The sequence below is a fragment of the Sulfitobacter sp. M85 genome (assembly GCF_029285915.1).
Lineage (GTDB): Bacteria > Pseudomonadota > Alphaproteobacteria > Rhodobacterales > Rhodobacteraceae > Sulfitobacter > Sulfitobacter faviae.
Window position 1 is genome coordinate 1 of sequence record NZ_JABECQ010000007.1, and the last position, 56517, is coordinate 56517.

General features: G+C 61.8%; 53 protein-coding genes and 1 tRNA gene (1 of these 54 only partly in view). 37 read left to right on the plus strand and 17 right to left on the minus strand.

The genetic code is table 11. The features are described 5' to 3' along the window. Positions 1 to 169 precede the first annotated feature (169 nt). From HKX24_RS13645 to HKX24_RS13655, 3 genes are all read left to right on the plus strand, one after another. On the plus strand, positions 170 to 1447 hold the full coding sequence (locus tag HKX24_RS13645; protein ID WP_136720494.1) for a site-specific integrase: 1278 nt from the start codon (positions 170 to 172) through the stop codon (positions 1445 to 1447). 173 nt (positions 1448 to 1620) lie between these two features. Beyond that, the gene (locus HKX24_RS13650; protein WP_271693716.1) at positions 1621 to 2781 is read left to right on the plus strand and encodes an RsmB/NOP family class I SAM-dependent RNA methyltransferase; all 1161 of its coding nucleotides are present in this window, start codon (positions 1621 to 1623) and stop codon (positions 2779 to 2781) included. 97 nt (positions 2782 to 2878) lie between these two features. After that, positions 2879 to 5191, plus strand: coding sequence for an ATP-binding protein (locus HKX24_RS13655; protein WP_276154057.1), 2313 nt, complete (start codon positions 2879 to 2881; stop codon positions 5189 to 5191). An 18-nt stretch (positions 5192 to 5209) separates the two neighbouring features. Here the strand turns inward: HKX24_RS13655 and HKX24_RS13660 are convergent, their stop codons facing one another. Next, positions 5210 to 5803: a gamma-glutamyl kinase gene (locus HKX24_RS13660; RefSeq protein ID WP_271693818.1), complete on the minus strand. Its 594-nt coding sequence runs from the start codon at positions 5801 to 5803 to the stop codon at positions 5210 to 5212. Between the two features lie 203 nt (positions 5804 to 6006). Between HKX24_RS13660 and recA the strand changes: the two genes are divergently transcribed. The 4 genes from recA (at position 6007) to HKX24_RS13680 (ending at position 10973) form a co-directional block, all read left to right on the plus strand. Next, positions 6007 to 7077: a recombinase RecA gene (recA, locus tag HKX24_RS13665; protein WP_067261794.1), complete on the plus strand. Its 1071-nt coding sequence runs from the start codon at positions 6007 to 6009 to the stop codon at positions 7075 to 7077. 134 nt (positions 7078 to 7211) lie between these two features. Continuing rightward, on the plus strand, positions 7212 to 9869 hold the full coding sequence (gene alaS, locus HKX24_RS13670; RefSeq protein WP_271693718.1) for an alanine--tRNA ligase: 2658 nt from the start codon (positions 7212 to 7214) through the stop codon (positions 9867 to 9869). A gap of 5 nt (positions 9870 to 9874) precedes the next feature. Continuing rightward, the gene (locus tag HKX24_RS13675) at positions 9875 to 10162 is read left to right on the plus strand and encodes a DUF1330 domain-containing protein (RefSeq protein WP_093741992.1); all 288 of its coding nucleotides are present in this window, start codon (positions 9875 to 9877) and stop codon (positions 10160 to 10162) included. An 85-nt stretch (positions 10163 to 10247) separates the two neighbouring features. Beyond that, positions 10248 to 10973, plus strand: coding sequence for a phosphatase PAP2 family protein (locus tag HKX24_RS13680; protein WP_067261800.1), 726 nt, complete (start codon positions 10248 to 10250; stop codon positions 10971 to 10973). A gap of 83 nt (positions 10974 to 11056) precedes the next feature. On the opposite strand, the gene typA is transcribed toward HKX24_RS13680, so the two are convergent. The 3 genes from typA to HKX24_RS13695 all read right to left on the minus strand — a co-directional run bounded on the left by typA (position 11057) and on the right by HKX24_RS13695 (position 13820). Beyond that, positions 11057 to 12874, minus strand: a complete 1818-nt coding sequence (gene typA / locus HKX24_RS13685) for a translational GTPase TypA (protein WP_209218798.1) — start codon at positions 12872 to 12874, stop codon at positions 11057 to 11059. A 146-nt stretch (positions 12875 to 13020) separates the two neighbouring features. Further along, on the minus strand, positions 13021 to 13350 hold the full coding sequence (locus HKX24_RS13690; RefSeq protein ID WP_271693720.1) for an SMR family transporter: 330 nt from the start codon (positions 13348 to 13350) through the stop codon (positions 13021 to 13023). Between the two features lie 11 nt (positions 13351 to 13361). Further along, positions 13362 to 13820, minus strand: a complete 459-nt coding sequence (locus tag HKX24_RS13695) for an Lrp/AsnC family transcriptional regulator (protein ID WP_271693721.1) — start codon at positions 13818 to 13820, stop codon at positions 13362 to 13364. Between the two features lie 115 nt (positions 13821 to 13935). On the opposite strand from HKX24_RS13695, the gene HKX24_RS13700 reads away from it, so the two are divergent. Continuing rightward, on the plus strand, positions 13936 to 14142 hold the full coding sequence (locus HKX24_RS13700) for a DUF6356 family protein (protein ID WP_067262973.1): 207 nt from the start codon (positions 13936 to 13938) through the stop codon (positions 14140 to 14142). Between the two features lie 302 nt (positions 14143 to 14444). Here HKX24_RS13700 and HKX24_RS13705 read toward each other — a convergent pair whose 3' ends face one another. The 4 genes from HKX24_RS13705 to HKX24_RS13720 all read right to left on the minus strand — a co-directional run bounded on the left by HKX24_RS13705 (position 14445) and on the right by HKX24_RS13720 (position 17226). Beyond that, entirely contained in the window at positions 14445 to 15659 is a 1215-nt protein-coding gene (locus HKX24_RS13705) for an NADP-dependent isocitrate dehydrogenase (RefSeq protein ID WP_271693722.1), read from the minus strand. Positions 15660 to 15755: 96 nt separating this feature from the next. Further along, the gene (locus tag HKX24_RS13710; RefSeq protein ID WP_271693723.1) at positions 15756 to 16340 is read right to left on the minus strand and encodes an HD domain-containing protein; all 585 of its coding nucleotides are present in this window, start codon (positions 16338 to 16340) and stop codon (positions 15756 to 15758) included. Beyond that, entirely contained in the window at positions 16337 to 16573 is a 237-nt protein-coding gene (locus HKX24_RS13715) for a hypothetical protein (protein ID WP_209218794.1), read from the minus strand. Before HKX24_RS13715 ends, HKX24_RS13710 begins: the two co-directional genes overlap by 4 nt. Then, positions 16573 to 17226, minus strand: a complete 654-nt coding sequence (locus HKX24_RS13720; protein WP_067262961.1) for an alpha/beta hydrolase — start codon at positions 17224 to 17226, stop codon at positions 16573 to 16575. Before HKX24_RS13720 ends, HKX24_RS13715 begins: the two co-directional genes overlap by 1 nt. A gap of 172 nt (positions 17227 to 17398) precedes the next feature. Here HKX24_RS13720 and HKX24_RS13725 point away from each other — a divergent pair, with 172 nt between their 5' ends. The 12 genes from HKX24_RS13725 to HKX24_RS13780 all read left to right on the plus strand — a co-directional run bounded on the left by HKX24_RS13725 (position 17399) and on the right by HKX24_RS13780 (position 28026). Then, entirely contained in the window at positions 17399 to 17860 is a 462-nt protein-coding gene (locus HKX24_RS13725) for an Rrf2 family transcriptional regulator (RefSeq protein ID WP_209218792.1), read from the plus strand. Between the two features lie 113 nt (positions 17861 to 17973). Further along, a complete protein-coding gene (locus HKX24_RS13730) occupies positions 17974 to 19074 on the plus strand; it encodes an aminotransferase class V-fold PLP-dependent enzyme (RefSeq protein WP_271693724.1) in 1101 nt (366 codons plus the stop codon). Positions 19075 to 19110: 36 nt separating this feature from the next. Next, a complete protein-coding gene (sufB, locus tag HKX24_RS13735; RefSeq protein ID WP_209218955.1) occupies positions 19111 to 20634 on the plus strand; it encodes a Fe-S cluster assembly protein SufB in 1524 nt (507 codons plus the stop codon). After that, positions 20634 to 21440, plus strand: a complete 807-nt coding sequence (locus HKX24_RS13740) for a polysaccharide pyruvyl transferase family protein (protein ID WP_271693725.1) — start codon at positions 20634 to 20636, stop codon at positions 21438 to 21440. Before sufB ends, HKX24_RS13740 begins: the two co-directional genes overlap by 1 nt. 83 nt (positions 21441 to 21523) lie before the next feature. Continuing rightward, a complete protein-coding gene (gene sufC / locus HKX24_RS13745) occupies positions 21524 to 22279 on the plus strand; it encodes a Fe-S cluster assembly ATPase SufC (RefSeq protein ID WP_271693726.1) in 756 nt (251 codons plus the stop codon). After that, on the plus strand, positions 22279 to 23559 hold the full coding sequence (gene sufD / locus HKX24_RS13750; RefSeq protein ID WP_276154058.1) for a Fe-S cluster assembly protein SufD: 1281 nt from the start codon (positions 22279 to 22281) through the stop codon (positions 23557 to 23559). Before sufC ends, sufD begins: the two co-directional genes overlap by 1 nt. After that, complete coding sequence (locus tag HKX24_RS13755; protein WP_271693728.1) at positions 23559 to 24041, plus strand: YIP1 family protein; 483 nt, start codon at positions 23559 to 23561, stop codon at positions 24039 to 24041. The genes sufD and HKX24_RS13755 overlap by 1 nt, the downstream gene beginning before the upstream one ends. A 1-nt stretch (position 24042) precedes the next feature. Then, a complete protein-coding gene (locus HKX24_RS13760) occupies positions 24043 to 24618 on the plus strand; it encodes a YIP1 family protein (RefSeq protein ID WP_271693729.1) in 576 nt (191 codons plus the stop codon). A gap of 3 nt (positions 24619 to 24621) precedes the next feature. Beyond that, complete coding sequence (locus tag HKX24_RS13765; RefSeq protein WP_271693730.1) at positions 24622 to 25842, plus strand: cysteine desulfurase; 1221 nt, start codon at positions 24622 to 24624, stop codon at positions 25840 to 25842. A gap of 74 nt (positions 25843 to 25916) precedes the next feature. After that, positions 25917 to 25993, plus strand: a tRNA-Arg gene (locus HKX24_RS13770). 194 nt (positions 25994 to 26187) lie between these two features. Then, positions 26188 to 27183, plus strand: coding sequence for a zinc-binding alcohol dehydrogenase family protein (locus HKX24_RS13775; RefSeq protein ID WP_276154059.1), 996 nt, complete (start codon positions 26188 to 26190; stop codon positions 27181 to 27183). Positions 27184 to 27231: 48 nt separating this feature from the next. Next, positions 27232 to 28026, plus strand: a complete 795-nt coding sequence (locus tag HKX24_RS13780; protein WP_271693732.1) for an SDR family NAD(P)-dependent oxidoreductase — start codon at positions 27232 to 27234, stop codon at positions 28024 to 28026. Between the two features lie 99 nt (positions 28027 to 28125). Here HKX24_RS13780 and HKX24_RS13785 read toward each other — a convergent pair whose 3' ends face one another. The 3 genes from HKX24_RS13785 to HKX24_RS13795 are packed head-to-tail and all read right to left on the minus strand — an operon-like array spanning position 28126 to position 30472. Further along, a complete protein-coding gene (locus HKX24_RS13785) occupies positions 28126 to 29205 on the minus strand; it encodes a methyltetrahydrofolate cobalamin methyltransferase (protein ID WP_271693733.1) in 1080 nt (359 codons plus the stop codon). A 10-nt stretch (positions 29206 to 29215) separates the two neighbouring features. Then, positions 29216 to 30145: a methylenetetrahydrofolate reductase gene (locus HKX24_RS13790; protein WP_276154060.1), complete on the minus strand. Its 930-nt coding sequence runs from the start codon at positions 30143 to 30145 to the stop codon at positions 29216 to 29218. A gap of 30 nt (positions 30146 to 30175) precedes the next feature. Next, a complete protein-coding gene (locus HKX24_RS13795) occupies positions 30176 to 30472 on the minus strand; it encodes a virulence factor (RefSeq protein WP_271693736.1) in 297 nt (98 codons plus the stop codon). A gap of 292 nt (positions 30473 to 30764) precedes the next feature. On the opposite strand from HKX24_RS13795, the gene HKX24_RS13800 reads away from it, so the two are divergent. From HKX24_RS13800 to HKX24_RS13815, 4 genes are all read left to right on the plus strand, one after another. Continuing rightward, entirely contained in the window at positions 30765 to 31883 is a 1119-nt protein-coding gene (locus tag HKX24_RS13800; protein WP_067266266.1) for a Ppx/GppA phosphatase family protein, read from the plus strand. Beyond that, the gene (locus HKX24_RS13805) at positions 31883 to 32608 is read left to right on the plus strand and encodes an RlmE family RNA methyltransferase (protein ID WP_168613015.1); all 726 of its coding nucleotides are present in this window, start codon (positions 31883 to 31885) and stop codon (positions 32606 to 32608) included. Before HKX24_RS13800 ends, HKX24_RS13805 begins: the two co-directional genes overlap by 1 nt. A 93-nt stretch (positions 32609 to 32701) precedes the next feature. Beyond that, positions 32702 to 33259, plus strand: a complete 558-nt coding sequence (locus HKX24_RS13810) for a hypothetical protein (RefSeq protein WP_271693738.1) — start codon at positions 32702 to 32704, stop codon at positions 33257 to 33259. 163 nt (positions 33260 to 33422) lie between these two features. Further along, on the plus strand, positions 33423 to 34244 hold the full coding sequence (locus HKX24_RS13815; protein ID WP_271693739.1) for a bifunctional allantoicase/(S)-ureidoglycine aminohydrolase: 822 nt from the start codon (positions 33423 to 33425) through the stop codon (positions 34242 to 34244). A gap of 286 nt (positions 34245 to 34530) precedes the next feature. Here HKX24_RS13815 and HKX24_RS13820 read toward each other — a convergent pair whose 3' ends face one another. The 3 genes from HKX24_RS13820 to puuE are packed head-to-tail and all read right to left on the minus strand — an operon-like array spanning position 34531 to position 37922. Continuing rightward, a complete protein-coding gene (locus HKX24_RS13820) occupies positions 34531 to 35967 on the minus strand; it encodes a nucleobase:cation symporter-2 family protein (protein WP_271693740.1) in 1437 nt (478 codons plus the stop codon). 54 nt (positions 35968 to 36021) lie between these two features. Next, positions 36022 to 36516 carry an ureidoglycolate lyase gene (locus tag HKX24_RS13825; RefSeq protein ID WP_271693741.1) on the minus strand — a complete coding sequence of 165 codons (495 nt, stop codon included), beginning with the start codon at positions 36514 to 36516 and terminating at the stop codon, positions 36022 to 36024. Next, on the minus strand, positions 36513 to 37922 hold the full coding sequence (puuE, locus tag HKX24_RS13830) for an allantoinase PuuE (protein ID WP_271693742.1): 1410 nt from the start codon (positions 37920 to 37922) through the stop codon (positions 36513 to 36515). Before puuE ends, HKX24_RS13825 begins: the two co-directional genes overlap by 4 nt. Before the next feature lie 139 nt (positions 37923 to 38061). Here puuE and uraH point away from each other — a divergent pair, with 139 nt between their 5' ends. Continuing rightward, positions 38062 to 38415 (plus strand): hydroxyisourate hydrolase, encoded by a 354-nt coding sequence (gene uraH / locus HKX24_RS13835; protein ID WP_271693743.1) that lies wholly within the window; start codon positions 38062 to 38064, stop codon positions 38413 to 38415. Here uraH and HKX24_RS13840 read toward each other — a convergent pair. Continuing rightward, positions 38412 to 39317, minus strand: coding sequence for a LysR family transcriptional regulator (locus tag HKX24_RS13840; protein ID WP_271693744.1), 906 nt, complete (start codon positions 39315 to 39317; stop codon positions 38412 to 38414). The genes uraH and HKX24_RS13840 overlap by 4 nt on opposite strands. A gap of 96 nt (positions 39318 to 39413) precedes the next feature. Here HKX24_RS13840 and HKX24_RS13845 point away from each other — a divergent pair, with 96 nt between their 5' ends. Next, a complete protein-coding gene (locus tag HKX24_RS13845) occupies positions 39414 to 40673 on the plus strand; it encodes a urate hydroxylase PuuD (protein ID WP_271693745.1) in 1260 nt (419 codons plus the stop codon). A gap of 9 nt (positions 40674 to 40682) precedes the next feature. Here the strand turns inward: HKX24_RS13845 and HKX24_RS13850 are convergent, their stop codons facing one another. Together HKX24_RS13850 and HKX24_RS13855 are read right to left on the minus strand one after the other, a co-directional pair. Beyond that, positions 40683 to 41630 carry an MBL fold metallo-hydrolase gene (locus HKX24_RS13850; protein ID WP_271693746.1) on the minus strand — a complete coding sequence of 316 codons (948 nt, stop codon included), beginning with the start codon at positions 41628 to 41630 and terminating at the stop codon, positions 40683 to 40685. Continuing rightward, entirely contained in the window at positions 41627 to 42544 is a 918-nt protein-coding gene (locus HKX24_RS13855; RefSeq protein WP_271693747.1) for an MBL fold metallo-hydrolase, read from the minus strand. The genes HKX24_RS13850 and HKX24_RS13855 overlap by 4 nt, the downstream gene beginning before the upstream one ends. 193 nt (positions 42545 to 42737) lie before the next feature. Between HKX24_RS13855 and HKX24_RS13860 the strand changes: the two genes are divergently transcribed. From HKX24_RS13860 to ccoO, 11 genes are all read left to right on the plus strand, one after another. Further along, positions 42738 to 43799: a methionine ABC transporter ATP-binding protein gene (locus HKX24_RS13860; RefSeq protein WP_271693748.1), complete on the plus strand. Its 1062-nt coding sequence runs from the start codon at positions 42738 to 42740 to the stop codon at positions 43797 to 43799. Then, on the plus strand, positions 43789 to 44463 hold the full coding sequence (locus HKX24_RS13865) for a methionine ABC transporter permease (protein ID WP_067266255.1): 675 nt from the start codon (positions 43789 to 43791) through the stop codon (positions 44461 to 44463). The genes HKX24_RS13860 and HKX24_RS13865 overlap by 11 nt, the downstream gene beginning before the upstream one ends. 41 nt (positions 44464 to 44504) lie before the next feature. Then, positions 44505 to 45281, plus strand: coding sequence for a MetQ/NlpA family ABC transporter substrate-binding protein (locus HKX24_RS13870; protein WP_271693749.1), 777 nt, complete (start codon positions 44505 to 44507; stop codon positions 45279 to 45281). Between the two features lie 413 nt (positions 45282 to 45694). Continuing rightward, positions 45695 to 46687: an ABC transporter substrate-binding protein gene (locus HKX24_RS13875; protein ID WP_271693750.1), complete on the plus strand. Its 993-nt coding sequence runs from the start codon at positions 45695 to 45697 to the stop codon at positions 46685 to 46687. 103 nt (positions 46688 to 46790) lie between these two features. After that, positions 46791 to 47594 (plus strand): ABC transporter ATP-binding protein, encoded by an 804-nt coding sequence (locus HKX24_RS13880; protein ID WP_271693751.1) that lies wholly within the window; start codon positions 46791 to 46793, stop codon positions 47592 to 47594. Beyond that, positions 47594 to 48859 (plus strand): ABC transporter permease subunit, encoded by a 1266-nt coding sequence (locus HKX24_RS13885; protein WP_271693753.1) that lies wholly within the window; start codon positions 47594 to 47596, stop codon positions 48857 to 48859. The genes HKX24_RS13880 and HKX24_RS13885 overlap by 1 nt, the downstream gene beginning before the upstream one ends. A 91-nt stretch (positions 48860 to 48950) precedes the next feature. Then, a complete protein-coding gene (locus HKX24_RS13890; protein WP_271693754.1) occupies positions 48951 to 49538 on the plus strand; it encodes an XRE family transcriptional regulator in 588 nt (195 codons plus the stop codon). Between the two features lie 89 nt (positions 49539 to 49627). Beyond that, positions 49628 to 52090 carry an FAD-dependent oxidoreductase gene (locus tag HKX24_RS13895; RefSeq protein ID WP_271693755.1) on the plus strand — a complete coding sequence of 821 codons (2463 nt, stop codon included), beginning with the start codon at positions 49628 to 49630 and terminating at the stop codon, positions 52088 to 52090. A 1-nt stretch (position 52091) separates the two neighbouring features. Next, positions 52092 to 54539 carry an FAD-dependent oxidoreductase gene (locus tag HKX24_RS13900; protein ID WP_271693756.1) on the plus strand — a complete coding sequence of 816 codons (2448 nt, stop codon included), beginning with the start codon at positions 52092 to 52094 and terminating at the stop codon, positions 54537 to 54539. Positions 54540 to 54657: 118 nt separating this feature from the next. Beyond that, the gene (gene ccoN / locus HKX24_RS13905; protein WP_067262871.1) at positions 54658 to 56268 is read left to right on the plus strand and encodes a cytochrome-c oxidase, cbb3-type subunit I; all 1611 of its coding nucleotides are present in this window, start codon (positions 54658 to 54660) and stop codon (positions 56266 to 56268) included. 5 nt (positions 56269 to 56273) lie between these two features. Then, a protein-coding gene (ccoO, locus tag HKX24_RS13910; protein WP_271693757.1) for a cytochrome-c oxidase, cbb3-type subunit II crosses the window boundary here: on the plus strand, positions 56274 to 56517 show its 5' portion. It continues 593 nt past the right edge of the window; only the first 244 of its 837 coding nucleotides appear in the window; its start codon is at positions 56274 to 56276; its stop codon lies beyond the right edge, outside the window.

The following is a 56517-nucleotide window of genomic DNA, read 5'->3' on the forward strand; positions in this document are numbered from 1 at the left end:
TTCCGCCGAGTGGAAGCGATCTGTGCGTGAATGGCACCGCGTTAAAAGCCAACTCGCCATCATGTTCGAAGAACGCTTTCCCATGGCGTAACTAAAGACGTCAGGGCACAAAATTACGCACACTCCCTGGCGGTGCTATCCGGTGAGAAAGTCACGGGATAACTGATGCATGAAAACAATCGAAAAGATCGGGCGGTTCACCATAGCTGAGAACCGGCGCGCACTCTACCTGAGATGGTGGGATTCTCACGCTAAGAAAACTCAAACGAAATGCCTGCATGCGGCGACTCTGGAACAGGCAAGAACGCTCGCAAAGGAGCGCATGAAGGTCGTCTTGGATCGCACCGAGACTATTCGACCTGACAGCGGCGATGATCCGACGTTCGGTGAAATTTGGCTTGGCTTTGAGCAGGACAAGCGGAAGCAGCTTGCAGCCGAACGCTTTCGTCTCTTGGAAAATCGGAGGGAGCTATACTTTAAACCGCATCTTTGGAACGTCAGAATGTCCAAGATGGGTCCTGCTCTTCGGGCGCTGGTAAAGGGCATGGAAGAGGGTCGGGTTCGCCCCGAAAATGCCAAGTCGAAGCTAAAGACCCTTACACCTGACGGCAAGCCCAGGCTACATCCCAATACTATTGCTGACATTATCGGCAGCGCAGTAGAGGCCTGCGCACTCGCGAAAAGCGACAGTCTAACGACTCACAATCCGCCCAAGATCCCTTTCATCGCAGGGGTCACAGCGCCGGAAGATCGAGATCCGAAAGGCAGATACATCAGCTTCGAGGAACTGGGCCTACTGATCGACGCTTGCAAGCGTCCACACGTTCTCGATCTTCTTCTTCTCGACATCGGCTGCGGTGGTCGGATCGGCGCGGTGGCAGACATGACGGGGGCGAAGGTTCGCCTTGATCTTGGTGTTATTGATCTTCTTGGGGAAGGATTTGTCGAAACAAATCGGCGAAAGAAAACTCCAATTATACCGGTTACTGGTCCTATGGAGCGTATTTTGAGCAGGCTCGTTGCGGCAAATCGAGACGGTTTCCTTATTCATGAAACCGGCGGCCCAATCTCAGCAGGCGCTCGCAATTTTACGCAAATTATTCAGAGATTGGTGGCGCGAGCGCATTCGGCCAGAACGCCTGACCAGGTCAAGCGGAAGGTGCTGGAACCAACCGAACAAGGGAATGTAAACTGGTATTCGATTAGGCGCACATTTGCCGATTGGCTCGACGAGAGGGTGAGTGATGCGGCAATCAGCGCAGTTATGGGGCATTTTGAGATTTCCTCTCGGACCAGGCGTCAACTTTTCGAGGCCGGGAGCCCTACCACCGACCTCTACAAACGCCGCAAATTGGGGCCGGTCCTTGAAGTTGCGGCCGTTCTCGATGGGGAATGGTGGCCTTCCATTCAGCCATTCACAACTGTAGATCTGCGAAGAGAGACTTGAAGGCTGAAGCGAGCTGATGCATGATGTTGGTTAAGGTTTTAATATATAAAGATTTATATGAGTTAGATAACCGCGTGCATGACGTGCAGATCACCCGCGAAAGCCCGAACTACCGTATCGGTTAACCCATAAAGCAACGGCCCGCGGCCCGTTCTTTGCAAAAGGAAAATGCCATGACCCCCGGCGCGCGCGTATCCGCTGCGATAGAAGTTCTGGACGCAATTGCCGGGGGGCTGGCCGCCGAACAAGCGCTGACCCGATGGGCGCGTCAGAGCCGTTTCGCGGGCTCCAAAGACCGTGCCGCCGTGCGCGATCACGTGTTCGACGTGCTGCGCCAGAAACGCAGCGCGGCGCATTATGGCAAGGGGGAGACGGGCCGCGCGCTGATGATCGGTGTGCTGCACGGGCAGGGGGGCGACCTTGACGCGCTCTTCTCAGGGGCGGGCCATGCGCCCGCGCCGCTGACCGAGGCTGAACGGGCCTTCCCGCCAGCGCCCGAGGATCGCGCAACGCGGCTGAACCTGCCCGACTGGCTGCTCCCCCTGTTCGATACGGCGCTTGGGGAGAATGCGGATGCCGCGGCCCTCGCGCTTCAAGAGCGCGGGCCGATCTGCCTGCGGGTCAACACGGCGCGGATCGCCGTGCCCGCCGCGCAAGAACTGCTGGCCGAAGAGGGTGTCCAAACCCGCGCAAACCCGCTTGCCGAAGCCGCGCTGACCGTGACCGAAGGCGCGCGCCGCATCCGAAATTCCGCCGCCTTCACCGACGGTTACGTCGAATTGCAAGACGCAGCGAGCCAAGCTGTCGTCGCCGCTCTGCCGCAAGGGGGCCGGGTGCTTGATTACTGCGCCGGCGGCGGCGGCAAAGCGCTTGCGCTGGCCATGGACTCCGCGCGTGAGATCACGGCACACGACATAGACCCCCGCAGAATGAGCGACCTTCCCCCCCGCGCCGATCGCGCGGGCGTCGCGATTTCCCTAGCCGATACAGAAGAGGCCAAAGCGGGCGCCCCCTATGATCTCGTCCTCTGCGATGCGCCCTGTTCCGGCTCGGGCGCATGGCGCCGCGCGGCGGAGGGGAAATGGACCCTGACCCCCGAGCGCTTGACCGAGCTGACCACCATTCAGGACCAGATTCTCGATACCGCAGCAGGACTTACAGCACGCGGCGGAGTCTTGGCCTATGCCACCTGCTCCCTGTTTCGCGAAGAGAACGAGGCGCGGGTCGAAGCCTTCTTGGCCCGCCATCCCGAGTGGCGAGTCGCCCGCATGGATCGCTATGAGGTAACTCCCGATGGCGACGGTTTCTTCTCAGCACAGTTGACGCGCGAGTAAATTTACCCATAATCAACCAATGCGTGCAAACCGATTTCGGTTAAAGCCTGCTTAACCTCTGTCGCACGTAATAGTCGTATGATTCGGTTGTTAGCGGATGTGCGTGCAGCAGGGCGTTGGGCATTCAGGGATTGGGGGGCAGGCGGGGCTCAGGCGGCTTTGGCTGCTTGTAGTGACGGCCATTGCCGCTGGCGCGCTTGCGCTGCGCAGCACCGATGCGACGTTGCAGCTTGCCCTTGCCGCCTCGTCGGCCACATTGGTTTTTATTTCAACTGGTTACATCGTCTTTCTTCTATGGGATAGGGGCCGGAATCGGGTCAGCGCGGATGGAGTCGCGGACTTCATCGCAAAAGACGCCGCACCCAGTTTCATCGCCACCTCCGATCGGCAAGTCATTTACCGCAATGAGGCGGCTCTGAAGCAGTTCGGCGAGGGCGGCGAAGAAACCCTCGCGCAGGCCTTACGAGCGCATTTCGCCAATCCCGTGGGCCTTCTCTACCGCCTGCAATCACGCGCCACCGCCAGCGGCAACGCGCGGGAAGAGGTGATTACCCGGTCCGGCCCCATGCGCCTATCGGTGCACCAGTTATCAGCCGACCGCCTGCTTTGGCGGATTGAAAGCGTGGCCACCCGCGAGGGCCCCCGCAGTACGCACGAAAGCATGGCCTTGCCAATGGTCATGCTGGGCCGCGGCGGGACGATCCTTTTCATGAATGAAGCAGCGCGCATGCTAGTCGGGGAACGGGTGAAGTCACTGGACCGATTGTTTAATTCCCTACCACTAACCCCCGGAACCGTGACTGAAATCGCCACCGCGGAAGGAAACCGGCAGGTACTGGTGGCCGAGGTTGAAGCCGGTGCGAACCGCCGCGCGCTCTATCTTCTGCCGCCGCCCGAAGGGGCTGCCTCTCCCAATGAATTAGGCTGGGAAACCTTTCAAGACCTCCCCGTGCCGATGATCAAACTGCGCCCCGATGGAACGGTATTGGCCTTCAACCGTATGGCGGGGAAATTGCTTGGCGTGTCGCTGCGGCGCGACAGTCATCTTTCGCATCTGATGGAGGGGCTCGGCCGCTCGATCTCGGACTGGCTGCAAGACAGTCTGGCGGGGCGGTTAGTTCAGAAGTCGGAATTCCTCAGGCTTACCCGAACGGATCAGGAGGTCTTCGTTCAGGTCTCACTCAACCGCATATCCGAAGCAGGCGAGGCGGCCCTCATCGCGGTGCTGCAGGACGCGACCGAACTCAAATCGCTCGAGGCACAATTCGTGCAGAGCCAGAAAATGCAAGCCATCGGGCAGTTGGCCGGGGGCGTCGCGCATGACTTCAACAACCTTTTGACGGCAATTTCTGGGCATTGTGACCTCCTCTTGCTGCGGCACGATCAGGGAGACCCGGATTTCAGCGATCTGGTGCAGATCAACCAGAACGCCAACCGGGCGGCCGCGCTTGTGGGGCAACTCCTCGCCTTTTCGCGCAAACAAACCCTCCGGCCAGAGACGCTCGACATGCGCGATACCCTCGCCGATCTCACGCATTTGCTGAACCGACTGGTGGGCGAAAAAGTAACGCTGACCCTCAGTCATGACCCGGTACTTGCGCCGATCCGGGCGGATAAACGCCAGTTGGAGCAGGTTTTGATGAACCTTGTCGTCAACGCCCGCGATGCCATGCCCGCCGGGGGCGAGATCCGTATCGTGACCGAGGTGACGGCCCTCGACCAACCACTTGAAAGAGATCGGGTCAGCGTGCCAGCAGGCCGCTACGTCACGGTGCAGGTGCATGACGATGGCACGGGCATTCCGAAGGATAAGCTGCAAAAGGTGTTCGAGCCGTTCTTCACCACCAAGCGAACCGGCGAGGGCACCGGCCTTGGCCTCTCCACTGCCTATGGTATCGTCAAACAAACGGGCGGTTTCATCTTTATCGACAGTGAGTTGGGCAGGGGCACATGTTTTACCCTCTACTTCCCCGTGCTGGAGGGCCAGCCCACTGCGGTCGCGAAAAAGCCCCCGGCATCGCCGGATCAAAGCCCGCTTCAGCGGTCCGACGGGGTGATCCTTCTGGTGGAGGATGAAGCGCCCGTGCGCGCCTTCGCAAGCCGCGCATTACGGCTCCGCGGCTACACGGTGCTCGAAGCCGAATCCGCCGAAGCCGCGTTAAAGATGCTCGAAGATAAGGATTTGGATATCGATGTATTCGTAACAGACGTCGTTATGCCCGGCATGGATGGGCCAAGCTGGGTGCGCCAAGCGCTCAAACAACGCCCGGATGTGCGGGTTGTTTTCGTCTCCGGCTATGCGGAGGATAACTTCGGTCAGGAACAGTCGAAAATTCCGAATTCTGTCTTCCTGCCCAAACCCTTCTCTCTCACCGACCTGACCACAACGGTCCACAATCAGCTACATTAAGCATCGCCTGGGGCAGGGTTATGTAATCGACTCGTAAAGCTCAAACTCCGCCGCGAACTTACGGCGAAAGCGTTTTTCCACATTCGGGGAAAGCGCCAGCTCCATCTTGGGAGAGACATTCTCCTGCCCCAAGGTCAGCGTCACGTCGAGCCGCTCTTCCAAAAAGCGACGGAGCCGCGTCTGATCTTCATAGCGGAAATGGTGAGTGATCCCGGTGCCGTTCGGTTGGGTCTCCATGAACTTCAGCTGGCTCCCCACATCGGCGAAGCCCGGCTTGTCGCCCTTCATATAGGCGAGAACGAATTCGTCGAAAGTGATCCCGAAGGTGTTGTTCGGCTTGCCCTTCATGAAGGGGCGCTGCCGATAGCGATACCAACTGCCCAGCCAAGAGATCGGTTCGCGCATCACTGCCATCAGCTCAAGCTCGGCATCGCAAACCTTTAGAAACATTGGCCGAATGAAACGATTATAGCGATAAACAGGCGCATGCTTCAGCATGGGCGGATCGGAAATCACCATGTCCGCCCGCGGCGCCAGTGCTTTCTCATAGGCCGTGGTTCCGGTCTTTGGGACCGACAGAAAAGCCAGCCGTTCTTTAAAAAAAACAATCAATTGCGTCTTACCTTGGGCTGCAGGCGGCCCTTTCTGGTTCGGGTAAACCATTTCTTTACCATTCTCGCCAAAACATAAAGGACAAACAAAGTCATTGAAATGTTCCACATTTACCCTCATATGGAACATTAGAGGAACATAAGCGGCGCAGCGCGCAGGCGATTGCCGCCGGGGCGCCACTGTGACACTAAGGAATGAACCTAATGGCAACGGCAGATCTTTTGACGATGGACAGCAAGAAAACCGCAGAAAAGCAAAAGGCGCTCGACAGCGCGCTGGCCCAGATCGAACGTCAGTTCGGCAAAGGGTCGATTATGAAACTGGGGGCCGAAGGGGCGATCCAGGATATCAAAGCCAGCTCCACAGGCTCGCTTGGCCTTGATATTGCGCTTGGCATCGGCGGCTTGCCGATGGGGCGTATCATTGAGATTTATGGCCCGGAATCCTCGGGTAAGACAACTCTGACCCTGCACTGCGTGGCAGAGCAGCAGAAGGCGGGGGGCGTTTGCGCCTTTGTCGACGCGGAACATGCACTTGATCCGCAATATGCGAAAAAGCTTGGCGTGGACATCGACGAGCTGTTGATCTCCCAGCCCGACACGGGTGAACAGGCGCTTGAGATCACCGATACGCTGGTACGCTCTGGCGCGGTCAATATGGTGATCGTCGACTCCGTCGCGGCCCTGACGCCGAAATCTGAGCTTGAAGGTGAGATGGGCGACAGCAATGTCGGTGTTCAGGCCCGTTTGATGAGCCAGGCGATGCGCAAACTCACCGGGTCAATCAGCCGGTCCAATTGTATGGTTATCTTTATCAACCAAATCCGGATGAAGATCGGCGTGATGTTCGGCTCTCCTGAGACCACCACTGGCGGTAACGCGCTGAAATTCTACTCCTCCGTCCGTCTCGACATCCGCCGGATCGGCGCCCTGAAGGACCGAGACGAGGTTGTTGGCAACGCGACGAAGGTCAAGATCGTCAAGAACAAGGTCGCGCCGCCTTTCAAACAGGTCGAATTCGATATCATGTATGGCGAAGGCATCTCCAAAATGGGCGAGTTGCTGGACCTTGGGGTGAAGGCCGGTGTGGTCGATAAATCCGGCTCGTGGTTCAGCTATGGGGATGAGCGGATCGGGCAGGGGCGTGAGAACGCTAAGAACTTCCTGAAACAGAACACTGCCATGGCGTCGGAGATCGAAGATAAGATCCGCGCGGCCCACGGGTTGGACTTCGAAGGCTCCGGCGGTGACGACGCGGATATTCTCGAAGCTTAACCTGCTTTGACAATTTGAATTTACGAAGGGGCGTGGCCAAAGGCTGCGCCCCTTTTTCATGAGCGGGAACGGTGGACAGCGCCGGGGCTGAGGGGTATTTGGGACCGATCAAATCTGCCCCGGAAGGCCTCGCCATGAAGACGCTGAATGAAATTCGCTCAACTTTTCTGAATTATTTCGATGCGCAGGGGCATCAGATCGTGCCCTCCAGCCCGCTGGTGCCGCGCAACGACCCGACATTGATGTTCACCGCGGCCGGTATGGTTCAGTTCAAGAACCTCTTCACCGGGGTCGAGACGCGCGATTACAGCCGTGCCACATCGGCGCAGAAATGTGTGCGGGCGGGCGGCAAGCACAATGACCTCGACAATGTCGGCTATACCGCGCGGCATCACACGTTTTTCGAGATGCTCGGAAATTTCAGCTTTGGCGATTACTTCAAGGCCGAAGCGATCCCCTTTGCTTGGGACCTGCTGACCAAGGAGTTCGGCATCGACCCGAACCGCCTTTTGGTCACAGTGTACCATACCGATGAAGAGGCGGTTAAGATCTGGAAGGCGCATACCGGACTGCCGGATGAGCGCATCATTCGCATCGCGACGGATGATAACTTCTGGTCCGCTGGACCCACCGGCCCCTGCGGGCCCTGTACCGAGATTTTCTATGATCACGGCGATCACATTTGGGGTGGCCCTCCGGGATCGCCCGAGGAAGACGGTGACCGTTTCGTCGAGATCTGGAACCTCGTTTTCATGCAATACGAGCAGTTCGAAGACGGCACGCGCCAGCCGCTGCCCAACCAGTCGATCGATACCGGGATGGGGATCGAACGGGTGGCCGCGTTGTTGCAGGGCACGAATGACAACTATGCCACCGACCTCATGCGCAACCTGATCGAGGCGAGCGCCCATGCGTCTTCGACCGATCCCGACGGGCCGGGCAAGACCCATCACCGGGTGATCGCGGATCACCTGCGGTCGACCTCCTTCCTGATTGCCGATGGGGTAATGCCTTCCAACGAGGGCCGTGGATATGTGCTGCGCCGGATCATGCGGCGCGCCATGCGCCATGCGCATCTGCTCGGCGTTAAGGATCCTTTAATGCATCAGCTGGTACCATCCTTGGTGCAGCAGATGGGCGCGGCTTACCCTGAGTTGGGGCAGGCGCAATCGCTTATCCGTGAGACTTTGCTGTTGGAGGAAACCCGTTTCCGCCAAACGCTGGATCGCGGTCTGAAGCTGCTGGATGATGAGTTGAGCGGTTTGCCCGAGGGGGCGACCCTGCCGGGGGAGGCGGCATTTAAACTTTATGATACATATGGCTTCCCACTTGATCTGACGCAGGATGCGCTGCGCGAGAAGGGCCGTGCGGTCGATACCGAGGGGTTCGACAAGGCGATGGCGGCGCAGAAGGCCAAGGCCCGTGCGGCTTGGGCCGGCTCCGGCGAGGCTGCGGATGCTACCGTTTGGTTCGATGTGGCCGACAAAAGCGGCGTGACCGAGTTTTTGGGCTATGACACCGAAAGTGCTGAGGGGCAGATCGTCGCCTTGGTGCAGGGCAGTGATCAGGTCGAAACAGCCGCAGTGGGCAGCGACGTGCAGGTCGCGCTGAACCAGACACCGTTTTATGCGGAAAGCGGCGGGCAGGTCGGCGATACCGGCGTGATCCGGACGCAGACCGGTATCGTGAACGTGACCGATACGCGGAAATCGGCGGGCGTTTTCGTGCATTTCGGCCATGTGGTCGAAGGCGAGGTGAAGCCGGGGCAGACCGCTGTTCTTGAGGTGGATCGTTTGCGGCGCAGTGCCATCCGCGCCAACCACTCGGCCACGCACTTGCTGCATGAGGCCCTGCGCAACGCGCTTGGGGACCATGTCTCGCAGCGCGGTTCGCTGAATGCGCATGATCGTCTGCGGTTTGACTTCTCCCATGCCAAGGGGTTGACGCAGGAAGAGTTGAGCCAAGTCGAGCGTGAGGTGAATGATTACATCCGCCAAAACACGCCGGTTGAGACCCGGATTATGACGCCGGACGATGCGCGCGCCATGGGGGCGCAGGCGCTCTTTGGTGAGAAATATGGCGACGAGGTGCGTGTCGTCTCGATGGGGCAGTTGGAAGGGTCCGGCAAGGGCAGCGACAAGTCAACCTATTCGCTGGAGCTTTGCGGCGGCACCCATGTGCGGCAGACAGGCGATATCGGCGCCTTCGTCCTTTTGGGAGATAGCGCGAGCAGCGCGGGCATCCGCCGGATCGAAGCGCTGACCGGGACCGAGGCTTTGGCATGGCTGCGCGAACAGGAGGCGGCGCTGAGCCGGGTCGCGGCGGAGTTGAAAACCTCGGCCAGTGACGTGCCGGAACGGGTGCGTGCATTGTTGGACGAACGTCGCAGCTTGACCAACGAAGTGGCGCAACTGCGTCGTGAATTAGCGATGTCGGGCGGCGGCGCGGCTGCGCCCGAAGCGCGCGAGGTGAGCGGCGTGAAATTCGTAGGCCAAGTGCTGAGCGGAATCACGGGCAAAGACCTGCCGGGTCTGGTGGATGAACATAAGGCCAAGCTCGGCTCAGGCGCGGTTTTGTTGATCGCCGACACCGGCGGCAAGGCCGCAGTCGCAGGCGGTGTGACGAAGGATTTGACAGATCGTCTCTCGGCGGTCGACATGGTGAAAGCGGCGGTGGCCGAACTGGGCGGTAAGGGCGGCGGTGGCCGTCCCGACATGGCGCAGGGGGGCGGCGCTTCGGCGGAGAATGCCGAGGCGGCGATTGCCGCGGCTGAGAACATCTTGAAAGGATAAGGCCCATGGGCGCACTTTGGATTGCACATGTTACCGTCACCGATGAGGAGGCGTATAAGAAATACGCCGCCGGCGCCACCGAGGCCATTGCGGCACATGGCGGTAAGTTCATCGCCCGCGGCGGGCGGTTCGTTCAGCTTGAGGGTAAAGAGCGACCGCGCAACGTGGTGGCGCGTTTCCCCGATGTCGAAACAGCCGAAAAATGTTACCATTCCGATGCTTATCAAGCGGCGTTGAGCCATGCGCGCGGAGCCTCCGAGCGTGAACTAATGATCGTCGAAACCGACGAATGATCCTGAAACGCCCCGCCTGAATGACAGGCGGGGCGTCTTGCATTGCCGGGGCGGAACCTTCTAAGGGGAGGGTGGTTGATCCCTCATGAACTTCGACCGACTATCCGCTTTCGCCCAATGGTGCCGCCGCCATGTGGAGGTGACGACATTGGCTCTGATGGGGCTTTCGATCACAGCCGTTTGGACATTGGCCGAACTGACTGAAGAGGTCGTCGAAGGCAGCACCAGCAGCCTTGACCGTGACATCCTGTTGTTCTTGCGCACGCCCGGCGACCTGTCCGATCCCATCGGCCCGTGGTGGGTGGAGGAAATTGGCCGCGATTTGACGGCGTTGGGCGGGGTCGCGGTGCTGGTACTGACGACCGTCGTCGTCTCGCTTTTTTTCCTGCTGCAACGGCGGTGGTCGACCGCGCTTTACATCCTCGCCACCGTTGGCGGGGGCATCGTGCTGAGCAGCATCGCCAAGGAGTTTTTCGACCGTCCGCGCCCTGACCTCGTGCCGCATGGCTCACTCGTGCATACGGCAAGCTTCCCCTCGGGGCATTCGATGATGGCGGCGGTGGCTTACCTTACCCTTGGCGCGATGGTGGCGCGGGCGCAGAAACGCTGGGCGCTCAAGGTCTATACGCTGGCGGTTGCCGTCCTGCTCACGCTGCTCGTTGGGATCAGCCGGGTCTATATGGGGGTGCATTGGCCGACGGATGTGGCGGCGGGCTGGCTTGGCGGCGGGGCTTGGGCCATCCTTTGCCTGATTGCGGCGTTGAGTTTGGCGAGGCGTGGGCATATCGATCGCGAGGAAAGCGATACTTAACGCCGCGAGGTCTCCGAGCCCCGGATATGAAAACGGCAGCGCATCGTAAAATGCGCTGCCGTTTTGTTTTGATTTACCGTAGCTTAGCTGGCTTTTGCCATCCGCTTGCGCTCATGCGGGTCGAGGTAACGCTTACGCAGGCGCACGGCGTTCGGGGTCACTTCGACCAGCTCGTCGTCGTCGATATAGGCAATCGCCTCTTCAAGGCTCAGCGTCATCGGCGGGGTCAGGCGCACCGCGTCATCGGTGCCCGAGGCTCGCACGTTGGTCAGCTTCTTGCCCTTCAGCGGGTTCACTTCCAGATCGTTGTCGCGGCTGTGCTCGCCGATGATCATGCCGGTGTAGACGTCCGCCTGCGCGCCGATCATCATCTTGCCGCGCTCTTCGAGGTTCCACAGCGCGTAAGCGACCGAGGTGCCGTTCTCCATCGAGATCAGCACGCCCGCGCGGCGGCCCGGGATCGGACCCTTGTGCGGCGCCCAGCCGTGGAAGACGCGGTTCAACACGCCGGTGCCGCGGGTATCGGTCAGGAATTCACCGTGATAGCCGATGAGCCCGCGCGAGGGGACATGGGCGATGATCCGGGTCTTGCCGGCGCCGGCTGGTTTCATCTCGACCAGTTCGCCCTTGCGGGTGCCGGTGATTTTCTCGATCACCGCGCCGGAGTATTCGTCATCCACGTCGATGGTGGCTTCTTCGATCGGCTCATGGCGCACGCCGTCGATCTCTTGGAACAGCACCTGCGGGCGGGAGATCGACAGCTCGAACCCCTCACGGCGCATGTTCTCGATCAGAACGCCCATCTGCAATTCGCCGCGGCCTGCGACTTCGAAAGCCTCACCGCCCGGCGTGTCGGAGATTTTGATCGCCACGTTGCTTTCCGCCTCTTTCAGCAGACGCTCGCGGATCACGCGGGATTGCACCTTCTTGCCGTCACGGCCTGCAAGTGGGCTGTCGTTGATGCCGAAGGTGACGGTGATGGTGGGCGGGTCGATCGGCTGCGCCGGGATCGCTTCGTTCACCGAAGGATCGGCCAGCGTATCGGCCACGGTGGCCTTGGCCATGCCCGCGATGGAGACGATGTCACCGGCTTCGGCCACGTCGATAGCGGTCTGTTCCAGCCCGCGGAAGGCAAGGATTTTGGTGGCGCGGAAAGTCTCGATCTGGGTGCCGTCGCGCGACATAGCCTTAACGGTTTGGCCCGCTTTCAGGGTGCCGGTTTCGACACGACCGGTCAGCAGGCGGCCCAGGAACGGGTCACCGCCGAGCGTCGTGGCCAGCATCGTGAAGGGCTTGTCGGCGTTTTCGATCTGCTTCGGCGCGGGGACGTGATCAAGGATCAGGTCGAACAGTGCAGAGAGGTCTTTGCGCGGCCCGTCAAGTTCGGCATCCGCCCAGCCGGAGCGGCCAGAGGCATACATATGCGGGAATTCGAGCTGTTCGTCGGTGGCGTCGAGGCTGGCGAAAAGGTCGAAACACTCATCCAGCGCGCGATCAGGTTCGGCATCCGGCTTGTCGACCTTGTTCAGCACGACGATCGGGCGCAGGCCCAGTTTTAACGCCTTGGAGGTCACGAATTTGGTCTGGGGCATCGGGCCTTCGGCGGCGTCCACCAGAAGCACCACACCGTCGACCATCGACAGGATGCGCTCGACCTCGCCGCCGAAGTCGGCGTGGCCCGGCGTGTCGACGATGTTGATGCGGGTGTCGTTCCAGACGACGGAGGTTGGCTTGGCGAAGATGGTGATGCCGCGCTCACGCTCCAGATCGTTGCTGTCCATGGCGCGCTCGGTGGTCGCCTGGTTTTCACGGTAGGTGCCGGATTGTTTCAGAAGCTCGTCCACCAGCGTCGTCTTGCCGTGGTCGACGTGGGCGATGATTGCGATGTTGCGCAGGTCCATTAAGTCAGCCTTTGGATAGGGGAGGGACGCGCCAACCTGAAGCTGCGCGTATAATTGCGCCGCCCATACCGCGCCCCGGCTACAATTGCTAGCCCTAATGCCGTGACGCCCCCCTTACTGCGCGAAGCTGTGCCACTGGTGCAGCCTTAGTGGGTGGCGCTGTTCGAAAAGAGGTGGATGACCAGAATGCCGCTGATGATCAGCAAAAGGCCGAGGACAGCGGGCAGGTCCAGCCGTTGGCCGAAAAGCACGAAACCGATAATCGCGATCAGCACGATGCCCAGACCGGCCCAAAAGGCATAGACGATCCCGACCGGCATGACCTTCAGCGCCAGCGACATGCAGTAGAAAGAGATCATGTAGAAGACCACCACCGCCACCGAAGGCCAGAGCCGGGTGAACTGATGCGAAGCCTGCACCGCGGTCGTGCCAAGGGTTTCCGCCACCACGGCGATGATGAGCCACAGGTAATGCATCTCGATCTTCCTCAGAGCGGGAGTTCGGTGGTTTCCTTGATCTCCTCCATCACGAAACTGGCCGAAACATCCGATAGCGGCACCCGGCGGATCAGGTCCTGATAGAGGCGATCATATCCCGCCATATCCCGAACGCGCGCCCGGATCAAATAATCCAGATCACCGGTCATTCGGTAGACGCCGAGGATTTCGGGCATGGCGGCGGTGGCGCGGGAGAACTTCTCAAGCCAGTCGGGCGCATGGGCGTTGGTGCGGACTTGGATAAAGACGCTAAGCCCAAGGCCGAGTTTCGCCGCGTCCAAGAGCGTGACCCGGTTCTTGATCACGCCGGCCTTTTCCAGCGCCCGGATGCGGCGCCAGCAGGCATTGCGCGACAGGTGGACCGCCGCGCCAAGCGCCTCAAGGGATTGGCTGGCGTCGCGTTGCAGTTCGACCAATATGCGGCGGTCTATCTCATCAAGTGTTGTCATGGTGCTAGTTTGGTGGGAAATTTGCTCACGCACAAGCGGTTGTCGGGCGTGATTTGAGACAACGTCACAAGCAGGCTCGGCTAGGGTGGGGGAAAGGCAGAGACAGGAGTTTCCCATGATCGCACGCATCTTCCTCGACCATCCCGCCAAGGTGGATGAGACGTTTCTGGAGCATATGGCCTTCGCGCTGAAGTTTTCGGGGCTGCTGTTTGCGGCAGCTGGCGCGGCGCTGGTGCATGCGCTGATCCCGTGCCTGTTCGAGAAGACGGCGAGTGGGATCATCGCGAAGCTTTACGCGCGGACGCATAATCGCGGGCAGTGAGGGCCAGCGCGGCTCCAGTTTCGCGATGAGGGCCGGCGCCTGCCCGCGGGTGGGCGATCTAAGGTGGCCTCGTGCCACTTTATGGCTCAGCAATGTTGTGCGTTCCGCGAGGTCACGCCCAGCCTAACCAAATCGCCTACCCGGTCGCACCGAAGGTGCGCCCCCTTTATAGCGGCACGCCTCCGGCGTGACGGGCGGGCAGGCGATGGCCCGGCGCCTACGGCTTGATTCCGGGCCGGGCGGCAAAAGCGAAAAAAGGCCGCATCGCTGCGGCCCTCTGTCATTCCACACATCCGACAGGCTTAGCCCGCCAGCGCCTTGTTCAGGTTCTCATCCACCTTCTCCAAGAACCCCATGGTCGTCAGCCAACCCTGATCCGGCCCCACCAGCAGGGCGAGGTCCTTGGTCATGAAACCCGATTCCACCGTATCCACCACGACCTTCTCCAGCGTCTCGGCGAAGTTGATCAGCGCGGTGTTCTCGTCCAGCTTGCCCCGGTGCTTCAACCCGCCGGTCCAAGCGTAGATCGAGGCGATGGAGTTGGTCGAGGTCTCCTCGCCCTTCTGGTGCTGGCGGTAATGGCGCGTGACGGTGCCATGGGCGGCCTCGGCCTCGACGATTTTGCCGTCCGGCGTCATCAGTTGCGAGGTCATCAGCCCCAGTGAGCCGAAACCCTGCGCCACGGTGTCCGACTGCACGTCGCCGTCGTAGTTCTTGCAGGCCCAGACATAGCCGCCCGACCATTTCATCGCCGAGGCGACCATGTCGTCGATCAGGCGGTGCTCGTACCAGATGTTCTTCTTCTTGAAGTCCTCGGCGAATTCCGCATCGAAAATCTCTTGGAACAGGTCTTTGAACCGCCCGTCATAGGCCTTCAGGATCGTGTTCTTGGTCGAGAGATAGACCGGCCAGCCACGGTTCAGACCGTAGTTGAAGGACGCGCGCGCGAAATCGCGGATCGAATCGTCGAGGTTGTACATCGCCATGGTGACGCCAGCCGACGGCGCGTCAAAGACCTCCTTCTCGATGGTCTCACCATCATCGCCGACGAATTTGATGGTCAGCTTGCCTTTGCCGGGGAAGCGGAAATCAGTGGCGCGGTATTGGTCGCCGAAGGCATGGCGGCCAACCACGATCGGTTGCGTCCAGCCCGGCACGAGGCGCGGCACGTTGCGGCAGATGATCGGTTCGCGGAAGATCACGCCGCCGAGGATGTTGCGGATGGTGCCGTTGGGGCTGCGGTACATGCGCTTGAGGCCGAACTCCTCAACCCGCGCCTCGTCAGGTGTGATCGTGGCGCATTTCACGCCGACGCCATGTTCGCGGATCGCATGGGCCGCGTCGACGGTGATCTGGTCGTCAGTCTCGTCCCGTACTTCGATGCCGAGGTCGTAATACTTCAGGTCAACGTCAAGATAGGGCGTGATTAACTTCTTTTTAATGAAATCCCAGATGATCCGGGTCATCTCATCGCCGTCGAGTTCGACGATGGGGTTTTCTACCTTGATCTTCGACATGACGAATTCCTCTGTTTAAGGGTGCGTTTGGCCGTGCTTTAGCCTATTCGGGGCCAAAGAGAAAGATCGTATACCATGGTATGCCGATGGTCGCGGTCAGGCGCCGACCCCGGCAAAAAAGCTGCCGATGCGGGCGCGGGCATAAGACCAAAGGGCAGGGGCGCCGATGGCGATCTTGCGGCCGACCTTCTCTTCGATCTGCGCTTCTGAGACGTTGTAATCGGTCCAGCTTCCGCCGCCGGAGGCGAGGTTCTGCATCGGCGGCTGGAACCGGTCGAGCGATTTGGCAAAGCGGGCAGAAGGGCTTTCGGCGGCCTCGAACTCTTCCCAAATACTGCGCAGGTCATCACGCAGATCGCCGGGCAGCAGGCCAAAGATGCGGTCGGCGGCGATTTGTTCCTGCGCTTCCATCTCTGCGGCGTCATAGTCGCCAAAGATCGGATTGTCGCCCGCGTCGATCTCGACAAGGTCGTGCAGGATCAGCATCTTGATGACGCGGTTGATGTCGACCTCTGGGCCTGCCTGATCGGCCAGCACCAGTGCATAGAGCGTTAGATGCCACGAATGTTCGGCAGAGTTTTCCGCCCGGCTGGCATCGCATAGGGTGGTGCCGCGCAGCACGGTTTTCAGCTTGTCGGCCTCGTTCAGAAAGGCGATCTGCTTGTCCAGCCGCTCTGTCATGCGCCGCCCTTACCGCGATGATCGCGCAGCTTGCGCGCCAGAAAGGCGCGGGCCTTGTCGTTCGCCATCCGGGTGCGAACGGCGGTGAGAAAGGCTTCTTCCAGTGTTTGCGACGAGGCGCCCAGCACCTCGCCGACTTCCATGAACAAGCGGTCTTCGCCCGTCTCGGCCTGTACGGCGAGACATTCCTCGGCCAATTTATTGGCCAGTTGGGTGACGACCGCGTCCGCCATCAGCGTGTGGATTCCGTCAGGCGGCGTTTGACATAGTCGCTGGTCGAGGTGATCAGCGTGTCCATATGCGGCTCTTCAAAGAAATGCCCGGCGCCTTCGATCTCTTGATGGGTGATCGTGATGCCCTTTTGCTCGTGCAGCTTGCTGACGAGGTTCGTGGTATCGGCGGGCGGCGCCACGCGGTCGGCGGTGCCGTTGATCACCAGACCCGAGGCCGGGCAGGGCGCGAGGAAGGAAAAGTCGTACATATTCGCAGGCGGAGAGACCGAGATGAAGCCCGTAATCTCAGGCCGGCGCATCAGCAGTTGCATCCCGATCCATGCGCCAAAGGAGAAACCCGCAACCCAGCAATGCTTGGAGTTGTTGTTCATCGATTGCAGGTAGTCGAGCGCCGAGGCCGCATCGGACAATTCGCCGATGCCCTGGTCGTACTCACCCTGACTGCGGCCCACGCCGCGGAAGTTGAACCGCAACACGGTGAAACCCATGTTGTAGAACGCATAGTGCAGGTTATAGACGACCTTGTGATTCATCGTCCCGCCGAACTGCGGATGCGGATGGAGCACGATGGCAATCGGGGCGTCACGTTCTTTTTGGGGGTGGTAGCGGCCTTCAAGGCGGCCTTCGGGTCCGGGAAAAATAACCTCGGGCATGGGTATCCCTGTCTAGGGGTTCAAAGATCGCCGCGAATAGTTGACGAATTCGCTAGGCCACCTTAGAACGGTTCTAATCTGGTTCCGCGCAGTGTCGCGTGGATCAGTCTTTGGACTTAGGCATTTAAGCCGCCCACGTCAATCAAATGGCGCGGCGGGTGAGGGTGAGACGATGAAGCTATCTACCAAAGGGCGCTACGCGATGGTCGCTTTGGCCGATATTGCCCTGCAACCCGACGGCACCTTGGTGTCTCTGGGCGACATTGCCGAGCGGCAGTCGGTCTCTTTGCCCTATCTGGAGCAGTTGTTCGTCAAGCTGCGCCGGGCCGAATTGGTGACCTCTGTCCGGGGTCCGGGCGGCGGGTATCGTTTGGCGCGTCCGGCGGCGGATATTCGCGTGGTCGATGTGCTGGCGGCGGTGGATGAGACGGTGGATGCGATGCACAAGGGGGCGGGCGCCTCGGGCGGTTTGTCGGGCAGCCGGGCGCAATCGCTGACCAACCGGCTCTGGCAGGGGCTGAGCGCGCATGTTTATGTTTTCCTGCACCAGACGCGCCTTTCGGATGTGGTTGAGAATGAGCTGGCCCCCTGTCCGGCGGTGCCGACCCTCTTTGCCGTGGTGGATGAGTCATGAGGGTGGTTTTGGGCAACGGGGGCGCTTTGGCGGCTGTGGTCTGTGCAGGTGGTGATGTGGAATTTCGGGGGCGCTGCCCCCGGACCCCCGCGGTATTTGGAAAAGGATGAAGGATGCGGGTCTACCTTGACCATAACGCGACCACGCCGCTGCGGGCGGAGGCGCGCGCGGCGATGATTGCGGCGATGGACCTGCCCGGCAACCCATCTTCGGTCCATGCCGAGGGGCGTGCGGCCAAGGCCGTGGTCGAGCGCGCGCGGGTGCAGGTGGCGGGGCTTGTGGGCTGTGATCCGGTCGATGTGATCTTTACCTCCGGTGCGACCGAGGCGGCGGCGCTTGCGGCTGCGATGGGGGCGCGGGTTGTGACCTCAGCGGTGGAACATGACGCGGTTCTGTCTTGGGGGCAGGCGGCGCGTTTGGGCGTCGACGCGGAGGGTGTTTGGGACGGTGACCTGACCGCTGCGGCGGGGGCCGATGTTGTGGCCCTACAGGCCGCGAACAGCGAGACGGGTGTGTTGCAGCAGACCATGCCTTTGGCGCAGCAATGTTGGGCGATGGAGCGCACGCCCTATGTGCTGGTCGATGCGGTCCAGGCGCTCGGCAAGACCCGGTTCAAAATGGCGACCTCGGGCGCGGATTTCATCCTTGTCTCGGCGCATAAGCTGGGCGGGCCCAAGGGGATCGGCGCCTTGATCGTCAAACGCGGCATTGATCTGGCCGAACATGCGCTGCTGCGCGGCGGCGGGCAGGAGATGGGCCGCCGTTCGGGAACCGAGAATATCCCCGCCATTGCAGGGTTCGGCGCGGCGGCTGAGGCGGCGGCGGCCGATCTGGCTGCGGGGCGTTGGGAAGAGGTGGCAGAACAGCGTGATTTGCTGGAAGCGACCCTTGCGGATGCCACAAGTCTGACTATTTTTGTAGGGAAAGGCGCTCAGCGCCTGCCCAACACCTCTTGTATCATCACGCCCGGCTGGAAGGGCGAGACCCAAGTGATGCAGATGGACCTTGCCGGTTTTGCCATTTCGGCGGGGTCGGCCTGTTCCAGCGGCAAGGTGCGCGCCAGTGCCGTATTGCGCGCCATGGGCTTTGATGAAACACAGGCCGCCAGCGCGATCCGGGTGTCGCTGGGCCTCGACACCACCCGGGAAGATATCCTGCGGTTCGCCACGAGCTGGACCGCCAAATTGAAAAAGCACGAAACGCGGGCCGCCTGAGCGCCGCCACGGAAAGGAACTGAAACCTTGGAAAATATGACCCTGAAAGAGAATGATGGCGTCAAGGAAGGCGTTGACCAGGAAACCGTGGATGCCGTGCGCGAAGTCGGCGGCAAGTATAAATACGGCTGGTCCACTGACATCGAGATGGAATACGCGCCCAAAGGGCTGACGCCGGAGATCGTGAAGCTGATCTCGGAGAAGAACGGCGAGCCTGAGTGGATGACCGAATGGCGGCTTGAAGCTTACAACCGTTGGCTCAGCAAGGAAGAGCCGGATTGGGCGATGGTGGATTATCCTGAAATCGACTTTCAGGAACAATATTACTATGCCCGTCCGAAGAGCATGGCCGAGAAGCCCAAGTCGCTCGACGAGGTCGATCCGAAGCTGCTGGCGACCTATGAGAAGCTCGGCATCCCGCTGAAGGAGCAGATGATCCTTGCCGGTGTCGAAGGCGCCGAGGATGCGCCTGCCGAGGGCCGCAAGGTGGCGGTGGACGCGGTGTTCGATTCAGTCTCCGTTGGCACAACCTTCCAGGAAGAGTTGAAGAAGGCCGGCGTGATCTTCTGCTCGATTTCCGAGGCGATCCGCGAATACCCTGATCTGGTGAAGAAGTACCTCGGCTCGGTCGTACCGGTGTCGGACAACTTCTACGCGACGCTGAACTCCGCCGTCTTCTCCGACGGGTCCTTCGTCTATGTCCCGCCGGGCGTGCGCTGCCCGATGGAACTGTCGACCTATTTCCGCATCAACGCCGAGAACACCGGCCAGTTCGAACGCACGCTGATCATCGCCGACAAGGGCTCTTACGTGAGCTACCTCGAAGGTTGCACCGCGCCGCAGCGCGACGAGAGTCAGTTGCACGCCGCCGTGGTCGAGATCATCGTCGAGGAAGACGCGGAAGTGAAATACTCCACCGTCCAGAACTGGTACCCCGGTGACGAGGACGGCAAGGGCGGTATCTACAACTTCGTGACTAAGCGCGCCGATTGCCGCGGCGACCGCGCGAAGGTGATGTGGACGCAGGTCGAGACCGGCTCGGCCGTGACTTGGAAATACCCGTCCTGCATCCTGCGCGGCGACGACAGCCAGGGCGAGTTCTACTCTATCGCCATCGCCAACAACATGCAGCAGGCCGACACCGGCACCAAGATGGTGCATCTCGGCAAGCGCACCAAGTCGCGGATTGTGTCCAAGGGCATCTCGGCCGGCAAGGCACAGAACACCTACCGTGGCCTCGTCTCGATGCACCCCAAGGCCAAGGAATCGCGCAACTATACCCAGTGTGACAGCCTGTTGATCGGCTCGGAATGCGGGGCGCATACAGTGCCCTATATCGAGGTGAAGAACAACTCGAGCCGCGTTGAGCACGAGGCGACCACCTCCAAGGTGGACGACGACCAGATGTTCTATTGCCGCTCGCGCGGCATGGACGAGGAAGAGGCCGTGGCGCTGGTGGTCAACGGTTTCTGCAAGGACGTGCTGCAAGCGCTGCCGATGGAGTTCGCCATGGAAGCCCAGGCGTTGGTCGCGATCTCGCTGGAAGGTTCCGTCGGCTGATGAGCCTTGACGCGGCGCATACCCCCCTCCGCCTGCATTGGTGGAAGGCGCAGCCGAATTTCGGCGATGCGCTGAGCCCGCTGATCTTGAGCCATGTCTCGGGGCGGCGGGTGGAGCATGCGTCGGTCGGTGAGGCGGATGTCTTTGGTCTCGGCTCGCTTTTGCAGATCGTGCGGCGGAACTACGACACGGCGCGTGCGGGAGCCAAGCCGGTGATCTGGGGCAGCGGGTTGCTGCGTCCCGCCGGGGGCCGTGCGTTCTTGAAGAACATCGAGATTGCCCTGCTGCGCGGGCCGGTGACGGCGGCGCTATTGGGGGTCGAGACCGAGGCTTTCGGTGATCCGGGGCTTTTGGTGAACGAGGTGCTGCCCGGCGAGGGATCACGCGGCGACAAGATCGGCATCGTGCCGCATCACACGCTGGCGGACGATCCCGACCTGCTGGACCTCGTCGCCTCCGACAGCGCCTATGTGCTGATCGACCCGCGCGATCCGGTGGAGCAGGTCTGTGCCGCCATCGCGGCCTGCGCCCATGTCTTTGCCTCGTCGCTGCACGGGCTGATCACGGCGGATGCTTACGGCGTGGCCAACACTTGGGTGGCGCCCGAGGGGCAGGGGCGGCTGAAGTTTCACGACTACGCCGCCTCCGTGGGGCGCGACATGCGCGCGCCGATTGCCTTGGCCGATATTCCGGCGGCACCCAAACCCGACGCGCCGCTGACCTACCAAGACGGCATCAATGCCTGCCGCGCCGCGCTGAAAGACAGCTTTCCCGCCGCGCTCTGCGCCCGTCAGGGGGCGGCATGAACTTTAACACGCAGGGGCAAGCCCCTGAGACAACATTGAAATAGCATGAATTGCGGCGCAAGGCGCGCCAGAAGGAGACCGAAATGCTGAGCATCAAGAACCTGCAGGTGAAACTGGAAGAAGAGGACAAGCAGATCCTCAAGGGCGTCGATCTGGAAGTCGAGGCCGGCAAGGTGCACGCCATCATGGGCCCGAACGGCTCGGGCAAGTCCACGCTGAGCTACGTGCTCTCGGGCAAGGACGGCTACGAGGTCACCGACGGCTCCGCCACACTCGAAGGCGAAGACATCCTCGAACTGGAACCCGAAGAGCGCGCCGCGGCGGGCCTCTTCCTCGCCTTCCAGTACCCGGTGGAAATCCCCGGCGTCGGCAACATGACCTTCCTGCGCACCGCCGTGAACGCACAGCGCAAGGCGCGCGGCGAAGAGGAAATCTCCGCCGCCGACTTCCTCAAGGAAATCCGCGCCAAGGCGAAGGATCTGAAGATCGACGCCGACATGCTGAAGCGCCCCGTCAACATGGGCTTCTCCGGCGGTGAGAAAAAGCGCAACGAAATCCTGCAGATGGCCATGCTTGAGCCCAAGATGTGCATCCTCGACGAGACCGACTCGGGTCTCGACGTCGACGCGATGAAACTGGTGGCCGAAGGCGTGAACGCCCTGCGCACCGAGGGCCGTGGTTTCCTCGTCATCACCCACTACCAGCGTCTTCTGGACCACATCAAACCCGACGTCGTGCACATCATGCATGATGGCCGCATCATCAAGACCGGTGGGCCTGAGCTCGCGCTCGAAGTCGAGAACAACGGTTACGCAGACATCCTTGCTGAGGTGGCATAATGGCCGAAGCACAACTGAAAGAGACACCGACCGAGGCGATGATCGCACGTCACAGCCTACCGCAGGGTGGCTGGAGCCATGCGGCGCGCGAGGATGCGCTGGCGCGGGTCCGCGCCATGGGCCTGCCGCAGCGCCGGGATGAATATTGGAAGTTCACCCGCCCCGACACGCTGACCCAGCCCGAGGCGCAGCCCGCCGCGATCTTCGATCACGGCGATGCGCCGCTGTTCGACGGCACCGAGCGTCTGCGCATCGTCTTCGTCGATGGCGTGTTCGATGCCGACGCCTCAGATGACCTCACGCTCGAAGGCATCAGCATCGAACGGTTGGCCGCGGCGGACAGCGACCTGCATTGGGCGCGCGACCTCTACGGCACGCTGGAAAAGAACGGCCAGACCCCGGTGCAGCGCCCGCTCGCGGCGCTGAACACCGCCTTTGCGACGGATGGCGTCCTGATCCACGTCACCGGCACGCCGAGCAAGCCGATCAATCTGGTTTATACCCATAAATCAGAGACTTCTGACGCGATGTTGCACCATGTGGTAAAGCTCGACAAAGGCGCCGAAGTCACGCTTTTGGAGAACGGCCCCGCAGCTGCGCGCTTCAACACCGTGATGGAGGTTGAGGTGGCCGACACTGCGCGCTTCCACCATGTGCGCGCACAGGGCCGTGACCACGAGCGCCGTGCCGCGACCCATGTCTTTACCCGTTTGGGCACCGAGTCGCTGTTCAAGAGCTTCACCGTTACCGTGAACGGCGCGCTGACGCGCAACGAATGCGTGATCGAACTCACTGGCGACGATGCCTCGGCTCATGTCGCGGGCGCCTGCGTCGGCGATGGTGATTTCCACCATGACGACACGGTCTTCATCACCCATGATGCCGAGAACTGCGAAAGCCGTCAGGTGTTCAAAAAGGTGCTGCGCAACGGCGCGACCGGCGTGTTCCAGGGCAAGATTCTCGTCAAGGAGGGCGCGCAGAAGACCGATGGCTACCAGATCAGCCAGTCGCTGCTGCTGGATGGCGACAGCCAGTTCCTCGCCAAGCCAGAGCTTGAGATTTACGCCGACGATGTGGCCTGTTCGCATGGCTCGACCTCCGGAGCGATCGACGAGGAGGCGCTGTTTTACCTGCGCGCCCGCGGGGTGTCCCATGCCGAGGCGACCGACCTGCTGACGCTCGCCTTCTTCGCCGAAGCGGTGGAGGAGATCGAGGCCGAGGAACTGCGGGAGGAAATCACCGGGCGTCTCAGCTCGTGGTTGGAGCGTCGTAGCGCCTGATGGCTGTCACCAGCGATATCGTTGCGACCTACCGCGGCCCCGGCAAAGTGATGTCGGGGCTGCTTGCGCAGGGACGCAATGAGGTGCGCGTGCTGATGTTCGCGCTGATGGCGGGGCTGCTGATCTTCGTGGCCCTGTCGCCGTATCAAGCCCGCGCCGCGCATCTCGATCCGGACGGGCCGCTCGCGGTGCGCCAGTATTGGAGTGCGTTTTTCTGGATCTTCGTGATGCCCTTGCTGCTCTATGGCTTGGCCGCGATGGTCTGGGGGATCAGCCGGATCGCGGGCCAACGGCTCAGCGGTTATGCGGTGCGGCTGACCTTGGTTTGGTCGCTCCTTGCCTCTGCACCGATCCTTTTGTTGCTGGGCCTCGCGCTTGGGTTCATCGGGCCGGGCCTACAGGCGCAGATTGTCGGGGTGATCTGGTTGGCCGTGTTCTTTTGGTTCTGGATCGCGGGCCTTGTCGCCGCGCAGCGGGGCTGAGATGAGCGGCGTCTTGATCCAGCTTGCGCAGACCACCCTGCGCCGCCCCCGCGCGGCAGCGCGCCAGATTGCGGAACTGCCTTTAGGCAATGATGTCATCTGGACGTCCCTTGCCTTGGTGGCCGCGCTGAACGCGCTCGTCATCTCTGCCACCTTCGTGATCGCGCCGCCCGCCATGGCGCTGCCGAGCTATTTCCAATCGCCGCTTGTGCTCTTCGCGCTGCTGGCCGGGTTGATGGTGCTCTATGTGCATGCGCTGACTTGGGTTGGCCGGGCACTGGGCGGGCAGGGCGCGGTGACGCCGCTTCTGGCTGCCGTCGTATGGCTTCAGGCGCTTCGCCTCTGCGCGCAACTGGGCATCTTGCTGCTGACCTTGGCGCTGCCGCCGGTGGCGCTGCTGGCCTCTTTCGTCGCTACATTTTGGGGTCTTTGGATCCTTTTGAATTTCGTGGCCGAACTCTTGCATCTGCCGGGGCTGTTCCACGCCGCTGCAGTGCTCGCGGGCGCCGCGCTTGGGGTCTTGCTGGGGTTGGGCCTTTTGCTGTCTTTGATCGGGCTGACCGCCCAGGGAGTTTAAGTCATGTTCGACGTTGAAGCCGTCCGGGCGCAGTTTCCGATCCTTGATCGCGAGGTGAACGGCAAGCCGCTGGTCTACCTCGACAATGGCGCTTCGGCCCAGAAGCCGCAGGTGGTGATCGACGCGATTACCCAAGCCTATGCGAATGAATATTCCAACGTTCACAGAGGTTTGCACTATCTTTCTAATCTAGCGACCGACAAATACGAAAGCGTGCGCGGCACCGTGGCGCGCTTCCTCAACGCCGGGTCGGAAGATGAGATTGTGCTCAACACCGGGGCGACCATGGGGATCAACACCGTGGCCTATGGTTGGGCCATGCCGCGCATGCAGGCGGGCGATGAGATCGTCCTGTCGGTGATGGAGCATCACGCCAATATCGTGCCATGGCATTTCCTGCGCGAACGGCAGGGCGTGGTGCTGAAATGGGTCGATGTGGACGCCACCGGCGCGCTTGACCCGCAGGCGGTGATCGATGCCATCGGGCCCAAGACCAAGCTTGTTGCAATATCCCACCTTTCCAACGTCTTGGGCACGAAAGTTGATGTGAAACCCATCACCGAAGCCGCCCATGAGAAGGGCGTTCCGGTCTTGGTCGATGGCTCGCAGGCGGCGGTGCATATGCCGGTCGACGTGCAGGACCTCGGCTGTGATTTCTATGCCGTCACGGGACATAAACTCTACGGCCCCTCCGGTTCGGGCGCGATCTATATCAAGTCCGAGCGCATGGCCGAAATGCGCCCCTTCATCGGCGGCGGTGACATGATCCGCGAAGTCAGCGAGGACGCGGTGAGCTACAATGACCCGCCAATGATGTTCGAAGCCGGCACCCCTGGAATCGTCGGCACCATCGGCTTGGGCGTGGCGCTGGAGTTCATGATGGATCTGGGGATGGAGAATATCGCCGCCCATGAGGACGATCTGCGCGACTACGCGGTCTCGCGGCTCGGCGGTTTGAATTGGCTCAACCTGCAAGGCACGACGCCGGACAAAGCGGCGATCTTCAGCTTCACGCTGGACGGCGCCGCCCATGCGCATGACATCTCGACCGTGCTCGACAAGAAAGGCGTGGCCGTGCGGGCGGGGCACCATTGCGCAGCACCGCTGATGACACATCTCGGCGTTTCGGCCACCTGCCGCGCGTCCTTTGGCATGTATAACACCCGGGCCGAGGTCGACACATTGGTCGATGCCCTCGAATTGGCGCATGATCTTTTCGCCTAAGGTGAATTTCGCCGCCCTTGCCCCCGGATTTCCCATTGCAGGGGCGGCGCGCTCTGGCTATACCGCCCCTCAGTGGACCCTTAGCTCAGCTGGATAGAGCGCTGCCCTCCGAAGGCAGAGGCCAGAGGTTCGAATCCTCTAGGGTCCGCCATTTTTCCCATATGAATGTCGTTTGTCGCGTTGGGGGCTGTGCCTTCGCCTGCGGGGGGCTTTGCCGTGGGCTCGCCAAGCGTTTGGATTATACTCCGTATCTAAAAACTCTATCCGTCTCCGCCCCGGTTTATACAGCCCAGCGAGCTGATATCTTCTGCCCAACAGTAATATCCCTGCAGAAGGACAGACGAAATGAAAGCCATCGGCTATAACACCACCGGCCCGGCAGAGGTTTTGGAGATGCTCGAAATTGAGCGTCCCACACCCGGACCACATGATCTTTTGGTGGAGGTGAAGGGCATCTCGGTCAATCCGGTGGATGTGAAGCTGCGCGCGCTTTCGGGGCCTGAGGATGGCCCGAAAGTCTTGGGCTTTGATGCCGCGGGCGTGGTCGTGGAACTGGGCACAGAGGTAACCGATTTCGCGGTGGGTGATGAGGTGTTCTATGCCGGGGACGTGACCCGCGCGGGGACCAATGCCGCCTTCCACACGGTCGATTCCCGGATCGTCGGGCGAAAGCCTGAAACCCTTGATTTCGTGGAGGCCGCCGGTCTGCCGCTGACCGCGATCACGGCTTGGGAGATGCTGTTCGATTCCTTCCGGCTGGCCGAGAGCGCTGGCGAGGGGGAGGCGATTTTGGTCATCGGCGGGGCCGGGGGCGTGGGGTCGATCCTTATTCAACTGGCCAAGGCCCTGACCGGTTTGACCGTGATCGCGACCGCCTCGCGGCCAGAGACCCAAGATTGGGTGCGCAAGATGGGGGCGGATCATGTGGTGGACCACCGGGGCGATCTGGTGGCGCAGCTTGCCGCGCTCGACCTCACGCCAAGCTATGTCGCTGCGCTGACGGCCACCGATACGCATTGGCCCGCCATCATCCAAGCCATCGCGCCGCGCGGGCAGATCGCGCTGATCGACGACCCTGAGACGCTGGATATGAAAGCGGCGAAACCGAAAGCCCTAAGCGTGCATTGGGAGTTCATGTTCACACGCTCGATGTTCCAGACCGCGGACATGACTGCGCAGCGCGACGTGTTGAACCGGGTGTCGCAGATGATCGACGCAGGCATTTTGCGCTCTACCGTGACGGAACATGCGGGCGTGATAAATGTGGAAAACCTTCGCGCGGCCCATGAGCGTCAGGAAAGCGGGCGGGTGATCGGAAAGCAGGTTCTGGGCGGGTGGTGATCGCGCAGAGCCGCTTCCCATCCGCAGAGACAGAGCAAGGAGAGACAGATGACCAAGACGATCCTCATCACCGGCGCGACCGACGGTATCGGTCTGTTGACCGCCAAAAAGCTCAGCGCGCAGGGGCATAGCGTTTTGCTGCACGGGCGCAGTGCCGAGAAACTCAGCGCCGCCGCAGCGGAGGTGGGCGGCAATCCCCAGACCTACCGCGCGGACCTGTCGCGGCTGGAAGAGGTCGTGACGCTAGCAGAGGCGCTGCGCATCGATCACAGCCAGATCGACGTGGTGATCAACAATGCCGGTGTCTTGAAACTGCCTGAGCCGCGCACCGACGCCGGGTTGGACGCGCGTTTCGTGGTCAACACGCTGGCGCCCTATCTGCTGGTTCAACTGTTGCTGCCGGTGCTTCCGAAGGCGGGCAGGGTGGTGAACCTCTCCTCCGCCGCGCAGGCGCCGGTGGAGGTGGCCGCGCTTAGGGGCGATGTGGCGCTTGACGATATGGCGGCCTATGCGCAGAGCAAATTGGCGATCACGATCTGGACCCAAGAGATGGCCCGCGCGCATCAAGACGGGCCGCTCTTTATCGCGGTGAACCCCGGCTCTCTCTTGGCGTCGAAGATGGTGAAGGAAGGCTTTGGCGTCGCCGGGAACGACCTGAGCATCGGGGCCGACATCCTTGCCCGCGCCGCGCTTTCGGATGAGTTTGCAGGGGCCTCCGGCGCCTATTTCGACAATGACATGGGCGGGTTCAATGAGCCGCATAGCGCGGCAAAAGACCCCGATCATGTGGCCGCCGTCATGGCCGCGATCCAAGAATTGGTGAGCGGGAACCGGGCGGAGTAGCGCCGGAAAACGTCGTTTCAGACTTACACCTGCCCGTATAGAAAAGAAAAAGCCCCGCCGAGCGATGCTGGCGGGGCTTTTCGATCTTGTCAGGCGACCTTAGCGGCGGCGGCGCCCACCTGAGCGGCCCGCGCGGCCGCGGCCCTCTTGACCCGCTTTGGGCGCGCTTTTGTTGAACTCAATCCAAGCGCTGCCGTGAGGGTCACGGTCAAAGAGGAAGTTGGCGGCGCGGATGGCCTCCATCTCCTTGCCCGGGCGGGGTTTGGTCGAGCCGAGGTTGAAGAGCGTCGCAAAGGTCTCATCATCCATGTCTTCGGGCAGGATGATCCCCGCGGCGGCAATCTCAGCCCGCTTTTCGGCGATTTTGGTGGCGTTCAGCGGCACGGCCACCGGGTTCATGATCGCACTCGTCATGCCCGCACCCATCGCCATGGGCAAGAAGGCGTTGTTGATGCCATGACGGTTGGGCAGCCCGAAGGAGATGTTGGAGGCGCCGCAGGTGGTGTTCACGCCCAACTCTTCGCGCAAACGGCGGACGAGGGTAAAGACCTGATGGCCCGCCGTCGCCATGGCGCCAATCGGCATGACCAGCGGGTCGACGACGATGTCATGGGCGGGAATGCCAAAATCGGCGGCGCGTTCGACGATCTTTTTCGCCACGGCAAAGCGGACATCCGGGTCCTCGGAGATCCCTGTGTCGTCATTGGAGATTGCCACGACAGGCACGTTGTATTTCTTGACCAGTGGCAGCACGACCTCCAGCCGCTCTTCTTCGCCGGTGACGGAGTTCAGCAGCGGGCGACCTTCGCAGGCCTCAAGCCCCGCCTCAAGCGCGCCGGGGACCGAACTGTCGATGCAGATCGGCACGTCGACGGCGTTTTGCACGACCTTGATCAGCTCCGGCATCAGCATCGGCTCGACAAAGTTGTTGTCGGCATAGCGCGGGTCTTCGGCCATTTTGTTGGAGAAGACCGCGCCTGAGTTCACATCGAGCACCGTGGCGCCTGCGGCGACCTGCGCGATGGCATCCGCCTCGACCCGCGAAAAATCGCCTTGCTCCAGCTCTTGGCTGAGGATCTTGCGGCCCGTGGGGTTGATCCGCTCTCCGATCACGCAAAACGGCTCGTCAAAGCCGATGACGGCGGTCTTGGTCTTGGATTCGATGACGGTTCTGGTCATGTAACTTCCTTCAGGCTGCGTCGGCGGGCACCCCAGAGGCGCCGCCATTCTCTTGGACCCATGTGGCGCTGGTCTTGATCCCGCCCAGCGGGAAAAGATGCACATGGGTGATGTTGAAATCCGGGTGGGCCGCTTTGTGGGCGGCCAAGTCGCTGATCACATCTGTCGGCTCGTAGGGCAACAGCAGCTTGGTGACATCCATCGCCCGCTTTTGCAGCACCTTGAGCGAGGGGCCAACACCGCAGGCGATGGCGAATTTGATCAGCGTTTGCAGTTTGGCGGGGCCCGCGATGCCGATGTGGATCGGCAGGGTGATACCAGCGGCCTTAAGACTGTCAGCCCATTCGATAATCGGCTGCGCGTCAAAGGCGAATTGCGTGGCAATGGCCATTTCGGCATCGGTGCGGATCTGGAAATCATTCTTCCATTTCAGCGCTGCATCGACGTTGAGGCGGCCCCCGTCAGCGTCGATATCGCGGTTGCCCTCGGGGTGGCCGGCAACATGCAGGCGGGTAAAGCCTGCCTTGTCGAACAGCCCCGTTTCCATCAACTGCATCGAGTCGCTGAAATCCCCTGCCGGGGTGGTGACACCGCCCGCCAGGAGCAGCGCTTGGCGCACATCGGCCTCGCCCTGATAACGGGCGATCCAATCGGCCAGCGTGGCGCGGTCTTTGATGATGCGGGCCGGGAAATGCGGCATGACCTTGAAGCCATCCGCGTTCAACCGCGCGGCGGTGGCGACCATGTCTTCGATCGGGGTGCCGTCGATATGGGCGATATAGACACGGGTGCCCTCTGGCAGCAGGGCGCGGAAATCCTCGACCTTTTCGGCGGTGCGGGGCATCACCTCGATCGAGTAATCTTTCAACAGCGCCTCGACTTCGGCCACCGGCGCCTGCGGGGCCGGTGTTTCCTTTTTGCGGAAGTTCAAAAGTGCCATGAGCGTGTCCTTGATCATAGGGCTGGCAAGCTATGCCCAGCCGTCGTTGTCAATCAGTTGCTTAATCCGGTCGCGGTCGTATTCCGCGTCGATGCGGGCGGCTTCGGCATCGGCGATGCTGTCGGGATCACCCTCGACCTCAAAAGGCTCCGCCTTGCGCCATTCCGCCAAATAGGCGTCGGAATCTCCGGCGCCGATCTTCATCGCCGCGCGGTCGATGGCCTGCTCAAAGCGTTCGGGCAGGGGGCGTTTTGACCCGCGACGGCCCTTGCCGACGATCACCTGAGCGGGAATGTCGCGCCAGTAAACGATGGTGACTGCGGGCATGGGACGATTCCTCCGGTTTAAACCTGTCTAACGAGCGTCGCGGTCAGGACAGGGCCGTTTTTCGACAAAACACGACCCATCCGCGACTTGAGAGAGGTGATAGCGCATTGGCCCTGCCATCACGAGGGGGCGGCGCCCCCATTATTCTCAAGATGATTGTGAGGTGGCCCTGATGGCGGGGCGAGGGCGCCCCGCGGACGCCGCGGAAATTGGCCCAAGGCACCGCGACCACTTGCACCGGCAGGGCGCAGGGAATACCTTAGGGGCAACTCGATATGAAAGGCGCGTAACCATGGCGCCACAGCGTCCCAAAGGTGCGGGTGCGCTCGACAAAGACATTCCGGCTCTGAGCCCCGCGCCAGTTCCGCCCAGATCTAATGAGCTATATGCGGCCCTAGATCTGGGTACAAATAGCTGCCGCATGTTGATCGCACAGCCTCGGGGCAGCGGTTTCCATGTGGTGGACAGTTTTTCGAAATCGGTGCAATTGGGTGCCGGTTTGGAAAAGACCGGGCGGCTCTCGCGCGGATCGATGGCGCGCACCATTCAGGCATTGCGCATCTGTCAGCAAAAATTACGGCGCAACAAGGTGCAGAACATGCGTCTTGTCGCGACCGAAGCCTGCCGCCGTGCGCAGAACGGGGCGGAGTTCATGCGCCGTATCCAGCGCGAGACCGGTCTCAAGCTCGACATTATTCGCCCTGAGGAAGAAGCCCAGCTTGCCGTGATCTCCTGCGCGCCGCTGGTCAGTCGCAAGACGGAAAACCTGCTGGTGGTGGACATCGGCGGCGGCTCGACGGAGTTGGTCTGGATCGATATTTCCAAGGTTCCGCGGGCCGACCGCGCACGCTCGATCATGCGGCTTCAGGGCGGGTTCTATCAGGCGAAATCCGACGTGCCAGCCGCGCGGGTGGTCGACTGGATCAGCGTGCCGCTAGGCGTCGCGACGCTCCGCGACCAATTTTCGGATGTCGAAGACGACGCCGCGCGTTTCGCTTTGATGAGCTGGTTTTTCGAAGAAAACCTCACCGATTTCACGCCCTATCAGACGATCCAGTCGCAAAAGCGGTTCCAGATCGTCGGCACCTCGGGCACCGTGACCACCGTCGCGGCGAGCCACCTGAACCTGAAACGCTATGACCGGACAAAGGTCGATGGCCTCAGCATGACCAGCGCCCAGATCGACAAGGTGATCCACTCCTATATCGCCATGGGGCCGGGTGGGCGACGCGCGGATCCGCGCATTGGCCAAGACCGCGCCGCACTGATCATGTCGGGCGCTGCGATCCTGCAAGCCCTAATGCGCTGCTGGCCGACCGACAGGCTGTCAGTTGCGGATCGCGGTCTGCGCGAAGGCCTGCTATATGCACAGATGAGCGCCGATGGCGTATTAGAAGAAGGGGTCTTTTGATGGCCAAGACACCGGACGGAAAGAACACCTCGGGGCGCGGTCAGCGTGACCTCAAGGTCAAGGTGAAATCCGCACGCGGGCGCAAGCTCAGTTCCACCCGTTGGTTGCAGCGGCAGTTGAACGATCCTTATGTCAAACGCGCGCAGGCCGAAGGCTATCGCGGGCGGGCGGCTTATAAGATCATGGAGTTGGACGATAAATATCGTTTCCTCGTCCCCGGTGCGCGGGTGGTGGACCTTGGCGCCGCGCCGGGCGGTTGGTGTCAGGTCGCCGTCAAGCGCTGCAACGTATTGGGCGAAAAGAAGGGCAAAGCGCAGGGCACCATTCTGGGCGTCGACCTGCAAGAGATGGAGCCGATTGCGGGCTGCGAGTTGCACCAGCTCGACTTCATGGAGGACGACGCTGACCTCAAGGTCAAGGAATGGCTCGGCGGCAAGGCGGATGTGGTGATGTCGGATATGGCCGCGGCCTCATCGGGGCATAAACAGACCGACCATTTGCGCATCATCGCGCTTTGCGAGGCGGCGGCCTATTTCGCTTTCGATGTGTTGGAAGAGGGCGGCACATTCGTGGCCAAGGTGCTGGCAGGCGGCGCGGAAGGTGAGTTGCAAAAGCTGCTCAAGCGCCGTTTTGCCAAGGTCGCCAATATCAAACCACCTGCAAGCCGCCCGGATTCGTCGGAAAAATTCGTGGTGGCCACAGGGTTTAAGGGCGAAGAGGGTTAAGCCGCCATCGCCGTTCATGGGGCGTAAACCAGTCAAACGTTAGGGTGTAGCTCTCCCGCGGTATATGTGCCGCCTACCTCATGAGGGCTCCCGATGCTACGACACCTGCCACTTGTATCGCTCATCTTCATCCTGTGTTCCGGGCTCAAGGTTTCCGCCTCCGAAGTGCCTTGGGCGGTGAACGATTACATCGACCGCGAATTGCTGTCTTGGGTCAATGATGCCCGCATTGTCGATGCGATTGCACAGCAGAACGCGCGGCACCGCGAAATGAATGCGCTGGCGGTCACGCCGGCGGCAGTCACCGGGCCGGGCGCCGGGGTGCCCCAGCCGAAAGCCCCGATTGCTGCCGCCTTTCTCCAAACGCAGATCGCCCGGGCCGAGGGTCAGATTGCCGGGGTGACTTTGCTGGATGCCTTTGGGCTGACCGTGGTCTCCAGCGGCAGCGCCTCAGTCTATTTCAAGGGCGGCAAGCCCAAGAACAGCAACCGTTTTTCGCCGCCCTCGGGAATTTTTGTGATTGATCAGGTGGCCGTTGACGAGAGGTCGAAGGCCCATCAAAGCCGCGTCTCGATGCCGATCACGGAGCCGTCGAACGGCGCAATTATCGGGGTGATTACAGTTGAGTTGGAAGCGGCGGCTTTCTTCTGAGGCTGCCCTCGCAGACCGGCCCCGGCAGGCGGGGCCGGTCTGTTGCTCACCCCTAAGCGGGGTCGGGACTATCAAATATCCCCGAACAATCCTTCAGCGATAAAACCCTTGGCCTCGGGCTGGGAAGCGGCAATTCTGCAGTCCATTCCGACGGAGAGAGTTGATGACCCCCCCAAGCTATTTCGCACCCACCGGCGGCCACCCGGATCAAAAAACGCTTTTGTCAGATCGCGCGGTCTTTACAGAGGCCTATGCCGTTCTCCCGCGCGGTACGATGCGCGATATCGTGACCTCATTCCTGCCGTTCTGGGAAGGCACGCGGCTTTGGGTCATCGCCCGCCCGATGACCGGCTTTGCCGAGACGTTTTCGCAATATATTATGGAAGTGCAGCCCGGTGGCGGCTCGGACCGGCCTGAGCTTGATGCGCAGGCGCAGGGGGTGCTTTTCGTGGTCGAGGGCGGCTTCACCCTGACCGTTGAGGACCAGCAGCACGCGATGCGCGAGGGCAGCTATGCCTATATCCCCGCGGGGGCCGATTGGACGCTGAAAAACGACAGCGGCGCGGTGACGCGCTTTCACTGGATCCGCAAAGCCTATGAGGCGGTGGAGGGGCTGGACCGCCCCGATCCGCTGGTGCTGAACGAGCAGGACATCGAGCCGAACGTCATGCCCGACACCAATGGGGTTTGGGCGACCACGCGGTTCGTTGATCCCAATGATCTGCGTCATGACATGCATGTGACCATCGTCACGCTACAGCCCGGCGGGGTGATCCCCTTTTGCGAGACTCATGTGATGGAACACGGGCTCTATGCGTTGGAGGGCAAGGCGGTCTACCGGCTCAACCAGGATTGGGTCGAGGTCGAAGCTGGTGATTTCATGTGGCTCCGCGCCTTTTGCCCGCAGGCTTGCTACGCGGGCGGACCGGGGCCGTTCCGGTATCTGCTTTATAAGGACGTGAACCGGCATATGAAGCTCCGGTGAGGGCCTTTGCGGAACTCGAGGGCCAGCGCCTGCCCGCGGGTCGGCGAACATACCTTGGTTCGTGCCACTTTATGGTTCAGTCATGATGTGTGCTCGCTAGGTTACGCCCAGCCTCGCCAAATCGCCTACCCGGGGGGGGCGGGCAGGCGATGGCCCGGCGCCTTCGGCTTGATTCCGGGCCAAAATCGGTGGTCTTAAGCTACATGCGCTAGCCGGTTGGTTGTCGCATTGTATCGAGCCGAGTTGGTCACAACAAAGGGGCGCCGCATCGGGTGCCCCTTCATCATCAAACCCGCTTCTCCAACGACCCCGAACCATGCCCCGAAAGCCCGCCGGAGACCTCATCGGTCGCCTCATCCGACAATTGCTCAGGCAACACCAAGTTCAGCACAATCGCGATCAGCGCGGCGGGCAGCAGCCCGCTGGTCATCAACACCCGCAGCGTGTCGGGCAGGTATTGCACCGCCTTGGGGTCCAGTTGCAGCCCCAGACCGATCGAGAGCGAGATCGCAAAAATCACCATGTTGCGCCGGTTCCAGTTCACGTCCGACAGCATCGAGATGCCCGCCGCGACCACCATGCCGAACATCACGATCACCCCGCCGCCCAGCACTTCGATGGGAATCGTGCGGATCACCGCGCCGACCTTGGGCACCAGTCCGCAAAGGATCAGGAACAGCGCGCCCACGGTCACCACATGGCGGCTCATCACGCCGGTCATGGCGATGAGGCCGACGTTCTGGCTGAAAGAGGTATTGGGAAACCCTCCAAAGACCCCGGCCACCGCGCTGCCCAAACCGTCGGCATAGGTGGCACCTGTGATCTCGGCATCCGTCGCCTCACGCCCCGCGCCGCCCTTGGTGATGCCCGAGACATCGCCGACGGTCTCAACCGCCGAGACGAAGGCCATCAGGCAGAAACCGACGATGGCGGCGAAGCTGAACTCGAACCCATAAGCAAAGGGCACAGGCAGCGCCACGGCGGCGGCGCGGTTCCAACTTGTGGCGATGCCCTCGAAGGTGACCATCCCCATCGCCAGCGCATAAAGATAGCCCACGCCAATGCCGATCACCACGGCGGAGACCGATAGCATGCCCCGGGCGAAGAACTTCAGCCCCAGCGTCGCCACGATCACCACCAGCGCCGCCGACCAGTTCAGCAGGCTGCCGTATTCGGGGCTGTTGATCGCGGGCACGCCCCCGGCGGCATATTGGATGCCCACCTTGACCAGCGCGAGGCCGATCATCGTCACCACCAGCCCGGTCACCAGTGGCGGCAGGGCAAAGCGGATGCGTCCGATGAAAGTCCCCAACAGCACATGAAACAGCCCGCCGACCAGAACGCCGCCAAAGAGTGCGGGCAGCGCCTCGACCCCTTTGCCCGCGACAAGCGGGATCATGATGGGCAGGAACGCGAAACTCGTGCCCTGCACAATCGGCAGCCGCGCGCCCACCGGACCTATGCCAATGGTCTGAAACAGCGTGGCGATGCCCGCGAAGAGCATCGACATCTGGATCAGATAGGTCATGTCGGGAAACCCCTGCGCCCCTGCGTCCGAGCCAAAGCCAAAGCCCGCAGCCCCCGCCACGATGATCGCGGGCGTCACGTTGGAGACAAACATCGCCAAGACATGCTGAATGCCCAAGGGCACGGCCTTGGACAGGGCGGGGGTATAATTCGGGTCGCGCAGTTGCGCCGGCGTGCCCAGTGAAGCGTCAGTCATGTCATTCTCCCTATTGACCGATCCCGTCTGCCGCTTCTGATGAGGGCATGACGGTTATTCCTTGGCTGCGACCACCTTCCACGGCTGATCGAACCAATGTTCTTCCAAATTGTCGCCTTCGCCGATCCGGTCGACCACGGCGAAAAGACCGGGGGCGCTCAGCGGGCAGCAAACCGCGTGCCATGTATTGCGGCGGTAGTTCACGCCCTGACCGGGGCCTGCGAGAAACGCCTGCAGGGGGCCGGGCCGGCCCGCGCCATCGGGGGCGACGACCACGAGATAGGGGTTTTGGTGCATCGGCAGAAAAGCCTGCGCGCCAAGCGGATGCCGCTCGACCATCTCAAGGGTGAAGGGCAGGGCGCGCGGCTCTGCGTTAAAGACGCTGATGCCCGCGCGGCCCCCGCCAAAGTCGAGATCGGCCAGATCGTGGTGCCGCCCGCAAAGCCCTTGGTTGATGATCTTGTCGGGCGCGCCGCGCACTTCCAGCACCTCGCCGAAGGGGGCGAAAGCCTCGGCGGTGAGGGGCTGGAGCAGGATCTGTCTGCTCATGGCAGCAGGTCTTTCAGGCGCAGCTGCGCGATCCGTTCGACTTGGCGGCAGGCCTCGGCAAACTCGGTGTCGCGGTCATTGTCGATGCGGCGCTTGAAAGCGGCGAGGATGCCCGCCTTGTCGTGGTCGCGCACGGCGATGATGAAGGGGAAGCCGTATTTCTCGACATAGCGGTCGTTCAACTGGGTAAAGGCTTCCCGCTCCTCATCCGTCAGCGCATCCAGCCCCGCTGCGGCCTGTTCCGAGGTGCTCTCAGCCGTCAGCCGCTTGGCCTGCGCGAGTTTACCCGCCAGATCGGGGTGGGCTTGCAGCACGCCGAGGCGCTGCGCATCTGAGGCGGAGCGGAAGATGCGCGCCAGAGCGTTGTGCAGGCCGACGGCGGTGTCATGACCCGCGCCCAGTTCCAGCGCATGGGCGCCCTCGGCGATCCAAGGCGAATGCTCAAAAATGCTGCCGTATTTGGCGACGAAGGTCTCGCGGTCCATCTGGCTGGGACGCGCGCGGCGCTGGTGCGGATGGGCGGCGGCCCAATGATCCGCGATCTGTTCGCGGGTAGCGAACCAGACGCCCTCATGGCTTTGGGCGTAGTCGATGAACTGGCGCAGCGCCTCGACCCGACCGGGGCGGCCGATCAGGCGGCAGTGCAACCCGACCGAGAGCATCTTCGGCGCTCCCTCGACCCCTTCGCGGTAAAGCGCGTCGAAACTGGCTTTGAGGTAGTCGAAGAACTGCGCGCCCGCATTGAACCCCTGCGGCGTGGCGAAACGCATGTCGTTGGCGTCGAGCGTATAGGGCACGATCAACTGGTCGCGGTCACCGACCTCCATCCAATAGGGCAGATCATCGGCATAGGCGTCGGCCACATAGGCGAACTGCCCGGTCTCTGCCGCAAGGCGCAGCGTGTTCTCGGACGAGCGCCCGCAGTAAAAGCCGCGCGGCGCTTGGCCTGTCACTTCGGTATGCAGGCGGATCGCCTCGGCGATGGCTGCGCGTTCCGCCTCTTCGGCCATGTCCTTGTGTTCGATCCATTTCAGACCGTGGGTCGCCATTTCCCAGCCTGCGTCGATCATCGCGGCGACCTGCACGGGCGAGCGGGCCAGTGCTGTAGCGACGCCGTAGACCGTTACGGGCAGGTCTTTCATCAAGCGATGAAGCCGCCAGAACCCGGCGCGGGCGCCGTATTCATAGATCGATTCCATATTGGCATGACGCTGCCCCGGCCATTGCGCGGCGCCGACGATCTCGGACAGGAAAGCTTCTGACGCCGCATCCCCATGCAGGATGTTGTTCTCCCCACCTTCTTCGTAGTTCAGCACCAGTTGCACGGCGATCTTCGCGCCACCGGGCCATTGTGCATCTGGGGGGGTGGGGCCGTAACCCTGCATGTCGCGGGGGTAGCGAGTCATGTCTTTCTCCTTCTGTCGTTCTCTGTCTAGACCGGAAGGTCATGGATTGCTTTCAATTAATTCCTGAAAGACTATCGTGAAAAGGGCACTTTCGCTCGGGCGCGGCGCGGGCGATCAAGGGTTAGGCACGGAGGGTATGATGACAGGCTATCTGACAACACATGTATTGGACACCGCGCGCGGCTGCCCGGCGGCGGGGCTGAAGATCGACCTCTATCGTCTGGAGGGCGAGACGCGCACCCATCTGCGCAGCCTCACCACCAATGCCGATGGCCGCACCGATGAGCAGATCCTGCCCGCGGCGGAGTTCCAGACCGGCACCTATGAGCTGCTGTTTCACTGCGGCGATTACCTCGACGCGCAGGGCGTCCCGGCAGAGGAACCGCGCTTTCTGGATGTCGTCCCGCTGCGTTTCGGCATGTCGGAGGCCGCGCATTACCACGTGCCGCTGCTGCTCTCGCCCTTCGGCTATTCCACCTACCGGGGCAGCTAGACCTTTAGCGCGTCTTCCATCCGCGCGATCATGAAGTCCATGAAGAGCCGTGTTTTCGGGTCTTGATGGCGTCGATGGGTATAGAGGCAGGCCATCTGAACGGGCAGGGGCGGCGTGTCTTCCACGACCCGCACCAAAGCGCCGCTTTGCAGATGTTCGGCGATCTCGAAAATTGGTTTCAAGGCGATGCCCGCGCCGGCCAGCGCCCAATCGGTCAGCACGTCGCCATCGTCGCTCTCAAACCGCCCGCGCACGTCGTATTTCACCGCGCCTTCAGGGCCTTGTAGCTGCCATTGAAACTCGGTCGCGCCGGGAAAGCGCAGGTTAAGGCAATTGTGCTGGCCGCGGTCGATCTCGGCCCCCGAGCGGGGATGCCCATGCGCCGCGACATAGGCCGGGCTGGCGCAGAGCACGCGCTCGCAATCGGCCACCTTGCGGATCCGTAGTGTAGAATCCTGCGGACGGCCCAGAAAAAAGGCCACGTCCAACCCTTCGGCGGTGAGATCGAGCTTGCGGTCGCTGAGGCGCAGCCGCACATCGACCAGCGGATAAGCCTCTGAAAACGCAGGCACATGCGGCGCGATCAGCCGCCGCCCAACGCCCAAGGGGGCCGCCACATGCAGCGTGCCGCGCGGATTGTCAGTGACGTCCTCGATACCCGCCTCGGCCTCGGCCACGGAGGCGAGGATTTTGCAGGCCCCATCGTAGAAAATGCGCCCCTGTTCGGTGGCCGACAGGCTGCGCGTGGTGCGCTGGAACAATCGCACGCCCAGATGCCCCTCAAGCTGCGTGATCCGCGCCGAGGCCACGGCAGGCGAGACCCGCTGGTCGCGCGCCGCCGCCGACATGCTGCCAAGCTCGTAGACGCGCACGAAGGTGCGGATGTTGTCGAAATAGGACATTTATCGGGAACTTTTGATAGAGTTTAGGGAATGCCAAATCTAGCGGTAAAATCCGCGATTGAATAGTCTGCCCGGTGAATCATCCGGAGAGACCTCATGCACGACTTAGCCATCATCTGGGATTGGATCGGCTTTGCCATCCGCTGGGTGCATGTCATTACCGCCATGGCATGGATCGGCGCGTCCTTCTACTTCATCGCGCTCGACCTCGGCCTGCGCAAGGTGCCGCATCTGCCCGCGGGCGCATTTGGCGAGGAATGGCAGGTCCATGGCGGCGGGTTTTACCACATCCAGAAGTACCTTGTGGCGCCGGAAAACATGCCCGAGCATCTGATCTGGCACAAATGGCAGAGCTATTCGACATGGCTCTCGGGGGCCGCGCTCTTGATGGTCGTCTATTGGGCGGGGGCGGAGCTTTACCTGATCGATCCCTCCAAGGCGGACCTCTCGGTCTTCCAAGGCATCCTGATCTCGGCGGGGTCGCTGACTTTGGGCTGGCTGATCTACGACTTGCTGTGCAAATCGCAACTCGGCAACCGGCCCACGGTGCTGATGCTGCTCTTGTTCGTGCTGCTGGTGGCCATGGCCTGGGGCTACAACCAAGTCTTCACGGGCCGCGCGGCACTGCTGCATCTGGGGGCATTTACAGCGACGATCATGACGGCGAACGTGTTTTTCATCATCATGCCGAACCAGCGCATCGTGGTGAAGGACCTGCAAGAGGGTCGCACGCCGGACGCGAAATACGGCAAGATCGCCAAGCTGCGCTCGACCCACAACAATTACCTGACGCTGCCGGTCATCTTTCTGATGCTCAGCAACCACTACCCGCTGGCTTTCGCGACCGAGTACAACTGGCTGATTGCCGCGCTGGTCTTCCTGATGGGGGTGACGATCCGGCATTATTTCAACACGATGCACGCGACCGGAAAGGGCCCGCATTGGACATGGGGCGTGACCGCGCTTTTGTTCGTGGCGATCATGTGGCTCTCCACCGCGCCCCTGATGCAAGACGATATCGAAGCGGCAGAGGCCCGCGCGCTGACAGAAACAGAGCAGCTTTTCGCCAGCGCCGAGGGGTTTGACGAGGTGGCCAATATCGTGCCGGGGCGTTGCGCCATGTGCCATGCGCGCGAGCCGTTCTACGACGGTATCCACCGCGCGCCCAAGGGGTTGCTGCTTGAAACACCCGCGGACATTGCCCGGGCCGCGCGGCAGATCTATCTGCAAGCGGGGGTGACCAATGCCATGCCCCCCGCCAATGTGTCCTTCATGGAGGAAGAAGAGCGCCGCAAGATCATGCGTTGGTATCGCGACGGGGCCGCAGCACAGCCCTTCAGCCTCGCGGGGAAGTAGCGGGGCGCGCTACTCGAACTCCATCTGCTCAAAAACGCGGCCTGCGTTTTTCGTCGCCAATTCCTCAAAAGTATCAAGCCCGGCATAGGGCGATTGATCTACATAGTACGCCTCGGCCAGCCCGCCGCCCGCCTCCAGATGGGCGGCGATCTGGGCGCGGAGGTAGAGCAGATAATCCCGCGTGAAGCGACGGACCTGCGCCATATTGGTCGGATGCCCGTGACCGGGGATCACATAACGCGCTTCAAGCGGCTCAAATGCGGTTTCCCAAGTCTCGATCCATTCGGCGGTCATCGTGTCGGGAAAGATCGGCAGCATGCGCTCGTGAAAAGCCATGTCGCCCGAGATCACGAGGCTCTGCTTCGGCAGCCAGATCACGATATCGCCGGGGCTATGAGCCGGGCCGAGGTGGCGGGCCTCGATGCGGAAATCGCCCATCTCGACGATATATTCCTCCTCGAAGGTCTCGGTTGGCAGTTGCACCTCCGTCCCCTCGGCCCGGTCGCGGTTGTAGCGCTGCATGGCTTCCAGAATGCTGCCGCCAAAGCGCTCCACCTCATGCGCTGCGTCTACATGCGCGACGATCGGCACGCCTTGCTCGGCCCAGTAACCGTTGCCCAGAACCGCGTGACCCTGACCGTTCTCGTTAAAGACCAGTTTGACCGGCTCATCGGTCACGGCCTTAATCTCATCATGCAGTGCCGCGGCCAGCCCATAGGCCGCGCCGCCGTTAATTACGACAACGCCTTCGCCGGTCACGATGAAACTTAGGTTATTGTTATGGCCTGCGTTTTCATAGGTGGGCGGGGCCGTCGCTCCGATGGCCGAAAAGACGCCGGGAATGACTTCATAGGGTTTGTCGTAGAGCAGGGAGCCGGGGTATTTATCGGCGATATCCTCGCTGGCCATGGCGTGCGAGCCGAGCAGGAGGGCGGCGGCGCAAATCAGGTGTTTCATTGCGCGGCCCCCAGAAAACGATAGCCTTCGCCACTCCGTTCGACGCGGCCCAATCCGCCCTGCGGTAGGTGGAAGCCCATCAACCAGGTTTGCTCCTGCGCCAGCCGGTCCAACAAGCGCTGCCGGGTCCTCGCGCCTTGCTCGGGGTCTTGGTCCGATCCGCTGGCCCAGCCCGGGCGGGCAAAGGCAAGGTGGTGGTTGCCAATGGCATCGCCGCCGATCAGCAGCGCATCACCGCCCGTGCCCAGAAGGAAGGACATATGCCCGGGCGTATGGCCGAAACTCGCCTGCGCCGTGATGCCGGGCAGCACTTCGCCCCCGTCGGCAAAATGGCGCACCCGATCCTCAATCGCTTCCAGCCGCCGCGCGGCCCCCACGGCAAAGGCGGCGCGGGCCGGGCCAATCCGGTCCACCGTCGCCGGATCGCGCCAATAGTCCCATTCAACTTGGCCCATATGGTAGCGCGCATTGGGAAAGACCAGATCGTCGAAATCGTCCAGCACGCCCCACAGGTGGTCGGGGTGGCCATGGGTAAAGACCACATCGGTCACCGCCTCCGGCGCGACGCCTGCGGCATCAAGGCTGTCGAGCAGCGACCCGGCGGAGGGCATGAAGGCAGGGCCCGCGCCCGCGTCAAAGAGGATCACACGCTCGCCATTGCGCAAAAGCGTTAGGTTGCAGGGCGGCTCCAACTGGTCTTGCGGCAGGTCGAAGGGCGCCAAAGCCTCCGCCAGTGCGTCTTGCGGCAAACCTTCGAAGAAAAAGCTGCGCGGCAGCACCAGATTGCCGTCGCTTACGCTGATGAACTCATAGCCGCCGATCTGGGCCGAGGTCATCGCGAAGGCGCGCAGCGGCGTTTGGGCGAGGGCGGCAGCCCCCATTCCGGCCAGCACCATCCGTCTGTTAATCTTCATCTGCTCCCCTCCCATCATTCATTCCGATTCGTGAATATAATCATCCCCATCGGTTTGCGGCACAAGGGGCGAATGCGGCTGTGAGAGATAGGCCCGAGAAACAAGGCAGCTATGCATGATCATCCCTTGCATCGCCCGCAGGGGTTCTATCTACGGGGGCACCAATCGAAACCCACCCCGATCCGGACGGAAAATGACTGATATCACTACAGAAGGCGCCTCGATCGCCTTTGACAAGGTCGGCAAGGCCTTTACCAAAGCGGGCGGTGCGACCGTGAACGCGCTCGAAGGGATTTCCCTCGACGTGGCGCCCGGCTCCATCACGGGGATCATCGGGCGTTCGGGGGCGGGCAAGTCGACCCTGCTGCGTATGGTCAACGGGTTGGAGCGTCCGACGACCGGCAAAGTGCTGGTCGGGGGTGAGGATGTTGGCAGCGCCAAGGGCGGCAAGCTGCGCGCGATCCGCCGTGACGTTGGCATGATTTTTCAACACTTTAACCTGCTGTCTTCACGCACTGTGGCGGGCAATATCGCGCTGCCGCTCGAAGTGGCGGGAATGCCGAGCGCGCAGATCAAGCCGCGGGTGGCCGACCTGATCGACCGTGTCGGTCTCAGCGCGCAGGCGGGGCGCTATCCGGCGGAGCTTTCGGGCGGGCAGAAACAGCGTATCGGCATCGCGCGGGCCTTGGCCACCGGGCCGAAGGTGCTGCTTTCGGATGAGGCGACATCGGCGCTCGACCCCGAAACCACCCAAACGGTTCTGGCGCTTTTGAAGGACATTAACCGCGATCTGGGGCTGACGATCCTGCTGATCACCCATGAGATGGCCGTGGTGCGCGACATCGCGAGCCATGTGGCGGTGATCGACGCGGGCCGCATCGTGGAGCATGGGGAGACCTATGACATCTTCACCGCGCCGCAACATGCGACGACGCGGTCCTTCCTGTCGGGCGTGACGGGCGTCACCCTGCCTGCCTTCGTCAAAGACCGCCTGACCCAAACCCCGCCCGCGGCAGGGGGCGAAGAGGTCATCCGCGTCACCTTTGCGGGCACCCATGCCACCGATCCGATGCTGGCGCGATTGACGCAAGAGATGGGCATTCCGGTCAATATTCTTGCCGGTGCGGTGGAAGAGATCGGCACGCGGCCCTTCGGCAACCTGCTGGTGTCGATGCCCGTGGCGCAGGCCGCCCAAGCGCGGGCCTTTTTGGACCAACACGGGCTTCTGACGGAGGTGCTGGGCTATGTCGGCTAACCTGATTAACCTATTGATCGAAGCTACGGGGCAAACGCTTTATATGGTGGCGATTTCGGCCATCCTCGGCACGCTCTTCGGCCTGCCGCTGGGGCTGTTTCTGGCCACATCGCAACGTGGGGAACTGCTGTCGTCGCCATGGGTGAACAAGGTGCTGGGGCTGGTGGTGAACGCCACGCGCTCCGTGCCGTTCATCATTCTTGTCGTGGCCATCATTCCCTTCACCCGCATGATCGCCGGCACCTCGATTGGCACCACGGCGGCGATCGTGCCGCTGACAATTGCTACGGTGCCCTTCATCGCCCGGCTGGTGGAAAACGCCATTCGCGAGGTCGATTCCGGCCTGATCGAAGCCGCCCGCGCCATGGGTGCGACACCGCTGCAGATCATCCGCAAGGTGCTGCTGCCCGAGGCGCTGCCCGGCATCACACTGGGCCTCACCCTCGCCATCGTGAGCCTCATCGGTTACTCCGCCATGGTCGGCGCCGTGGGCGGCGAAGGTCTGGGCGATCTGGGTATCCGCTATGGATATCAGAGGTTTATGCCCGATGTCATGGCGATTGTCGTGATCATCCTCATCGTTCTGGTGCAGCTTGTGCAATCCATTGGCGAGCGTATCGCCAGCGCCGTGGATAAACGGGCCACCAAAAGTGGCGGTCAATAGGCCGCGCCTTACATCCGTTCTCTCAATCTAAGGAGACTACTATGCTTCGTCTTACAACACTCACCTCCGTTCTGGCGCTGATGGCCACCGGCCTTGCCGCCGAGGAAATCAAAGTCGGCGTTTCCCCCGGCGAACATGCCGAAATCATGGAAGAAGTCGCCCGCATCGCGGAGCCTATGGGCCTTGAAATCGACGTGGTCGAATTCTCTGACTATGTGGTGCCGAACCAAGCGCTCGCCGATGGCGACATTCAGGCGAACTCTTTCCAGCACGTGCCCTATCTCGAAGCGCAGATGAAAGACCGCGGCTTTGAGCTGAGCGTGGTCGGCAACACGATCACCACCCCGATGGGCGTCTATTCCGACAAGATCACCGATCTTGCTGATCTCGAAGAAGGCTCAACATTCGGCATCCCGAACGACCCCACGAACGGTGGCCGCGCGCTGTTGGTTCTGCAAGAACTCGGCTTGATCAAGGTCGATGAGGCCGCAGGTCTGGTGCCCACCGTCCTCGACATCACCGAGAACCCCAAAGACCTGTCTTTCAAGGAACTCGACGCCGCTCAACTGCCGCGTTCGCTGGCCGATCTGGATGCGGCTTTGATCAACACCAACTACGCGATTGCCTCGGGCCTCAGCCCCAAGGAAGATTCCATCGCGATGGAAAGCGCCGAGAACCCCTATGTGAACGTCATCGCCGTCCGCAAGGGCGACGAAGAAGCGGCATGGGTTGAGACATTGCTCAAGGCCTATCACTCCGGTGAGATCAAAACCTTTATCGATGAAAGCTATCAGGGCACCGTCATCACCTCCTGGTAAGCGCTTTTTCTAGAAGCGTATTGATAGACTTGACCCGCGCCCGCGCGGGTCAAGAGCGCCCCGGCCCGGGCCGGGGCATTCCGACTGGTCAAAACTCCCCTAATCATTGGGTCGAGGCTGACGGTCAGCTAAAACCATTAAATTTCTGTTTAGAAATTCCGCGTAGTTCTCGGAAATCACGCGCGCTCTGGCGTATTTTCTACGCATACTTCTTAACATTGAAATTATGTTGCGCTGCGGCGTGAGAAATTTGTTGAAAAGTTCAATTTCACTCGTATCGTGAAAAGGTGATGGATTTTTTCACATGACCCGGGGCTTGCCCTTCCTGATGTCTGACAGGGCCGATGGTCGCGATCCATGTGAACGGGAGTTCGACTGCAAGACGCGACCATAACAAACCAAGGGAGACTATCATGAAGACCGTGAAACTGATGGGCACCGCCGCCAGCCTGCTTGTGCTGGGGGTCAGTCAATCCGCCGCGCAGGATCTGACCGTTGGGTATTTCCTCGAATGGCCGATGCCGTTCCAATACGCCAAGGCGGAGGGGATGTATGATGAAGCGCTCGGCACGACGGTGAATTGGGTGAGCTTCGATTCCGGCACCGCCATGTCCGCGGCGATGGCTTCGGGGGATGTACAGTTGTCGCTCAGCCAAGGCGTGCCGCCCTTCGTGGTTGCCACTTCGGCGGGGCAAGATCTGCAAATTCTCGATGTCGCGGTCAGCTATTCCGAGAATGACAATTGCGTCGTGCGCGAGGCGCTGGAGATCGACAAATCCTCTGCCGAGGAACTGACGGGCAAGAAGGTGGCGGTGCCGCTCGGCACGGCTGCGCATTACGGTTTTCTCAAACAAATGAACCACTTCGGCGTCGATGTTGGATCGCTCGACGTGGTGGATATGGCGCCGCCAGATGGGGCCGCGGCCATCGCACAGGGATCGGTCGATATGGCCTGCGGCTGGGGTGGGTCGCTGCGCCGGATGATGGAACATGGCAATATCCTGTTGACCGGCGCGGAGAAGGAAGAGCTGGGCATTCTCGTCTTCGACGTCACCTCCGGCCCGGCCTCTTGGGTGGCCGAGAACTCTGACACGGTCGCCGCCTTTCTCAGCGTGACGGCTGAGGCAAACGCGATGTGGGCGGATGAGGCCAACCGCGAGAAAATGCTGCCCGTCATCGCTAAGGACGCCGGTATGGACGAAGACGCCACGATGGAAACCATCGCGACATTCTCTTTCCCGTCGGTTGGTGAGCAGATGAGTGAGAAATGGCTCGGCGGGGGCGCGCAGGAGTTCATGAAAGGCGTGGCCGATGTCTTTGTCGAAGCAGGCGCGATCGACGGAGCGCTCGACAGCTATGAAGACGCGGTGAACACCGGCCCGCTGCAAGCCGCGAGCAATATGTAAGCCAAGCGGCGCAAAAATAGGCCGCCCCGTTGCAGTCCGGTGCCTAATTGCGAGGGACCGGGCAGATGGGGCGCGCCGATAAACGAACAAGCAGCGGGGCGGCATGTCGGGATTGAAAATCGAAAACCTGTCGATGCGGTTTGATCTGCCCAATGGCAGTCATGTGCAGGCGCTTGAGGACGTATCGCTTGACCTTGCGGAGGGGGAGTTGATGTCGGTCCTCGGCCCCTCGGGCTGTGGCAAGACGACGTTGCTCAATATCGTGGCGGGTTTCCTTGCCCCGAGTTCGGGCGAGATCGTGATGAACGGCCATCGTGTCACGGGGCCGGATGCCGAGCGTGGCATGGTCTTTCAACAGGGCGCGCTCTTTGAGTGGATGTCAGTGCGTGAAAACGTGAGTTTTGGTCCGCGCATGAAGGGGCAGGGCGAAAAGCAATACGGGGCCGAGGTTGACCATTTGCTCGATATCGTCGGGCTGGGCGATTTCAAGGAAAAGGCGATCTATGAGCTCTCGGGTGGGATGCAGCAGCGGGTGGCGCTGGCGCGCTGTCTGGCGAATGACCCCGATGTGATCTTGATGGACGAACCCTTGGGCGCGCTGGATGCGCTGACCCGCGAAAAAATGCAAAGCCTCGTGCTGAAACTGTGGAAAGAGACCGGCAAGACCATCATCTTGATCACCCATTCGGTTGAAGAGGCGCTGCTGCTTGGCGAGCGGCTTTTGGTCATGGCGCCGCGCCCGGGGCGCATTCACCGCGAATACCGTCTGCCCTTTGCCGATCTGGGCGTGGGGCAAGACCTGCGTGAGGTCAAGAAACACCCGGAATTCGCCGAAAGGCGCGAGGAGATCCTCGGCATGATCTGGGACATGGAGGAAGAGATCATGGGCCGGACGGAGGAGGCATGATGTTGATCCTGCTTATTTATATCGTCATCTTCGCGCTTTCCTTTTTCCTTGTCCGTCTGGTTGTCGATCAGACCGCCAGCGGTTTCGCGGCGCGTAAAACGGTAACCTTTGGCGACGAAAGCGCGGTGACGTCGAACCGCACCGCCAGCGTGATCTCGATCTTGACGATCTTCTTGCTGTGGGGCGCGTTCACCGACTCGTCCCTGCTGCCCCGATTTTTACATGCGCCCGGCCCGTTCGAGGGGCTGGCCGAGCTGACCTATACTGCCGAGGCCGATGACGGCTCCCGCGATGACGGCACGATCACGGTGCTGGTGCATCCGGTGGGCGAAGACGCCGAGACGCCGCAGGTCGATCCCGGCGAAGGCTGGGCCAAGAATGACGCTTTCACCATCGGCGCTTGGCGCTCGGGGCTGTTGCGTGTTGATAAGAATGACGAGAAGGGCCGCGATCTCGGGCACCGGGTTGTTGCCGTGAACGGGCAGGAGATCGCGCCCGGTGGCGAGGTGCAGACCGAGTTTGGCCGTGTGGGCATGTCGCCCAAGGGCACGCTGAATTTCGAGCCCGCCAAGGGTTGGCAGATGGAGCCGATCTGGCTGCCGCCCCCCGAAGCCGTGGTCTCCCGCCTTGCTGAAATCTCAAGCCAAGGCTACCGCGACAGCACCCTGTGGGAGCATCTGGGCTATTCGCTGTTCCGCGTGGTGGTGGGGTTCGCTCTTGGGGCGCTGGTGGGCATTCCGCTGGGCTATGCCATGGGGCTGTCGGGCTGGTTTCGGGGCTGGTTCGATCCGATTGTCGAATTCATGCGCCCGGTGCCGCCGCTCGCGCTGATCCCGCTGGTGATCATCTGGGCGGGGATCGGGGAGGTGGGCAAGATCATCCTGCTGTTCCTCGCGGCGCTGTGGATCATGGCCATTGCTGCGCGGTCCGGCGTGTCGGGGGTGAATATCACCAAGGTCCATGCGGCTTATTCGCTGGGCGCCTCCAAGGCGCAGATCATGCGCCATGTCATCGTGCCGAACTCGCTGCCCGAGATTTTCACCGGCGCGCGGGTGGCGATGGGGGTCTGCTGGGGCACGGTGGTCGCCGCCGAACTGGTCGCGGCAGAGAAGGGGGCGGGGATGATGATCATGGTCGCCTCCAAATTCCAGCTGACCGACATCGTGCTTATGGGGATCATCCTGATCGGCATCATCGGGTTCGGCATCGACATGCTGATGCGCAAGGCTGAGCGGTTGCTGGTCCCTTGGAAAGGGCGGTCTTAACCCCGCCCGCCATCCCCTTCTGTTTGAAAGGAGCCCCCCTTGCCAGACGCCGAATTTCGCGCCACAGTGAAAAAATGGAGGAAAATTTCACATGACCCGAGCAAAAAGGCCCGGGGCGGAGGCCGTGGGGCCACGCTCTCTGGGGGCCGACCTACGGGCGATCCGCAAAGGGCGCAAACTGACTCTCACGGATCTGGCCGAGGCTTTGGGCCGGTCGGTCGGCTGGGTCAGTCAGATCGAACGCGACATCTCGACCCCCTCCATCGCCGACCTGCGCCGCATCGCCGAGATCTTGGACGTGCCGATCTCGCTGCTTTTTGGCGAAGCGACGGTAAGCCCCGAAGAACGTGGCTATGTCGTGCGGGCCGGGGCGCGGCGTGCCATGGGGAGTGCGGCCAATGGCTTGACGGAAGAACTGCTTTCGCCCGATCTCACCGACAGTTTCGAGGTGATCCACTCGACCTTCGCCGCCTATTCGGGGCTGGAAGCGCCCGTCAGGCGCGAAACGCAGGAGGTCGGCTTCGTCATCTCGGGCCGGTTGAACCTTACGATCGCGGAGCGCCGCTTTACCGTCGGCCCCGGCGACAGCTTTCGCATTCGGGGCGAATATTACACTTGGGACAACCCCTACGACACGCCAGTCGTGGTGGTCTGGGTGATTTCTCCCCCGGTTTACTGAACCGGATTTTCATCAATTCGAACAATTACAAACTGTCCAGGGGCGCCTCTGGCCAGCCCTTTGGCGGTGCATGGCGATAGGAGGTGCATGTGGCTGATTTTCCGACAACGGCACGGGTGGTGATCATCGGGGGCGGCGTGGTTGGGGTCTCGACCCTCTATCACCTCGCCCGCGCGGGGTGGACCGATTGCGTTCTGCTGGAAAAGAACGAACTCACCGCAGGCTCCACTTGGCATGCGGCGGGCAACTGTCCGAACTTCTCGAACTCATGGGCGGTGATGAACATGCAGCGCTACGGGCTTGAGATGTACCGCGGTTTGGGTGAGGCGGTGGGCTATCCGATCAATTACCATGTCACCGGCGCGCTGCGTCTGGCGCATAGCCGCGAGCGGATGCAGGAGTTTGAGCATGTCGCCTCCATGGCCCGCGCGCAGGGGCTGGGGATGGAGATGTGCACCCCTGCCGAATTGAAAGAACACAACCCGTTCATAGAGCTACATGACCTTGCGGGCGGGTTGTGGGACCCCTTGGATGGGGACATCGACCCGGCACAACTGACCCAAGCCCTTGCCAAAGGCGCGCGGGAGGCGGGGGGGCAAATTCACCGCTTTACCCCCGCCACCGGCATAGATCGCGATGGGGGCGAATGGTTCGTCCATACCGAAAAGGGCGATATCCGCTGCGAGAAGGTGGTCAACGCTGCCGGCTATTACGCGCAGCGGGTCGGCGAATGGTTCCGCCCCCATGGGGGCCGCCGCGTGCCTGCGGTGGTGATGAGCCATCAGTATTTCCTGACCGAAGAAATCCCCGAACTCGCCGCTTGGACCGCCGAGAAGGGTCATAAGATGCCGATGGTCCGCGATGTGGACAGCTCCTATTACCTGCGGCAGGACAAGAACGGTCTGAACCTTGGCCCCTATGAGCGCAACTGCAAGGCGCATTGGATCACCCCCGACGATCCGATGCCCGAGGATTTCAGTTTTCAGCTTTATCCCGACGATCTGGATCGGCTGGAATGGTATATCGAAGACGCCATGGCGCGGATGCCGCTGTTGGGCCAGAGCGGTGTGGGGCGGGTGATCAATGGGCCGATCCCCTATGCGCCCGATGGGCTGCCGATGCTGGGCCCGATGCCCGGCGTGCCAAACGCTTTCGAGGCGCATAGCTTTACCTTTGGCATCGCGCAGGGCGGCGGCGCGGGCAAGGTCATCGCCGAATGGATCACGCAAGGTGAAACGGAGTGGGACATGTGGGATGTCGACCCGCGCCGCTACACCGCCCATGCCGATCACGACTTTACCCTCGCCAAGGCGCTTGAGACCTATGGCCATGAATATGCGATGCATTTCCCGCATTACGCATGGCCCGCCGGGCGCGACAAGAAGCTGTCGCCGCTGCACGACCGGCTGCGCGACGCGGGCGGTCAGATGGGGGCCTACAACGGGTGGGAGCGGGCGAATTATTTCGCCAAACCCGGTGATGACACCGCCGAGGCCGCGACCCAGACATGGGACCGGGATGGCCCGTGGGCGGCGCGGGTTCGTGAGGAGGTCGTGGCGGTGCGCGACGATGTGGGCGTGCTCGATCTACCGGGGTTCTCGCGTTTCGCGCTTGCGGGGCCGGGGGCGGCGGAATGGCTGCGGGGCCGCATCGCGGGCGCGCTTCCCAAGGTCGGGCGGATGACGCTCGGCTATTTCCCCGACAGCCGGGGCCGGGTGCTGACCGAGATGTCGATCCTGCGCCATGCTGAGGATGACTTCACCCTGATCACCGCCGCCCCCGCGCAATGGCATGACTATGAATTGCTGCGCGATGCGCTGCCCCAAAACGGTTCGATCAGCCTGACGGATCGAACCGATGCGGTCTCGACCCTGATCCTATGCGGCCCGAAATCCCGCGCCCTGCTGGCGCCGCTGGCCCCGGAGGCCGATCTGGCTCTGCCGTGGCTCAGCCATCAAGAGGCGTCGGTAAAGGGCAAGCCAGCGCTGCTCGCCCGGGTCTGTTTCGCGGGCGAGTTGGGCTGGGAAATCCACGCGGCCCCCGAAGACATGCCGGCGATCTATGATGCGGTCATCGCGGGCGGGGCCACGCCCTTTGGGATGTTCGCGCTCAATTCCATGCGGCTGGAAAAAGGCTACCGGACGTGGAAGGGCGATCTGTCGCAGGAGTATACCTTGCTGGAGGCCGGCTTGGACCGTTTCCTGCGTCTCGACAAGCCGGAGGCATTTCCAGGAAAGGAGGCGCTGATCGCAGAACAGGCGCAAGGGCCGCAGCGCCGCTTTGTGACGCTGGTGGTCGAAGGCAACCCGCAAGACGCGCCGCCGATGGCCACGCTGCGCCTGAATGGAGATGCCGTGGGCGAGGTGACCAGCGGCGGCTATGGCTACCGGGTCGATGCCTCCATCGCCCTCGGCGTGGTGCGGGCCGAGGCTGCCGTGCCGGGCACCGAACTCACGGTCGAAATCTATGGTCAGAGCTACCGTGCCATGGTGCAGCCCGACGCCCCGCTTTGGGACCGGGAAAACGCGCGCATTCGCGCGCAGGAGGTCTGAGATGGGACACCTGCCTTCCAAGGCCCGCGCGGTGATCATCGGCGGTGGCGTGATCGGCTGTTCGGTCGCCTATCATCTGACGAAACTGGGCTGGACCGATGTGGTACTGCTGGAGCGCAAACAACTGACCTCCGGCACCACATGGCACGCGGCGGGGCTGATCGCGCAGCTGCGCGCGACGCAGAACATGACGCGGCTGGCGAAATACTCGCAAGAACTCTACGGCGCGTTGGAGGGGGAAACCGGGGTCGCCACCGGGTTCAAGCGGGTGGGCTCGATCACCGCCGCCCTGACGCCTGCGCGGCGTGAGGAGATCTTGCGGCAGGCCGCCATGGCCCGCGCCTTTGGCGTCGAGGTCGAAGAGATCACCCCCGAAGAGGTGCGCGCGAAATACCCCCATGTGGAGACCAAAGGCATGACCGGCGCGGTCTATCTGCCGAAAGACGGGCAGGGCGATCCGGCCAATATCGCGCTAGCCTTGGCCAAGGGCGCCCGGGCGCGTGGCGCGGTGGTGGCCGAGCGGGTCAAGGCGACGGGGGTCACCCGCGCGGGGCGTCGGATCATCGCGGTGGACTGGGCCGGGGAGGATGGCAACACGGGCCGGATCGAGGCCGAACATGTCATCAATTGCGCGGGCATGTGGGGGCGCGAGATGGGCCGAATGCTGGGCAGCAACGTGCCCCTGCAAGCCTGTGAGCATTTCTATATCGTTACCGAGGCCGTGCCGGGCTTGCACGAGTTGCCGGTGCTGCGCATCCCCGATGAATACGCCTATTACAAAGAGGATGCGGGGAAGATCCTGCTTGGCGCATTCGAACCCGTCGCCAAACCTTGGGCGCTGGACGGCATCCCCGATAGTTTCGAGTTCGATCAACTGCCCGAGGATTTCGACCATTTCGAGCCGATCCTCGAAATGGCGGTCAAACGGCTGCCGCTGCTGGCGGAGGCGGGGATTCATACCTTCTTCAACGGTCCCGAAAGTTTCACCCCCGACGATGCCTATCACCTCGGTCAAGCGCCCGAGATGGACAATGTCTGGGTCGCCGCCGGGTTCAACTCTATCGGCATTCAATCGGCGGGCGGCGCGGGGATGGCGCTGGCGCAGTGGATGGAGGACGGGCAGAAACCCTTTGATCTGGGTGACGTGGACATTGCGCGGATGCAGCCCTTTCAGGGCAACAAGACCTATCTGGCAACGCGCTCGACCGAGACGCTGGGACTGCTCTATGCCGATCACTTCCCCTACCGCCAGAAGGCCACCGCGCGGGGCATTCGGCGCAGCCCGCTTCATGCGCACCTCTTCGAACACGGCGCCGTCATGGGCGAATTCGCAGGCTGGGAACGGGCCAATTGGTTCGCCGATCCCGGGCAGCCGCGCGAATATCGCTATGGCTGGGGCCGGCAGAATTGGTTCGACAATCAAGCCGCCGAACATGCTGCCATCCGCGCGGGCGTGGGGCTTTATGATATGTCGTCTTTCGGAAAAATTCGCGTCGAGGGGCCAGAGGCCGAGGCTTTCATGAACCACGTCTGCGGCGCGCAGATGGCGGTGCCGGTGGGCAAGATCGTCTATACGCAATTCCTCAACCCTCGCGGCGGGATCGAGGCGGATGTCACCGTAACGCGGCTGAGCGAGACCGCCTATCTCGTCGTCACCCCGGCGGCGACGCGGCTGGCGGATGAGACATGGCTGCGCCGCCATGCTGGCGACCGGATGGTGGTGATCACCGATGTGACGGCGGGTGAGGCGGTGCTCGCGATTATGGGGCCGAAGGCGCGGGACGTGTTGCAGGCCGTTTCCCCCATTGACTTCTCAAATGACACCCATCCTTTTGGCATGGCGCGCGAAATCGAGATCGGCATGGGCCTCGCCCGGGCGCATCGGGTGTCCTATGTGGGCGAACTGGGCTGGGAGCTTTACGTCAGCGCCGAGATGGCAGGCCATGTCTTTGAGACGCTAATGGAAGCGGGCGCGGCCTTCGGCCTGAAACTTTGCGGTCTGCATGCGATGGACAGTTGTCGGATCGAAAAGGGCTTTCGCCACTTCGGCCATGACATCACCTGCGAGGATCATGTGCTGGAGGCGGGCTTGGGCTTTGCGGTGAAGACCGACAAGCCCGATTTCATCGGTCGCGACGCGGTGCTGCGCAAAAAGGAAGAGGGGTTGAAGCTGCGGATGCTGCAATTCCGCCTGACGGACCCCGAGCCATTGCTCTACCACGCTGAACCGATCCTACGGGAGGGGGCGATCGTGGGCTATCTCACCTCGGGCAACTATGGCCATCACCTAGGCGGAGCGATCGGGCTGGGCTATGTGCCCTGCGCGGGCGAAAGCCCCGCCGATCTGCTGGCCTCGACCTATGAGATCGACGTGGCGGGCCGCCGGATCAAGGCCGAAGCCAGTTTGAAACCGATGTATGACCCTAGCGGGGCGCGGACCAAAAGCTAGGCCGTCGCCTTACGAAAAACGCCCCCTTCGCAGGCTTATCGCCCCGGCTTTGACATAGATCAAAGCGGCGGCTTGGGGCTCATGCGATCCGTTTCCCAAAGATGAAGGGATTCGGAATATGTTCGATACGCTCAAGTTGATCGTGCTTGCGCTTATAGTGTTCTTTGCAGCACTCGGGGCGGATTGGGCGCGCGATCCGGCTTATATGGTTCACGCCCTGCTGGTCATGTTGGTGGCCGCAGGGTTGTTTTTTTGGCAGTTGCGCCGGATGCCTGTCGAGGACGCGGCGCCGGTCGCGCCTGCGGCGCCGCAGGGCTATATGGATGGCCCCATTCGCTATGGCGTCATCGCCACCGCCTTTTGGGGCGTGGTGGGATTTTTGGTGGGCACCTTCATCGCCTTCCAACTTGCCTTTCCGGCCCTGAACATCGACTGGGCACAGCCCTATGCCAACTTTGGCCGGTTGCGCCCGCTGCACACCAGCGCGGTGATCTTCGCCTTTGGCGGCAACGCCCTGATCGCCACGTCTTTCTACATCGTGCAGCGCACTTCTTCGGCACGGCTCTGGGGTGGGAATGCGGCTTGGTTCGTCTTTTGGGGCTATCAGCTTTTCATCGTTCTGGCGGCCACGGGCTATCTGCTGGGCGCGACCCAGTCCAAGGAATATGCTGAGCCGGAATGGTACGTCGACATCTGGCTCACCATCGTCTGGCTGGTCTACCTCGCCGTATTCTTCGGCACGATCCTGAAGCGGCGTGAGCGGCATATCTATGTCGCCAACTGGTTCTTTCTGGCCTTCATCATCACCGTGGCCATGCTGCATGTGGTCAATAACCTCGCCATCCCGGTGTCGATCTGGGGCTCCAAATCGGTGCAGGTCTTTGCCGGTGTGCAGGATGCGATGACGCAGTGGTGGTACGGCCATAACGCGGTGGGTTTCTTCCTGACCGCGGGTTTCCTCGGCATGATGTATTACTTCGTGCCGAAACAGGCAGGCCGCCCGGTCTATAGCTACAAGCTGTCGATCATCCACTTCTGGGCGCTGATCTTTCTCTATATCTGGGCGGGGCCGCACCACTTGCATTACACCGCCTTGCCCGATTGGGCGGCGACGCTGGGGATGGTGTTCTCGATCATCCTGTGGATGCCCTCATGGGGCGGCATGATCAACGGGCTGATGACGCTCGAAGGGGCGTGGGACAAGATCCGCACCGATCCGATCATCCGCATGTTCGTGGCCTCGCTCGCCTTTTACGGCATGTCCACCTTCGAAGGGCCGATGATGTCGATCCGCGCGGTGAACAGCCTTAGCCACTACACCGATTGGACCATCGGCCATGTGCATTCCGGCGCGCTTGGTTGGAACGGGCTCATCACCTTTGGCGCGCTCTACTTCCTCACCCCGCGGCTCTGGGGCCGGGCGCAGATGCACTCCATGGCGGCGATCAACCTGCACTTCTGGCTCGCGACCCTCGGGATCGTGCTCTACGCCGCGTCGATGTGGGTCTCGGGCATTATGGAGGGGCTGATGTGGCGTGAGGTCGATGCCAATGGCTTCCTCGTCAACAGCTTTGCCGACACCGTCGAAGCGAAATTCCTGATGTATGTGGTCCGTGGTCTGGGCGGGGTTCTCTACCTCGCGGGCGGTGCGGTGATGGTCTGGAACATGTGGATGACCATCCGCGCCCCGCAAGCCCGCCCCGTCACCGTCGCCCTGCCAGCGGAGTAAGATCAATGGCCAAGAACCCCCACAGCCCCAATTATGACCCCACTGACGACCCCAAGGTGGTCACCGCCAGCGAAGGCTTGAAGACGGGCGAAATTCCTAACGAACTGCCGCCCGAGACGGAGGCGATCACCTTTCACCAGCGGTTCGAGCGCAACGCGACGCTGCTGCTGATTGCCTCGCTCGGGGTGGTGAGCATCGGCGGGATCGTCGAGATCGCGCCGCTCTTTTGGTTGGAGAACACCATCGAAG

Bases quoted from the DNA above. Each gene is read 5' to 3' on its own strand.
- ccoN (WP_067262871.1), top strand. From the start codon at position 54,658: ATGTTCGATACGCTCAAGTTGATCGTGCTTGCGCTTATAGTGTTCTTT.
- HKX24_RS13800 (WP_067266266.1), top strand. From the start codon at position 30,765: ATGGCGCCACAGCGTCCCAAAGGTGCGGGTGCGCTCGACAAAGACATT.
- HKX24_RS13870 (WP_271693749.1), top strand. From the start codon at position 44,505: ATGCTTCGTCTTACAACACTCACCTCCGTTCTGGCGCTGATGGCCACC.
- HKX24_RS13680 (WP_067261800.1), top strand. From the start codon at position 10,248: ATGAACTTCGACCGACTATCCGCTTTCGCCCAATGGTGCCGCCGCCAT.
- HKX24_RS13765 (WP_271693730.1), top strand. From the start codon at position 24,622: ATGTTCGACGTTGAAGCCGTCCGGGCGCAGTTTCCGATCCTTGATCGC.
- typA (WP_209218798.1), bottom strand. From the start codon at position 12,874: ATGGACCTGCGCAACATCGCAATCATCGCCCACGTCGACCACGGCAAG.
- HKX24_RS13815 (WP_271693739.1), top strand. From the start codon at position 33,423: ATGACCCCCCCAAGCTATTTCGCACCCACCGGCGGCCACCCGGATCAA.
- HKX24_RS13855 (WP_271693747.1), bottom strand. From the start codon at position 42,544: ATGAAGATTAACAGACGGATGGTGCTGGCCGGAATGGGGGCTGCCGCC.
- HKX24_RS13780 (WP_271693732.1), top strand. From the start codon at position 27,232: ATGACCAAGACGATCCTCATCACCGGCGCGACCGACGGTATCGGTCTG.
- HKX24_RS13760 (WP_271693729.1), top strand. From the start codon at position 24,043: ATGAGCGGCGTCTTGATCCAGCTTGCGCAGACCACCCTGCGCCGCCCC.
- HKX24_RS13880 (WP_271693751.1), top strand. From the start codon at position 46,791: ATGTCGGGATTGAAAATCGAAAACCTGTCGATGCGGTTTGATCTGCCC.
- HKX24_RS13885 (WP_271693753.1), top strand. From the start codon at position 47,594: ATGTTGATCCTGCTTATTTATATCGTCATCTTCGCGCTTTCCTTTTTC.
- HKX24_RS13825 (WP_271693741.1), bottom strand. From the start codon at position 36,516: ATGAGCAGACAGATCCTGCTCCAGCCCCTCACCGCCGAGGCTTTCGCC.
- HKX24_RS13725 (WP_209218792.1), top strand. From the start codon at position 17,399: ATGAAGCTATCTACCAAAGGGCGCTACGCGATGGTCGCTTTGGCCGAT.
- HKX24_RS13840 (WP_271693744.1), bottom strand. From the start codon at position 39,317: ATGTCCTATTTCGACAACATCCGCACCTTCGTGCGCGTCTACGAGCTT.
- HKX24_RS13700 (WP_067262973.1), top strand. From the start codon at position 13,936: ATGATCGCACGCATCTTCCTCGACCATCCCGCCAAGGTGGATGAGACG.
- HKX24_RS13675 (WP_093741992.1), top strand. From the start codon at position 9,875: ATGGGCGCACTTTGGATTGCACATGTTACCGTCACCGATGAGGAGGCG.
- recA (WP_067261794.1), top strand. From the start codon at position 6,007: ATGGCAACGGCAGATCTTTTGACGATGGACAGCAAGAAAACCGCAGAA.
- uraH (WP_271693743.1), top strand. From the start codon at position 38,062: ATGACAGGCTATCTGACAACACATGTATTGGACACCGCGCGCGGCTGC.
- HKX24_RS13695 (WP_271693721.1), bottom strand. From the start codon at position 13,820: ATGACAACACTTGATGAGATAGACCGCCGCATATTGGTCGAACTGCAA.
- sufD (WP_276154058.1), top strand. From the start codon at position 22,279: ATGGCCGAAGCACAACTGAAAGAGACACCGACCGAGGCGATGATCGCA.
- HKX24_RS13655 (WP_276154057.1), top strand. From the start codon at position 2,879: ATGTGCGTGCAGCAGGGCGTTGGGCATTCAGGGATTGGGGGGCAGGCG.
- HKX24_RS13775 (WP_276154059.1), top strand. From the start codon at position 26,188: ATGAAAGCCATCGGCTATAACACCACCGGCCCGGCAGAGGTTTTGGAG.
- HKX24_RS13795 (WP_271693736.1), bottom strand. From the start codon at position 30,472: ATGCCCGCAGTCACCATCGTTTACTGGCGCGACATTCCCGCTCAGGTG.
- HKX24_RS13790 (WP_276154060.1), bottom strand. From the start codon at position 30,145: ATGGCACTTTTGAACTTCCGCAAAAAGGAAACACCGGCCCCGCAGGCG.
- HKX24_RS13875 (WP_271693750.1), top strand. From the start codon at position 45,695: ATGAAGACCGTGAAACTGATGGGCACCGCCGCCAGCCTGCTTGTGCTG.
- HKX24_RS13650 (WP_271693716.1), top strand. From the start codon at position 1,621: ATGACCCCCGGCGCGCGCGTATCCGCTGCGATAGAAGTTCTGGACGCA.
- alaS (WP_271693718.1), top strand. From the start codon at position 7,212: ATGAAGACGCTGAATGAAATTCGCTCAACTTTTCTGAATTATTTCGAT.
- puuE (WP_271693742.1), bottom strand. From the start codon at position 37,922: ATGACTCGCTACCCCCGCGACATGCAGGGTTACGGCCCCACCCCCCCA.
- HKX24_RS13715 (WP_209218794.1), bottom strand. From the start codon at position 16,573: ATGGCGGACGCGGTCGTCACCCAACTGGCCAATAAATTGGCCGAGGAA.
- HKX24_RS13705 (WP_271693722.1), bottom strand. From the start codon at position 15,659: ATGTCGAAGATCAAGGTAGAAAACCCCATCGTCGAACTCGACGGCGAT.
- HKX24_RS13720 (WP_067262961.1), bottom strand. From the start codon at position 17,226: ATGCCCGAGGTTATTTTTCCCGGACCCGAAGGCCGCCTTGAAGGCCGC.
- HKX24_RS13690 (WP_271693720.1), bottom strand. From the start codon at position 13,350: ATGCATTACCTGTGGCTCATCATCGCCGTGGTGGCGGAAACCCTTGGC.
- HKX24_RS13810 (WP_271693738.1), top strand. From the start codon at position 32,702: ATGCTACGACACCTGCCACTTGTATCGCTCATCTTCATCCTGTGTTCC.
- HKX24_RS13865 (WP_067266255.1), top strand. From the start codon at position 43,789: ATGTCGGCTAACCTGATTAACCTATTGATCGAAGCTACGGGGCAAACG.
- HKX24_RS13850 (WP_271693746.1), bottom strand. From the start codon at position 41,630: ATGAAACACCTGATTTGCGCCGCCGCCCTCCTGCTCGGCTCGCACGCC.
- HKX24_RS13785 (WP_271693733.1), bottom strand. From the start codon at position 29,205: ATGACCAGAACCGTCATCGAATCCAAGACCAAGACCGCCGTCATCGGC.
- HKX24_RS13845 (WP_271693745.1), top strand. From the start codon at position 39,414: ATGCACGACTTAGCCATCATCTGGGATTGGATCGGCTTTGCCATCCGC.
- sufC (WP_271693726.1), top strand. From the start codon at position 21,524: ATGCTGAGCATCAAGAACCTGCAGGTGAAACTGGAAGAAGAGGACAAG.
- HKX24_RS13645 (WP_136720494.1), top strand. From the start codon at position 170: ATGAAAACAATCGAAAAGATCGGGCGGTTCACCATAGCTGAGAACCGG.
- HKX24_RS13740 (WP_271693725.1), top strand. From the start codon at position 20,634: ATGAGCCTTGACGCGGCGCATACCCCCCTCCGCCTGCATTGGTGGAAG.
- sufB (WP_209218955.1), top strand. From the start codon at position 19,111: ATGACCCTGAAAGAGAATGATGGCGTCAAGGAAGGCGTTGACCAGGAA.
- HKX24_RS13890 (WP_271693754.1), top strand. From the start codon at position 48,951: ATGACCCGAGCAAAAAGGCCCGGGGCGGAGGCCGTGGGGCCACGCTCT.
- HKX24_RS13730 (WP_271693724.1), top strand. From the start codon at position 17,974: ATGCGGGTCTACCTTGACCATAACGCGACCACGCCGCTGCGGGCGGAG.
- HKX24_RS13755 (WP_271693728.1), top strand. From the start codon at position 23,559: ATGGCTGTCACCAGCGATATCGTTGCGACCTACCGCGGCCCCGGCAAA.
- HKX24_RS13805 (WP_168613015.1), top strand. From the start codon at position 31,883: ATGGCCAAGACACCGGACGGAAAGAACACCTCGGGGCGCGGTCAGCGT.
- HKX24_RS13900 (WP_271693756.1), top strand. From the start codon at position 52,092: ATGGGACACCTGCCTTCCAAGGCCCGCGCGGTGATCATCGGCGGTGGC.
- HKX24_RS13860 (WP_271693748.1), top strand. From the start codon at position 42,738: ATGACTGATATCACTACAGAAGGCGCCTCGATCGCCTTTGACAAGGTC.
- HKX24_RS13820 (WP_271693740.1), bottom strand. From the start codon at position 35,967: ATGACTGACGCTTCACTGGGCACGCCGGCGCAACTGCGCGACCCGAAT.
- HKX24_RS13710 (WP_271693723.1), bottom strand. From the start codon at position 16,340: ATGACAGAGCGGCTGGACAAGCAGATCGCCTTTCTGAACGAGGCCGAC.